53 protein-coding genes, 3 tRNA genes and 2 pseudogenes (2 of these 58 only partly in view) are annotated in these 57,009 nt (G+C 62.9%); 24 read left to right on the forward strand and 34 right to left on the reverse strand.

Translation table 11 applies throughout. The features are described from left to right. A protein-coding gene (aroA, locus tag WG908_RS10000; protein ID WP_340186443.1) for a 3-phosphoshikimate 1-carboxyvinyltransferase crosses the window boundary here: on the reverse strand, positions 1-431 show its 5' portion. Its footprint begins 910 nt before the window's first position; 431 of the gene's 1,341 nt are visible here — the first part of the coding sequence; its start codon is at positions 429-431; its stop codon lies off the left edge, out of view. A 145-nt stretch (positions 432-576) separates the two neighbouring features. Here aroA and WG908_RS10005 point away from each other — a divergent pair, with 145 nt between their 5' ends. Then, on the forward strand, positions 577-915 hold the full coding sequence (locus WG908_RS10005; protein ID WP_340186444.1) for a TIGR02300 family protein: 339 nt from the start codon (positions 577-579) through the stop codon (positions 913-915). Positions 916-1,001: 86 nt separating this feature from the next. Further along, positions 1,002-1,077: transfer RNA gene (locus WG908_RS10010), tRNA-Ala, on the forward strand. 36 nt (positions 1,078-1,113) lie between these two features. Here WG908_RS10010 and WG908_RS10015 read toward each other — a convergent pair. From WG908_RS10015 to WG908_RS10025, 3 genes are read right to left on the reverse strand one after another with little or no spacing between them, the layout of a single operon-like run. Further along, on the reverse strand, positions 1,114-1,395 hold the full coding sequence (locus WG908_RS10015) for an acylphosphatase (RefSeq protein WP_340186445.1): 282 nt from the start codon (positions 1,393-1,395) through the stop codon (positions 1,114-1,116). After that, a complete protein-coding gene (locus tag WG908_RS10020; protein ID WP_340186446.1) occupies positions 1,395-2,204 on the reverse strand; it encodes an NYN domain-containing protein in 810 nt (269 codons plus the stop codon). The genes WG908_RS10015 and WG908_RS10020 overlap by 1 nt, the downstream gene beginning before the upstream one ends. 11 nt (positions 2,205-2,215) lie before the next feature. Next, on the reverse strand, positions 2,216-2,854 hold the full coding sequence (locus tag WG908_RS10025; protein WP_340186447.1) for a carbonic anhydrase: 639 nt from the start codon (positions 2,852-2,854) through the stop codon (positions 2,216-2,218). Between the two features lie 85 nt (positions 2,855-2,939). On the opposite strand from WG908_RS10025, the gene lipA reads away from it, so the two are divergent. Both lipA and WG908_RS10035 read left to right on the forward strand, forming a co-directional pair. Further along, complete coding sequence (gene lipA, locus WG908_RS10030; protein ID WP_340186448.1) at positions 2,940-3,884, forward strand: lipoyl synthase; 945 nt, start codon at positions 2,940-2,942, stop codon at positions 3,882-3,884. 3 nt (positions 3,885-3,887) lie between these two features. Next, on the forward strand, positions 3,888-4,364 hold the full coding sequence (locus WG908_RS10035; RefSeq protein ID WP_340186449.1) for a type II toxin-antitoxin system RatA family toxin: 477 nt from the start codon (positions 3,888-3,890) through the stop codon (positions 4,362-4,364). Here WG908_RS10035 and WG908_RS10040 read toward each other — a convergent pair. Next, the gene (locus tag WG908_RS10040) at positions 4,310-4,828 is read right to left on the reverse strand and encodes a CinA family protein (RefSeq protein WP_340186450.1); all 519 of its coding nucleotides are present in this window, start codon (positions 4,826-4,828) and stop codon (positions 4,310-4,312) included. The genes WG908_RS10035 and WG908_RS10040 overlap by 55 nt on opposite strands. Then, entirely contained in the window at positions 4,821-6,020 is a 1,200-nt protein-coding gene (locus WG908_RS10045) for a bifunctional 2-C-methyl-D-erythritol 4-phosphate cytidylyltransferase/2-C-methyl-D-erythritol 2,4-cyclodiphosphate synthase (RefSeq protein ID WP_340186451.1), read from the reverse strand. Before WG908_RS10045 ends, WG908_RS10040 begins: the two co-directional genes overlap by 8 nt. 99 nt (positions 6,021-6,119) lie before the next feature. Here WG908_RS10045 and dusB point away from each other — a divergent pair, with 99 nt between their 5' ends. From dusB to hflX, 7 genes are all read left to right on the forward strand, one after another. Further along, a complete protein-coding gene (gene dusB / locus WG908_RS10050; protein ID WP_340186452.1) occupies positions 6,120-7,142 on the forward strand; it encodes a tRNA dihydrouridine synthase DusB in 1,023 nt (340 codons plus the stop codon). Next, positions 7,139-8,245 carry a two-component system sensor histidine kinase NtrB gene (locus WG908_RS10055; protein WP_340186453.1) on the forward strand — a complete coding sequence of 369 codons (1,107 nt, stop codon included), beginning with the start codon at positions 7,139-7,141 and terminating at the stop codon, positions 8,243-8,245. Before dusB ends, WG908_RS10055 begins: the two co-directional genes overlap by 4 nt. Further along, positions 8,245-9,693, forward strand: coding sequence for a nitrogen regulation protein NR(I) (ntrC, locus tag WG908_RS10060; RefSeq protein ID WP_340186454.1), 1,449 nt, complete (start codon positions 8,245-8,247; stop codon positions 9,691-9,693). The genes WG908_RS10055 and ntrC overlap by 1 nt, the downstream gene beginning before the upstream one ends. 95 nt (positions 9,694-9,788) lie before the next feature. Further along, positions 9,789-12,071, forward strand: coding sequence for a sensor histidine kinase (locus WG908_RS10065; protein ID WP_445326697.1), 2,283 nt, complete (start codon positions 9,789-9,791; stop codon positions 12,069-12,071). Then, a complete protein-coding gene (gene ntrX, locus WG908_RS10070; protein WP_340186455.1) occupies positions 12,061-13,434 on the forward strand; it encodes a nitrogen assimilation response regulator NtrX in 1,374 nt (457 codons plus the stop codon). Before WG908_RS10065 ends, ntrX begins: the two co-directional genes overlap by 11 nt. A 78-nt stretch (positions 13,435-13,512) precedes the next feature. After that, entirely contained in the window at positions 13,513-14,079 is a 567-nt protein-coding gene (gene hfq, locus WG908_RS10075; RefSeq protein WP_445326704.1) for an RNA chaperone Hfq, read from the forward strand. 132 nt (positions 14,080-14,211) lie between these two features. Continuing rightward, the gene (gene hflX / locus WG908_RS10080) at positions 14,212-15,546 is read left to right on the forward strand and encodes a GTPase HflX (RefSeq protein ID WP_340186457.1); all 1,335 of its coding nucleotides are present in this window, start codon (positions 14,212-14,214) and stop codon (positions 15,544-15,546) included. A gap of 269 nt (positions 15,547-15,815) precedes the next feature. On the opposite strand, the gene WG908_RS10085 is transcribed toward hflX, so the two are convergent. The 14 genes from WG908_RS10085 to WG908_RS10150 all read right to left on the reverse strand — a co-directional run bounded on the left by WG908_RS10085 (position 15,816) and on the right by WG908_RS10150 (position 27,932). Beyond that, positions 15,816-16,271 (reverse strand): hypothetical protein, encoded by a 456-nt coding sequence (locus tag WG908_RS10085; protein WP_340186458.1) that lies wholly within the window; start codon positions 16,269-16,271, stop codon positions 15,816-15,818. A gap of 3 nt (positions 16,272-16,274) precedes the next feature. Then, on the reverse strand, positions 16,275-16,754 hold the full coding sequence (locus tag WG908_RS10090) for a GNAT family N-acetyltransferase (protein ID WP_340186459.1): 480 nt from the start codon (positions 16,752-16,754) through the stop codon (positions 16,275-16,277). A gap of 132 nt (positions 16,755-16,886) precedes the next feature. After that, on the reverse strand, positions 16,887-17,630 hold the full coding sequence (mazG, locus tag WG908_RS10095) for a nucleoside triphosphate pyrophosphohydrolase (RefSeq protein WP_340186591.1): 744 nt from the start codon (positions 17,628-17,630) through the stop codon (positions 16,887-16,889). 347 nt (positions 17,631-17,977) lie between these two features. Then, on the reverse strand, positions 17,978-19,276 hold the full coding sequence (locus tag WG908_RS10100; protein ID WP_340186460.1) for an MFS transporter: 1,299 nt from the start codon (positions 19,274-19,276) through the stop codon (positions 17,978-17,980). Then, positions 19,273-19,878 (reverse strand): retropepsin-like aspartic protease family protein, encoded by a 606-nt coding sequence (locus WG908_RS10105; protein ID WP_340186461.1) that lies wholly within the window; start codon positions 19,876-19,878, stop codon positions 19,273-19,275. Before WG908_RS10105 ends, WG908_RS10100 begins: the two co-directional genes overlap by 4 nt. Beyond that, the gene (locus tag WG908_RS10110) at positions 19,878-20,669 is read right to left on the reverse strand and encodes an MBL fold metallo-hydrolase (RefSeq protein ID WP_340186462.1); all 792 of its coding nucleotides are present in this window, start codon (positions 20,667-20,669) and stop codon (positions 19,878-19,880) included. Before WG908_RS10110 ends, WG908_RS10105 begins: the two co-directional genes overlap by 1 nt. Beyond that, on the reverse strand, positions 20,666-21,454 hold the full coding sequence (locus tag WG908_RS10115; protein WP_340186463.1) for a TatD family hydrolase: 789 nt from the start codon (positions 21,452-21,454) through the stop codon (positions 20,666-20,668). Before WG908_RS10115 ends, WG908_RS10110 begins: the two co-directional genes overlap by 4 nt. A 4-nt stretch (positions 21,455-21,458) precedes the next feature. Further along, on the reverse strand, positions 21,459-23,021 hold the full coding sequence (metG, locus tag WG908_RS10120) for a methionine--tRNA ligase (protein ID WP_340186464.1): 1,563 nt from the start codon (positions 23,019-23,021) through the stop codon (positions 21,459-21,461). Positions 23,022-23,065: 44 nt separating this feature from the next. After that, a complete protein-coding gene (locus tag WG908_RS10125) occupies positions 23,066-24,046 on the reverse strand; it encodes a DNA polymerase III delta subunit-related protein (protein WP_340186465.1) in 981 nt (326 codons plus the stop codon). After that, entirely contained in the window at positions 24,043-24,669 is a 627-nt protein-coding gene (tmk, locus tag WG908_RS10130) for a dTMP kinase (protein WP_340186466.1), read from the reverse strand. The genes WG908_RS10125 and tmk overlap by 4 nt, the downstream gene beginning before the upstream one ends. A 1-nt stretch (position 24,670) precedes the next feature. Then, complete coding sequence (locus WG908_RS10135) at positions 24,671-25,834, reverse strand: D-alanyl-D-alanine carboxypeptidase family protein (protein WP_340186467.1); 1,164 nt, start codon at positions 25,832-25,834, stop codon at positions 24,671-24,673. A gap of 12 nt (positions 25,835-25,846) precedes the next feature. Beyond that, positions 25,847-25,984 carry a hypothetical protein gene (locus tag WG908_RS10140; RefSeq protein WP_340186468.1) on the reverse strand — a complete coding sequence of 46 codons (138 nt, stop codon included), beginning with the start codon at positions 25,982-25,984 and terminating at the stop codon, positions 25,847-25,849. A gap of 36 nt (positions 25,985-26,020) precedes the next feature. Further along, positions 26,021-26,914 (reverse strand): septal ring lytic transglycosylase RlpA family protein, encoded by an 894-nt coding sequence (locus WG908_RS10145; protein ID WP_340186469.1) that lies wholly within the window; start codon positions 26,912-26,914, stop codon positions 26,021-26,023. Then, a complete protein-coding gene (locus WG908_RS10150; protein WP_340186470.1) occupies positions 26,898-27,932 on the reverse strand; it encodes a lytic murein transglycosylase in 1,035 nt (344 codons plus the stop codon). Before WG908_RS10150 ends, WG908_RS10145 begins: the two co-directional genes overlap by 17 nt. 341 nt (positions 27,933-28,273) lie before the next feature. Between WG908_RS10150 and WG908_RS10155 the strand changes: the two genes are divergently transcribed. Then, positions 28,274-28,363: transfer RNA gene (locus WG908_RS10155), tRNA-Ser, on the forward strand. A 93-nt stretch (positions 28,364-28,456) separates the two neighbouring features. On the opposite strand, the gene WG908_RS10160 is transcribed toward WG908_RS10155, so the two are convergent. Further along, on the reverse strand, positions 28,457-28,864 hold the full coding sequence (locus WG908_RS10160) for a MerR family transcriptional regulator (protein WP_340186471.1): 408 nt from the start codon (positions 28,862-28,864) through the stop codon (positions 28,457-28,459). Positions 28,865-29,008: 144 nt separating this feature from the next. Here WG908_RS10160 and WG908_RS10165 point away from each other — a divergent pair, with 144 nt between their 5' ends. From WG908_RS10165 to WG908_RS10190, 6 genes and pseudogenes are all read left to right on the forward strand, one after another. Next, positions 29,009-29,587, forward strand: a complete 579-nt coding sequence (locus WG908_RS10165) for a cation efflux transmembrane domain-containing protein (protein WP_340186472.1) — start codon at positions 29,009-29,011, stop codon at positions 29,585-29,587. Between the two features lie 32 nt (positions 29,588-29,619). Then, positions 29,620-29,952 (forward strand): hypothetical protein, encoded by a 333-nt coding sequence (locus tag WG908_RS10170; protein WP_340186473.1) that lies wholly within the window; start codon positions 29,620-29,622, stop codon positions 29,950-29,952. Between the two features lie 58 nt (positions 29,953-30,010). Then, the gene (locus WG908_RS10175) at positions 30,011-31,291 is read left to right on the forward strand and encodes a TolC family protein (protein WP_340186474.1); all 1,281 of its coding nucleotides are present in this window, start codon (positions 30,011-30,013) and stop codon (positions 31,289-31,291) included. After that, positions 31,288-32,469, forward strand: a complete 1,182-nt coding sequence (locus WG908_RS10180) for an efflux RND transporter periplasmic adaptor subunit (protein WP_340186475.1) — start codon at positions 31,288-31,290, stop codon at positions 32,467-32,469. Before WG908_RS10175 ends, WG908_RS10180 begins: the two co-directional genes overlap by 4 nt. Positions 32,470-32,473: 4 nt before the next feature. Next, positions 32,474-35,713 carry an efflux RND transporter permease subunit gene (locus WG908_RS10185; protein ID WP_340186476.1) on the forward strand — a complete coding sequence of 1,080 codons (3,240 nt, stop codon included), beginning with the start codon at positions 32,474-32,476 and terminating at the stop codon, positions 35,711-35,713. Continuing rightward, positions 35,713-36,108: pseudogene (locus WG908_RS10190) on the forward strand (heavy metal translocating P-type ATPase); the annotation flags it as partial. The gene WG908_RS10185 and the pseudogene WG908_RS10190, both read left to right, overlap by 1 nt. Here WG908_RS10190 and WG908_RS10195 read toward each other — a convergent pair. Continuing rightward, positions 36,108-36,470 (reverse strand): helix-turn-helix domain-containing protein, encoded by a 363-nt coding sequence (locus WG908_RS10195; RefSeq protein ID WP_340186477.1) that lies wholly within the window; start codon positions 36,468-36,470, stop codon positions 36,108-36,110. The pseudogene WG908_RS10190 and the gene WG908_RS10195 sit on opposite strands and share 1 nt — an antisense overlap. Positions 36,471-36,969: 499 nt before the next feature. Then, on the reverse strand, positions 36,970-39,048 hold the full coding sequence (locus WG908_RS10200; RefSeq protein ID WP_340186478.1) for a heavy metal translocating P-type ATPase: 2,079 nt from the start codon (positions 39,046-39,048) through the stop codon (positions 36,970-36,972). 34 nt (positions 39,049-39,082) lie between these two features. Between WG908_RS10200 and WG908_RS10205 the strand changes: the two genes are divergently transcribed. Next, positions 39,083-39,193 (forward strand) — tRNA-OTHER (locus tag WG908_RS10205). 171 nt (positions 39,194-39,364) lie between these two features. On the opposite strand, the gene WG908_RS10210 is transcribed toward WG908_RS10205, so the two are convergent. The 5 genes from WG908_RS10210 to WG908_RS10230 form a co-directional block, all read right to left on the reverse strand. Next, entirely contained in the window at positions 39,365-39,589 is a 225-nt protein-coding gene (locus tag WG908_RS10210) for a hypothetical protein (protein ID WP_340186479.1), read from the reverse strand. Positions 39,590-39,594: 5 nt separating this feature from the next. Continuing rightward, positions 39,595-39,798, reverse strand: a complete 204-nt coding sequence (locus WG908_RS10215) for a hypothetical protein (RefSeq protein WP_340186480.1) — start codon at positions 39,796-39,798, stop codon at positions 39,595-39,597. Positions 39,799-39,880: 82 nt separating this feature from the next. Further along, entirely contained in the window at positions 39,881-40,204 is a 324-nt protein-coding gene (locus WG908_RS10220) for a hypothetical protein (RefSeq protein ID WP_340186481.1), read from the reverse strand. Between the two features lie 202 nt (positions 40,205-40,406). Next, positions 40,407-41,159: a hypothetical protein gene (locus tag WG908_RS10225; protein ID WP_340186482.1), complete on the reverse strand. Its 753-nt coding sequence runs from the start codon at positions 41,157-41,159 to the stop codon at positions 40,407-40,409. Positions 41,160-41,423: 264 nt separating this feature from the next. After that, positions 41,424-41,651, reverse strand: coding sequence for a hypothetical protein (locus WG908_RS10230; RefSeq protein ID WP_340186483.1), 228 nt, complete (start codon positions 41,649-41,651; stop codon positions 41,424-41,426). A gap of 56 nt (positions 41,652-41,707) precedes the next feature. On the opposite strand from WG908_RS10230, the pseudogene WG908_RS10235 reads away from it, so the two are divergent. Next, positions 41,708-42,331 (forward strand): annotated as a pseudogene (locus tag WG908_RS10235) (IS3 family transposase); the annotation flags it as partial. 432 nt (positions 42,332-42,763) lie between these two features. On the opposite strand, the gene WG908_RS10240 reads toward WG908_RS10235, so the two are convergent. From WG908_RS10240 to WG908_RS10255, 4 genes are all read right to left on the reverse strand, one after another. Then, positions 42,764-47,221 (reverse strand): capsular polysaccharide export protein, LipB/KpsS family, encoded by a 4,458-nt coding sequence (locus WG908_RS10240; protein ID WP_340186484.1) that lies wholly within the window; start codon positions 47,219-47,221, stop codon positions 42,764-42,766. 231 nt (positions 47,222-47,452) lie between these two features. Beyond that, positions 47,453-48,598, reverse strand: coding sequence for a hypothetical protein (locus WG908_RS10245; RefSeq protein ID WP_340186485.1), 1,146 nt, complete (start codon positions 48,596-48,598; stop codon positions 47,453-47,455). Next, on the reverse strand, positions 48,595-49,743 hold the full coding sequence (locus WG908_RS10250) for a glycosyltransferase family 4 protein (RefSeq protein ID WP_340186486.1): 1,149 nt from the start codon (positions 49,741-49,743) through the stop codon (positions 48,595-48,597). The genes WG908_RS10245 and WG908_RS10250 overlap by 4 nt, the downstream gene beginning before the upstream one ends. A gap of 5 nt (positions 49,744-49,748) precedes the next feature. Then, on the reverse strand, positions 49,749-50,537 hold the full coding sequence (locus WG908_RS10255; protein WP_340186487.1) for a hypothetical protein: 789 nt from the start codon (positions 50,535-50,537) through the stop codon (positions 49,749-49,751). 303 nt (positions 50,538-50,840) lie between these two features. Here WG908_RS10255 and WG908_RS10260 point away from each other — a divergent pair, with 303 nt between their 5' ends. Genes WG908_RS10260 through WG908_RS10270 form a run of 3 tightly spaced genes read left to right on the forward strand, consistent with a single transcriptional unit; the run spans position 50,841 to position 53,275 of the window. Continuing rightward, on the forward strand, positions 50,841-51,797 hold the full coding sequence (locus WG908_RS10260; protein WP_340186488.1) for a KpsF/GutQ family sugar-phosphate isomerase: 957 nt from the start codon (positions 50,841-50,843) through the stop codon (positions 51,795-51,797). 24 nt (positions 51,798-51,821) lie between these two features. After that, complete coding sequence (kdsB, locus tag WG908_RS10265; RefSeq protein ID WP_340186489.1) at positions 51,822-52,658, forward strand: 3-deoxy-manno-octulosonate cytidylyltransferase; 837 nt, start codon at positions 51,822-51,824, stop codon at positions 52,656-52,658. After that, on the forward strand, positions 52,658-53,275 hold the full coding sequence (locus WG908_RS10270) for a histidine phosphatase family protein (RefSeq protein ID WP_340186490.1): 618 nt from the start codon (positions 52,658-52,660) through the stop codon (positions 53,273-53,275). Before kdsB ends, WG908_RS10270 begins: the two co-directional genes overlap by 1 nt. A gap of 58 nt (positions 53,276-53,333) precedes the next feature. Here WG908_RS10270 and kdsA read toward each other — a convergent pair whose 3' ends face one another. Both kdsA and WG908_RS10280 read right to left on the reverse strand, forming a co-directional pair. Then, positions 53,334-54,194, reverse strand: coding sequence for a 3-deoxy-8-phosphooctulonate synthase (kdsA, locus tag WG908_RS10275; RefSeq protein ID WP_340186491.1), 861 nt, complete (start codon positions 54,192-54,194; stop codon positions 53,334-53,336). Between the two features lie 128 nt (positions 54,195-54,322). After that, positions 54,323-55,477, reverse strand: a complete 1,155-nt coding sequence (locus tag WG908_RS10280; protein WP_445326699.1) for an FAD-dependent oxidoreductase — start codon at positions 55,475-55,477, stop codon at positions 54,323-54,325. 224 nt (positions 55,478-55,701) lie between these two features. On the opposite strand from WG908_RS10280, the gene WG908_RS10285 reads away from it, so the two are divergent. Next, positions 55,702-57,009, forward strand: partial view of a CHAT domain-containing protein gene (locus WG908_RS10285; RefSeq protein ID WP_340186493.1) — the beginning only. Its footprint extends 1,764 nt past the window's final position; 1,308 of the gene's 3,072 nt are visible here — the first part of the coding sequence; its start codon is at positions 55,702-55,704; its stop codon lies off the right edge, out of view.

Consider the following 57,009-nt stretch of genomic DNA (forward strand, 5'->3'; position numbering starts at 1 on the left):
GCGCCCATCTGTGTCAGCGGATCGATCACGCGCCCCATCGGCCGCCTGCTCAGTGATGCGTCGCCGGTGAAGGTCACGGTCAGGTCATGGCTGGCCACCAACCCCATCAACAGCCGGGTGGACGTGCCGCTATTGCCCATGTCGATCGCCTGTCGCGGTTGCAGCAGCCCGCCCACGCCGACGCCATGGACATGCCATGTCCCGTCATCGTCGCGTTCGATCTGCGCGCCCATCGCGCGCATCGCCGCCGCCGTGGCCAGCACATCCTCGCCCTCCAGCAAGCCTTCCACCCGGCTTTCGCCCACCGCCAGCGCGGACAGCATCAGCGCGCGGTGCGATATGCTTTTGTCGCCCGGTACGCCCGTCGTGCCGGCCAGCGGCGGGGCGGCGGCAAAGGTGCGGGGCTGGGGGTGGTCGTCGCTATGGGACATGAACATCCGGAAGGCTGGAGAGAACAGAAAAAGAGCGGACGGCTTTTGACAGCGCGGTCTCGCTATGGCAAGGCGCGCGACGCTTCGCGGGCAACGACTGTTGGCCTGCGTTATTTCTGTTTGAACAAGAAGGACAAGGCCGGACATGGTGAAGGCTGAATGGGGCACGAAGCGAACTTGCCCGAAATGCGCCACGCGTTTCTACGATCTGGGCAAGGACAGCCCGGTCGTTTGCATCAATTGCGGCAATCCCTGGGATCCCGAACCGGTGCTGAAATCGAAGCAGCCGCTCCCCTATGAGGAGGCCGCCCCCAAGAAGGTGGTGGAAACCGCCGATGGCGAACTGGAGACCGCGGACGACGATCTGGACATTGATATCGACGTCGATGACGACGATGTTTCGCCCGATAATGATGTCGACCTGGGCGGCGACGACGACCTTGGCGTCGATGCCGCCGGCGACGATAGCGACGACGATAACTGAGTGAATTTTATACTTGCCAAGGAGTGCGCTGCCGCCTAATGGCAGCGCCTCCAAAGCGGCGCCGGACCCGACGGCGCCTCGGAATTGGGGCCTTAGCTCAGCTGGGAGAGCGCCTGCATGGCATGCAGGAGGTCAGCGGTTCGATCCCGCTAGGCTCCACCATTTCCGCCATTTCGATGGATCTTGCCGGCCCTTGCCTCAGGCGGTCGGGCGCTTTTCGAAACCGACAAATCCTTCCGTTTCGACCGGTTGGGCGATCACGCGCAAAACCCGCGCCGCCGGCGGCCCTTCATGGGCCTGCGCGATGAACTGCTCTATCGCCTCGGCCGCGCCTTCGACCCACATCTCGACGCTTGCGTCGCGGCGATTGCGGACCCAGCCCGACAGGCTGAGGTCGCGGGCCAGCGCCACGGCCCAGTTGCGATAAAAGACGCCCTGCACGCGGCCCTGAATGATCAGGTGGCGTGCAGTCACCGGCATCAGTGGACCCGCTTGATCCAGGTGTGCCCGCCTTCGCGCGTTTCGGTGATGAAGTTGGGCAGTTCGCCGATCAGGTCGGACAGCCGCTTGAAACCGTAATTGCGCACGTCGAAGCTCGACCGGTTGCCCGCGAGCTGGCCCACGGTGCCCAGTCGCACGAAACCCCGCTCATCGCGCTTGGCCGACCCGTAAGCGTCGATCAGCAGCTTGATCAGTTCGGGGTCGTCCGCCGGCTTGGATCGCAGGATCGACGGGGGCAGGGGCAGCGATTCGATGCTGTCGACCGGCCCGGCTTTCACCGCTCGCCTTATGGGCGGCGGTGCCTCCGCCACCGGCGCCTTGCTGTCCACCGGGCTTTCGGCGGCGGCCAGAACCTCGACGTCGATGAAGCGCGTGCAGGCCCGGCGAAAGCCTTCGGGCGTGCGCGCGGTGCCAAAGCCATAGACCGGCATCCCCTGCTGCCGGATGCGCGATGCCAGCGGGGTAAAATCGCTGTCGCTCGACATCAGCCCGAACCCGGTCACCCGGCCGCCGAACAACAGGTCCATCGCGTCGATGGTCATCTTCATGTCGGTGGCGTTCTTGCCCTTGGTCAGGTCGAACTGCTGTTGCGGCTCGATCGACTGGGCCACCGACAGGATCGCCCAGTTCTTGAGCGAGGGCTTGCTCCAATTGCCATAGGCGCGGCGAATGTTGACGGTTCCCAGTTCGGCCAGCACCGTCATCACCGGGTCGAAATGCGCGGCCGACGCATTGTCGGCATCAATCAGCAGGGCGACGTTGCCGCTGGCCGGGTCGGGTGACGTCATGGCATGGTCCTTCAGGCGGGGGAAAATGTGCCGCTTTGTTCGTCCAATATGTGCAACTGCCCGTCGGAAATCGCGAAAAACGCGCCCACCAGCTTGAGTTCGCCCTTGCGCTCCTTGGACCGGACGCATGCAAAGCTGCGCAGGTTGGCAAGGCTGACCTTGACGCCTTCCTGTTCCATCGCCCGATGCGCGTCGCGGCCCAGATCGTCGCCAAATTGCGCGACCACCGTTTCGCGCGCGTCGTCCAGCAGGTCGATCCAGTTGGCGATGAACCCGCCTTCGCCCGGCGGCGCATCCTTGAGTTCCTGGCTCAGCGCCGCTTTGCAGCCGCCGCATTTGCCATGGCCCATGACGACGATCTCGCCGACCTTGAGCACCTGAACCGCAAATTCCAGCGCGGCCGACACGCCATGATGGCCCGGTGCGGTTTCGAACGGCGGCACCAGCGCGGCGACGTTGCGCACGACGAATATCTCGCCGGGGCCAGTGTCGAATATCTGCGCCGGATCGACCCGGCTGTCGGAACAGGCGATGACCATCACGCGCGGGCTTTGGCCCTCGCTCAATTCGTCCCACCGTTCGCGCTGCTGCGTCCAGCCCGTTTCGCGGAAGCGGCGATATCCCGCCAGCATGTGAGCAAAGTCGGTCATGGGTCTCCAATCTCTATGGCTATGCAGCCTGTGCCCAACAAGATGGGGGCTGGCAAGTGGGCGTGCGCGTCGCTATCTGGGGCGCATGAACGAGATTTCTCCGATCACGCCCGAGATGGCGCCGCCAAGGGCCGAGCGCGCCCGCAAGCCAGACTGGATCCGCGTCAAGGCGCCGACCAGCCCCGCCTATCAGGAAACCCGCAAGCTGATGCGGGAAAAAGGCCTGGCGACGGTGTGCGAGGAAGCCGCGTGCCCGAACATCGGCGAATGCTGGAGCAAGAAGCACGCGACCGTCATGATCCTGGGCGACGTTTGCACCCGCGCCTGCGCCTTTTGCAACGTCAAGACCGGCATGCCGCGCAAGGTCGATGTCAACGAACCGCAGAATCTGGCCGATGCGGCCGCTGAAATGGGGCTTGAACATATCGTCATCACCTCGGTCGACCGCGACGACCTGCCCGATGGCGGCGCGTCGCAGTTCGTCAAGGTTATCCAGGCGCTGCGTCGCACCACCCCCGGCACGACCATCGAAATCCTGACGCCCGACTTTCGCAACAAGCACGAACGGGCGGTGGAAGCGATCGTCGCCGCGCGGCCCGACGTCTATAATCATAATCTCGAAACCGTGCCCCGGCTCTATCCCACCATTCGTCCCGGCGCGCGCTATTATGCGTCGCTGCGGCTGCTCGAAACGGTCAAGAAGCTCGATCCGTCGATCTTCACCAAGTCGGGCATCATGCTGGGCCTGGGCGAAGAGCGGCTGGAAGTGCATCAGGTGATGGACGACATGCGCTCGGCCGATATCGATTTCCTGACGATGGGCCAGTATCTTCAGCCGACCCCCAAACATGCCAAGGTCATCGAATTCGTGCCGCCCGCGGGCTTCAACGCCTATGCGGCGATCGCACGAGCCAAGGGCTTCCTTCAGGTCGCGTCCAGCCCGCTCACCCGGTCGAGCTATCATGCCGGCAAGGATTTCGCCGAAATGCGCGCCGCGCGCGAGGCAAAGCTGGCGAAGGCGCGCGGCTGATCCATGCCCCGGCACAATGAAACCCGGCACCTGCCCTACAGCCCGCAACAGATGTTCGACCTCGTGTCGAACGTCGCCGCCTACCCGCAATTCCTGCCGTGGGTCACCGCGATCCGGGTGCGGTCGGACAGCGAGAGCGAAATGGTCGCCGACATGATCGTCGGTTTCAAGGGCCTGCGCGAAAGCTTCACCTCGCGCGTGCACAAGCATCAACCCGACAGCGTGCGCGTCGATTATCTCGACGGACCGCTCCAGCATCTGCACAATCTATGGGAATTCCGGTCAGACGGGCAGGGCGGCACCTTCGTCGATTTCGAAGTTGAATTCACCTTCAAGAACCGCCTGTTCGAAATGATGGCGGGGCAGATGTTCGACAAGGCGCTGCGCAAGATGATCGGCGCGTTCGAAGGGCGCGCGGCGGCGCTTTATGGGGCCGGCGCGTCGGGCAACAGCAATTCGAGCGCGCAGAGCGCCGCCTGAAGGCGAACGCCGCCGCGTCCGTTATTTTCGAAATGTCGCATGTCGGCGACGACCTGGTCCGCGCCCGCGCCGCGTTCTGCCCGCGCGAACACGACGGTGCCCACCGGCTTCTGCTCCGATCCGCCGCCCGGCCCGGCGACTCCGGTGATCGCCACGGCGACCTGGGCATGGCTTTTGGCCAGCGCGCCCTGCGCCATGGCCCAGGCCGTGGCGATCGACACGGCCCCGAATGTTTCCAGAACATCCTGCGATACTTTTAGAAGTTCACACTTCATATCATTGGAATAGGTGATGAATCCGGCTTCGAAGACCTCGGATGAACCGACGATTTCGGTCAGCGCCGCGCATACGAGGCCGCCCGTGCAGCTTTCGGCGACCGCGATCGTCCGCCCGGCGCGGCGATTGGCGTCGATCACGCGCTGCGCGAGGTCGACCAGTGGGGCAGGCAATATGATGTCAGACATCGGGCGACGATAGCGCGGGGAGGGAGAGGGTGGCAATGGCCTGCGCCGCGATCCCTTCGCCCCGTCCGGTAAAGCCCAGCCGTTCGGTGGTCGTCGCCTTCACGCTCACCCGGTCCAGCGGCACGTCCATGATTGCCGCGATCCGCGCGCGCATCGCGTCGCGATGCGGCCCTATCCTGGGCGCTTCGCAGATGATGGTCAGGTCGACATGCTCGATCGTCCCGTCCCGCGCCGCCACGAGGGCGCGGGCATGCTCCAGAAAAAGCGACGATGCGGCGCCCCGCCATTGCGGATCGGATGGGGGAAAATGACTGCCGATGTCCCCCGCCGCCAGCGCGCCCAGGATCGCGTCGACCAGGGCATGGATCGCGACGTCTGCATCGCTATGGCCCGACAGGCCGCGATCATGGGGAATGCGGACACCCCCCAGCCACAATTGCTCGCCCGGTTCCAGCCGATGCACGTCATAGCCCATGCCGGTGCGCGTGGTCCGCGCGCCCCGCAGCCGCGCCTCGGCCGCGTCGAAATCGGCGGGATAGGTCAATTTCCCCAGCATTTCATCGCCTTCCACCAACATGACGTCATGACCCCGCACCGTCATCATCTGCGCATCGTCGGTCGCCTCGACCGCCGAGTCCCAGCCACGGTGCACCGCCAGGATTGCGTCGAAACCGAACGCCTGCGGCGTCTGCACCCGCGCCAGCGCGCCCCGATCCGTCACCGCCCCCGCCAGGTCGCCGGCTCGCGCCACCAGCGTATCGGCCACCGGCAGCACCGGAATGGCCCCGCCCGCGCCATCCAGCGCCGCCAGCAACCGGTCGATAACCCGCTGCGGCAGGAAAGGTCGTGCGCAATCGTGGATCAGCACCCGCGCGGCGCCGCCATCGGCCGCGATCGCCTCCAGCCCGGCGAGTACCGATTCGCGCCGCGTCTCGCCACCCGTCACGAAGCTCTCGATCGTCCGTCCCGCCAGCGCCGCGCGCGCCTGCGCCTCCTGGCCGTCGCCGACCACCAGGTAAACGGCGTCGATCCCGCCGTGCCCCGCCAGCGCATCGACGGCATGGGCGATCACGGGCTTGCCGCCGATCCGCCGGAACTGCTTGGGCACATCGCCGCCGGCCCTGTTCCCCTGTCCTGCGGCGACCAGCAAAGCCGCGGTCCTGTCGGAATATGCCTTCATCGCCCCGCGCATAGCCCCACAGAGGCCGGATCGCCAGAGCCAACCGACGCGCTTGCTTGCCGAAGGCGCCATTTCCCGCTATGGGCTGCCCAAATTTTAGGCACCTACCCCATGCGCAAATTATCCCCCATTTCCATCGGCCCCGCCACCATCGACATGCCCGTCATCCTGGCGCCGATGACGGGCGTCACCGACATGCCGTTCCGCACGCTGGTGCGTCGCTACGGCTCTGGCCTCAACGTCACGGAGATGATCGCGACCGCCGCGATGATCCGCGAAACGCGCCAGTCGCTGCAAAAGGCCGCCTGGCACCCGGTCGAAGAACCGGTGTCGATGCAGCTTGCCGGCTGTTCGCCCACCGAAATGGCCGAAGCGGCCAGGCTCAATGCCGATCGCGGCGCGGCGATCATCGACATCAACATGGGCTGCCCGGTCAAGAAGGTCGTCAATGGCGACGCCGGCAGCGCGCTGATGCGCGACCTGCCGCTCGCCGCCGCGCTGATCAAGGCGACGGTCGAGGCCGTCGACGTGCCGGTCACGGTCAAGATGCGGATGGGATGGGACCATGCCAGCCTCAACGCGCCCGAACTCGCCCATATCGCCGAGGATCTGGGGGCGAAGATGATCACGGTCCACGGCCGCACCCGCTGCCAGATGTACAAGGGGTCGGCCGACTGGGCGTTCGTACGCCAGGTCAAGGATGCGGTGCGCCTGCCGGTGATCGTCAACGGCGACATCTGTTCGCTGGAGGACGCCGACGCGGCGCTGGACCAGAGCGGCGCCGACGGGGTGATGATCGGTCGGGGCGCCTATGGCCGGCCCTGGCTGATCGGTCAGGTGATGGCGTGGCTCAGCCGTGGCGAGCGCCTGCCAGACCCGTCGATCGAAGAACAATATAGCGTGATTATAGATCATTATCGCGCAATGCTTGATCATTATGACAACTATACCGGCGTCAATATGGCGCGCAAGCATATCGGCTGGTACACCAAGGGCCTGCCAGGGTCGGCGGAATTCCGCCATGCCGTCAACCAGGAGCCTGATGCGAACCGCGTTCTCGACATGCTCGCCGCCTTCTACGGCCCGCTGATCGAAGGCGACGCTATCCCGGTCGACGCGCGCGAGGCGGCATGATCGGTTCGCCGGTGCCCGCGCCCAGCCAGCGCAGCATCCATGGCGGGCCGTCGCTGTCGGAACTGATGACCGCGCTTCCGGTGGCGACGCTGGTGATCCGTCCCGACAACAGTATCGCCGACGCCAATGTCCGTGCCGAAACCCTGCTCAACATGGCGCGCTCGGCGATCGTGGGCAGCGACATTTCGCGCACCGTGCGTATCGCCGAAGCGGGCACGCGCTTCGACATCTGGCACACCAACAAGCCGATCGCCGCCTATGATATCAAGGTGCATGCCGGGCGTACCGCGGCGATGGAAGTGGACCTGATGATCGCGCCGGTCATCGATCATGAAGGCTGGCGCATCATTTCCATCCATGCGCAGAGCCAGGCGCGCAAGATCGGCCATCGCGGCACCGCCGGCGGGGCGCGCTCGGCCATGGGCGCGGCGGCGATCCTGGCGCATGAGATCAAGAATCCGCTGTCGGGCATCAGGGGGGCGGCGCAATTGCTCGAATCGGACAGCGCCGGCGACGGCGCGCTGACCCAGCTCATCTGCAATGAAGTCGACCGCATCGCCGCGCTGATCGACCGGATGCAGGACTTCACCACCGAATCCAATCTGGAATGCCGCCCCGGCAACATCTATCCACTGATCGATCGCGCGGCCAATATCGCCGCCGCCGGCTTTGCCAGCAACATACGGATCATGAAGCGCTACGATCCGTCGCTACCCCCGGCGATGATCAACGGCGATGCGCTGGTGCAGGTGATGCTCAACCTGCTCAAGAATGCGGCCGAAGCGCTCGCGCATGTCGACAAGCCGCGCATCCGCGTCGAAACCGCGTTCCGCCATGGCGTTTCGGTGGTCGTCGGCGGCGGCAAGGGCAGCGCCGTGCTGCCGATCGAGATATTGGTGATCGACAATGGTCCTGGCGTTCCTGAACATATTCTCGACCATCTGTTCAACCCCTTCATCACCGGCAAGCGGGACGGGCAGGGGCTGGGGCTGGCGCTGGTGGACAAGCTGGTGCGCGACATGAACGGCTTCGTCCAATATTCGCGGGACACCGAAACGGGCGAATCCACCTTTCGCGTGCTCTTGCCGATGGCGGTCGGCTGATGGCGACCGTCACCGGATCGGTGCTGGTCGTCGATGACGATCCGGCCATCTGCATCGTCGTCGGCGAAGCGCTCCGGCGGCAGGGGCACAAGGTCAAGACCGCCGCCTCGATCCGCGAACGCAGCGCGCTGCTCAAAAGCTTCAGCCCCGATGTGCTGATAACCGATGTCATCCTGCCCGATGGCGACGGACTGGACGACATCGCCGACATCATCGCCAACGAGCCGGAGATGAACGTCATCGTCCTGTCGGCGCAGAACACCCTCAACACCGCGATCCGCGCGACCGAAAAGGGTGCGTTCGAATATCTGCCAAAGCCGTTCGACCTGAACGAGCTGACCCGCGCGGTCGCCGATGCGCTGGCCACCCGCCGCCCGGAGGAAGCGACGAGCGCGACCGATGAGCTGCCCCATGACGGCTTGCCCCTCGTCGGCCGGTCGCCGGCGATGCAGGAAGTCTATCGCACCATCGCGCGCGTCCTGTCCAACGACCTCAGCATCCTGGTGCTGGGCGAATCGGGCACGGGCAAGGAACTGGTGGCCGAAGCGATCCACAGCCTGGGCCAGCGTCGCACCAGGCCGTTCGTGGCGATCAACATGGCCGCCATTCCGCGCGAACTGATCGAAGCGGAGCTGTTCGGCTATGAAAAGGGCGCCTTCACCGGCGCGCATGCCCGCACCGCCGGCAAGTTCGAACAGGCGCAGGGCGGAACGCTGTTCCTGGACGAGATCGGCGATATGCCGATGGAGGCGCAGACCCGGCTGCTGCGCGTGCTTCAGTCGGGCGAAGTGACGACCGTCGGCGGGTCGAAGCCGGTTCGGGTCAATGTCCGCATCATCGCCGCCACCAACAGGCAATTGCCCGATCTGATCGAGGATGGCCGGTTCCGGCAGGACCTCTATTATCGCCTCAACGTCGTGCCCATCGACCTGCCGCCGCTGCGCGAGCGGCGCGAGGACGTGATCCTGCTCGCGCGCCATTTCCTCGAACGCGCCGCGCAGGAAGGGCTGCCGCGCAAGACGCTGTCGGACGACGCGGCGCAACTGCTGATGGCCTATCACTGGCCGGGCAATGTTCGCGAACTGCAAAATCTGATGCAGCGGCTTGCGGTGCTCAGTCGGGAAAATGTCATCGCTGCGGACATATTGCGCCAGGCGTTGCCGCTGGGCGCCGCCCCGGCGGGATCGGGCGCAACCGCCGATCAGCTTGCGGGCGCGGTGCGCGAATGGGCCAGGCGTCAATTGGGGGTGGGCGGCGGCCAGCTCCAGCGAACCCTTCATGACGATCTGCTCGGCATGGTGGAACCGGTCCTGATCCAGGAAACGCTTGCGAGCGTCGATGGCAATCAGATCCGCGCCGCCGGCCTGCTCGGCATCAACCGCAATACGCTGCGTCGCAAGCTGACCGACTATGGGCTTGATCCGGTGCAGTTGCGCCTGCCCGACTGACAACGGGACGAACCGACGGCCCTGTTCGACCAACGCAATCAGATCGGGCAACAACTGTGTTTGATCGGGCACTGCATTGTTGTAACAAAGCCACTATGAACGGCGTGAAGACTGGCCCGGACAGGGAAGGCCCGCACAAGGGACGCAGATGGCGCACCCATGTGTCCGCCGCCTTTCGTTCCGGCCGGTTCGCCTCGCTGATCGAAGCGTTGACGCTGCTGGCGATGGTCGCGGTGGGCGGGCTGACCTACTGGCTGCTGTCGGGGCAGGGGCAATCCTATACTTTGCTGACGCCGCCGATCGTCGCCCTGCTGCTGGTCGCCAACCTCGTGCCCGCGATCGCGCTGCTGGTGCTGCTCGGCCGCCGCGTCGCCAAGCGTCGGGCGGCGCAATCGGCGATCGGCAGCGATGGCCAGTTGCACGTCCGGCTGGTCGCGATCTTCTCGATCGTCGCCAGCGTGCCGATGCTGCTGGTGGTGATTTTCGCGTCGCTGCTGTTCCAATATGGCGTGCAATTCTGGTTTTCGGACAGCGCCCGCGGCATGCTCCAGAACGCCAGCGATCTCGCCCGCGGCTATTATCAGCAAAATCTGCGTGAGGTCGGCGACGAAACGGTCACGATGGCCAGCGACCTGCGCGACTATCTCGATCAGTCGAAGGTCTCCAGCCCCAGCTTCGCCGAAGGCTATATCTATCAGGTCGTGACGCGAAAGCTCAACCGCTCGGCGATCATAGAGGTAGGCAAGGACGGCGTCGCGCGGACCGCCGCTACCGTCGATCCTGAAAGCCGCCCGGCGGCGGAAATGCTCTCGCCAGAGGTCGTCAGGCGGCTGGAGGCGGGCGAAAACGTCGTGGTGGTGGCCAAGCCCAACCAGATCGAGGCAGTGACGCTGCTTTATCCCGACGCCAAAATCTATCTCTATGCGACCCGCGATTCAGGCTCGTCGGCGTTCAGCAATGTCGAACGGGCGCAAACGGTGCTGGCCGATTATGACGCGTTCGCCGCGCAGTCGCGGCTGCTCCAGCTCCGCTTCAATGTCGCTTTGTTCGTGGGGTCGCTGCTGCTGGTCGGCATTGCCGTCTATATCGCGCTTGCCGTCGCCGACTGGATGGTCAGGCCGGTCAACGAACTGGTGGACGCCGCGCGCCGGATTACCGCCGGCGACCTGTCGGCGCGCGTGACATCGCCGCAAAGCCGTGACGAAATCGGCACGCTAGCGGCCGCCTTCAACCGCATGACCCAGCGTCTGGAGGCGCAGACGGGTGCGCTGGTGGCGGCCAATGGCCAGCTCGACAGCCGCCGTGCGCTCATCGAAGCGATCCTGTCGGGCGTCAGCGCGGGCGTGCTGGCGGTCGACCAGGCGGGGGTCATCCAGTTGCTCAACAGCTCGGCCGCGGCGATCCTGGTGGAGGAAGGGGATGATCCGGTCGGCCGGCCGCTCGCCGCCATGTCGCCTGAACTGGCCGAACTGATCGACGGTCAGGAAAGCGCCGGCATCGTTCAGGTCCGCGCCCATGGCGACCTGCGCACGCTGGCGGTCAAACTGTCGAGGGATGCGTCGGGCCATATCCTGACGTTCGACGATATTACCCAGCAATTGTCCGACCAGCGCCGTGCCGCCTGGTCCGACGTCGCGCGCCGCATCGCGCATGAAATCAAGAACCCGTTGACGCCGATCCAGCTCGCCGCCGAACGGCTTCAGCGCCGCTATGGCGAGGAGGTCACCAACGACAAGGCGACCTTTGCCCGGCTGACCGGCACCATCGTCCGCCAGGTTGGCGACCTGCGCCGCATCGTCGATGAATTTTCCTCGTTCGCGCGCATGCCCAAGCCCGTGTTCCGGCGCGAGGCGATCACCGATATCGCCCGGCATTCGCTGTTTCTCCACGAAGTCGCTCACCCCGACATTTGCTTCGAATTCCAGTCGGACATCGACGCCATCGAAATGGTGTGCGACCGGCGTCAACTGGGTCAGGCGCTGACGAACATCGTGAAGAATGCGGTGGAAGCGATTGAACCTAAAACGGATGTTCAGGATGATGGCGTCCGTGGCCATATCCGCATGGTCGTGCGCCGGGATGGCACGGCGCTTTCGATAAGCGTGATCGACGATGGCGTCGGATTGCCGCCGGAACGCGAACGCATCCTTGAACCCTATATGACCACCCGCGCCAAGGGGACGGGTCTGGGCCTCGCCATCGTCAAGAAGATTGTCGAGGAACATATGGGCGAAATCCGCTTTGCCGATGTCGATGGCGGCGGGGCGGCGGTGACGCTCCGGTTCGACACGGCGGCGCTCGACAAATTGGAGGAAGGGCGCGTGTTCGCCATGACTCAGGCAAATATGACGGGAAAAGTGACGGCCAATGGCGCTTGATATTCTGATAGTCGATGACGAGGAGGACATTCGCGATCTGGTCGCGGGCGTGCTCGAGGACGAAGGGTTCGATACCCGCACCGCCGCCGGCAGCGACGCCGCGCTCGAAGCGTTGGCGGCACGCCGCCCGTCGCTGGTGCTGCTCGATGTGTGGCTTCAGGGATCGCGGATGGACGGGCTGGAACTGCTCGACGAAATCAAGCGGCGCGATCCCAGCATCCCGGTGCTGATGATATCGGGGCACGGCAATATCGACACCGCGGTTGCCGCCATTCGCAAGGGCGCCGTCGATTTCATCGAAAAGCCGTTCGAGGCCGACCGCCTGCTCCATCTCGTCGCCCGTGCGACCGAAACGGAGCGGCTGCGACGGGAAAATCAGGATCTGCGCGCCCGCATCGGCCATGATGACGAACTGACCGGCACGTCCGCCGCGATCAATTCGGTCCGCGCAACCATCAAGAAGGTCGCCGGCACCGGCAGCCGCGTGCTCATCTCCGGCCCTGCCGGCGTCGGCAAGGAAGTCGCCGCGCGGATGCTGCACAGCTGGAGCGGCCGCGCCGACGCGCCCTTCATCGTCGTCGCGGCCGCGCGCATGGACCCCGACCGGGTCGAGGAAGAGCTGTTCGGGATCGAGGACCCGAGCGGCCTCGTCCGCCCCGGCTTCCTCGAACAATCGCATGGCGGCACGCTCTATCTCGATGAGATCGGCGACATGCCGCTCACCACCCAGGGCAAGATCCTGCGCGTCCTCACCGACCAGAGCTTCACTCGTGTCAGCGGCCAGCGCCAGGTCAAGGTCGATGTCCGCGTCATTTCCTCCACCGCGCTCGACCTGGCGACGGAGATCGAGGAACGCCGCTTCCGCGAGGACCTGTTCTACCGCCTCAACGTCGTGCCGCTGGTCATCCCGCCGCTGTCGGATCGCCGCGACGACATTCCCGCGCTGGTGGATCATTTCCTCGCCCGCTTCGCCGCCGAACGCCGCGTGCCGCCGCCCGACATGGCCAGTGACGCCATGGCCGCGCTTCAGGCGAATGAATGGCCCGGCAATGTGCGCCAGCTGCGCAACATCATCGAACGCACGATGATCCTGGCGCCGGGCGACCGCATCGGCCGTATCGAACTCGACATGCTGCCTGCGGAAATCACCAGCGGCGGCGGCGGGGAAGGGGTCGGCCATTCCGCGATCATGGGCGCCCCTCTGCGCGAGGCGCGCGAAAGCTTCGAGCGCGAATATCTGCGCATCCAGATCCGCCGATTTTCAGGCAACATTTCGCGCACCGCGACGTTCATCGGCATGGAACGCTCCGCGCTCCATCGCAAGCTCAAGCTGCTGGGAATCACCGAAGGCAAGGACGGCTGACCCCAAACGCGCCCAGGGATGCACGCAGGGCATTTACGACTGTTCGCAATTGCGGTAGAAATCGGCGCGAGGCTCTCGATCAGCGAGGGCAAGGCAAGACATTCCGCCCAGGGATGCGCGAGCGGGCAACGTCCCGCCAATAACGGAAGGCTGGTCAACATGGCCGATAAGCTCAATAATCTTCAGGATATTTTCCTGAACAACCTGCGCAAGACGAAAACGCCGGTCACGATGTTTCTGGTCAAGGGCGTCAAGCTCCAGGGAATCATCACCTGGTTCGATAATTTTTCGGTTCTGCTGCGCCGCGATGGTCAGTCGCAACTCGTCTACAAGCACGCAATCTCGACGGTGATGCCGGCCCAGCCGATGGACCTCACCGACCTGCGCAAGATCGGCGAAAATGGCGACAGGAAAGCCAAGCTGCTCCAGGAAATCTTCCTGACCGCGGTGCGCAAATCGCACAGCCCCGTCACCATGTTCCTCGTCAATGGCGTCATGCTCCAGGGCGAAATCGCCGCCTTCGACCTGTTCTGCATGTTGCTGGAACGCGACGGCATGGTGCAGTTGGTCTACAAGCACGCCATTTCCACGGTCCAGCCGCTCCATGCGGTCGACCTGACCGGCGAGAACGACCAGGACGACTGATCGGGCCGTCGCTAACCCCAATCCCGTTCGGGCTGAGCGCAGTCGAAGGGCGCTTCGCCTTCGCTCAGGGCGAACGGGGGCGGGAATTGCCGGAACGGTGGACCTAAGTCGCGCCACATGCTTTAACCCGGCATGGCCATATTCAACCGAGATTCCGATGACGAAGTCGCGCGCGGCGCGCGGGCGGTCGTCGTCCACGCCGAAACCCATGGCGCCGACCGCCGCGACAGCGACGCGCGGCTGGAAGAGGCGCGCGGCCTCGCCCTTGCGATCGGCATAGACGTGCGCGCGGGCCACAGCTTCCGCGTCCGCGACCGCAAGCCCGCCACCCTGTTCGGCAGCGGTCAGGTCGACCAGATCGCCATGCTCGTCCGCCAGGAGGAAGCCGAACTGGTCATCGTCGACAATGCGCTGTCGCCGGTCCAGCAAAGCAATCTGGAAAAGGCGTGCGAGGCCAAGGTCATCGACCGCACCGGCCTCATCCTCGAAATCTTCGGTGAACGCGCCGCCACCAACGAAGGCCGGCTCCAGGTCGAACTCGCCCATCTCGATTATCAGGCAGGGCGGCTGGTGCGCAGCTGGACCCACCTTGAGCGCCAGCGCGGCGGTTTCGGCTTCCTGGGCGGTCCCGGCGAAACCCAGATCGAGGCGGATCGCCGCATGATCCGCGATCGCATGGCCAAGATCCGCAAGGAACTGGAACAGGTTACCCGTACACGCGGCCTCCACCGCGCTCGGCGGCAAAAGGCCCCCTGGCCGGTGATCGCGCTGGTCGGCTATACCAATGCCGGAAAATCCACGCTTTTCAATCGGATGACCGGTGCTGACGTCATGGCGGAAGACCTGCTCTTCGCCACGCTCGATCCCACCATGCGCCAGATCGCGCTGCCCGGCCTCGACAAGGCGATCCTGTCCGACACGGTCGGCTTCGTCTCCGACCTGCCGACCCAGCTCATCGCCGCCTTCCGCGCGACGCTGGAAGAAGTCCTGTCCGCCGACCTCATCGTCCACGTCCGCGACATCGCCCATCCCGACAGCGAAGCCCAGCGCGACGATGTGCTCGACGTGCTCGGCGCGCTTGGCGTGGCGGGAGAGGGCGCCTTGTCGAAGGATGGAGAGGCGAACGAGCCGGTGCCGATGATCGAGGCGTGGAACAAGCTCGACCTGCTCGATGGCGAAGCCGCCGCGCTGGCGCAGGAAAGCGCCGCCCGTCGCGACGATGTCGTCATCCTCTCGGCACTGACCGGGGAGGGGGTGGACGCCCTGCAACGCGCCATCAGCACCCGCCTGACCGCCGGCGCGCGCGTGCATCGCCTGCGCCTGGGCGCGAACGATGGGGCAGGGCTGGCCTGGCTCCACGAACATGGCGAAGTGCTGGACGCCCATGTCGAGGATGACGCCATGCTGGTGGAAGCCCGCCTGTCCGACGCCGCCGCCGCAAAATTCCTGAAGCGCGAACGCGCCTGACAAACCTTCTCCCCCTAGGGGGAGAAGGATATGAAGCCTTAGCAAGCGAAGCGCGCTTAGGCGAAGTTGGATGAGGGGGAAGGGGCGTCAGAGAAGCGCGCTCCCGCTGCCCGATCACCCAACCCCCGTCATCCCGGCAAAAGCCAGGATCCCGCTTCTTCCCGCGCTCAGCCCGAAAAAAGAGAGATCCCAGCGTTCGCTGGGATGACAAGTGAGATCATAAATCGTCGCAATATTTATTGAGGGTTATTCACACGCTGTGTGCCAAGTTAATCGATAAATCCATAGTGTTCGGAATATCCCGTGGCTTCAATCCTCCAGCCAGAAACACTGCCGCCTTCGGTGCCGATCAGAAAACCTTTCACCGTACCAAAGTGGCGTGGGTCAGGTCGCGGAGTTGGCGCTTTGCCTGCCACGTTCACGCCTGGTTCTGGAAGAATATATTGGTCCCATTCGGCATCGGGAGGCTTGGCTTCTTTTCGCCACACAAGTGCAATTTCGATCTTTTCCCTTCCACCATGCCCGCACAAAGATTGAAAAATAAAACCGTCGGAGTTCGTTTCGACTGAACCGACAAACTCTAACTCGCGCCCTAGAAAATTCTGAGGCGATTTGAGATAATCGCAACCTTCTAGAGTTTCTGATGGTTTTTGCTGTGAACAGCTCGTCCATGTGGGGATCGCGATAAGCAGCAGGATCGTGCGAGTAGCACTATTCCAGATCATACCTTATAACCCCCGCCACATAACCAAAGCATCCACAAACCCCAACCCCGGATGCGCAAAAGCCCCCGGCAGTGTCCCCACCACCTCAAACCCTTGTCGCCGCCATAGCCCCACCGCGCGGACATTGCTCGACACCACGAAGTTGAACTGCATCGCGCTGAACCCCAGCTCCCGCGCCAGCTCCAGCGACGCCGCGCACATCCGCCGCGCCACGCCGCGCCCGGTGGCATCGCTCGCCGTCACATAGCCCGCATTGGCGACATGCGCCCCGCCACCGCTCTGGTTCGCGCGGACGTAAAATACGCCCAGCACCTCACCATCCTCCTCCAGCACCCGCACCGTCCGGTCGGGCAAGAGCCAGTGGGCGAGGGCGGCTTCGCGCGTCATGTCGCGCGGTTCTGTCAGCGTTTCGCCGGCGCGGATCACGGGTTTCAGGATCGCCCAGATGGCGTCACGGTCGGCGTCAACAGGGGGACGGATCATGGTGCTGGCACCCATAATGCACCGTCATGCTGAACGTGTTTCAGCATCCATCGTGCCCCATGTGCCGCCGATCGAGACGAGAAATGGATCCTGAAACACGTTCAGGATGACGGCGGAGGAGGGGGTGCAGCTTCATTCGCCGCCCTTCACCCGCCCCCACAACACCTCTTTCTCCTCCAACGCCAACCCCGCAAACTCATCCCCGGCCAAATCCTCCATCCCGCGAAACCGCCGCTCGAACTTCGCGTTCGCACCCCGCAGCGCGACCTCAGGATCGACCTTCAAATGCCGCGCCAAGTTCACGCAGGCAAACAACAAATCCCCAACTTCATCCTCCCGCTCGGCAGGCGTCACGGCCGCCTGCACCTCGTCCAGTTCCTCGACGATCTTCGCCACGACCCCCACCGTATCGGGCCAGTCGAACCCGGTCCGCGCCGCGCGCTTCTGCAACTTCTCGGCGCGCAGCAATGCGGGCAGGGCGATTGCCACTCCGGCCAGCGCGCTGGGGTCCGGTTCCTTCTCGGCGCGCTCGGCCGCCTTGATCGCTTCCCATTGGGCATGGCCGTCCGCGCGCGGCGCGCTGCCGGCAAAGACATGCGGATGCCGCCGGATCATCTTGGCGGTGATGCCGTCGATCACGTCCTGCAAACCGAATGCGCCCAGTTGTTCGGCCATGCGCGCATGAAACGCCACCTGGAGCAGCAGATCGCCCAGCTCATCGCGCAGCGCCGCCATATCGCCCCGCTGACAGGCGTCGGCGACTTCATAGGCTTCCTCGATCGTGTAGGGCGCGATGCTGGCGAAATCCTGGGCGATGTCCCATGGACAGCCATTCAGCGGATCGCGCAGCCGCGCCATGACGGTGGCCAGCGGCATGATGTCGGCGGGACTGGCGCGCTCCGCCGTCGCCTGGTCTGCAAGATCGGGGGATGACGTCATGACGGTCCTTGGCACTATATCGGAAAATGGAAAATCGCCGCAAATCATATGCGGGGCGAGCCGCGAGCGCCACCCCCCCGCCTCGACCGAATAAGTCCGATAATATATATTATGTTAAATTTCAGGTGATAGGGGAAGGGCGTCTGTCCTACAGCATGGCGCTTGCGCTATGCTTGTCGTCACCGCTCTTTCCCATCGTCCGCCCCATCATGCCGCTTTCCCCAATAGGATCGTGGCCACGCAACAAAATGTCCGATCGAGCGCGAAAAGTGCGAAGTTAAGGCTCAATCTTCCAGGATCATGCTGTGCCGCCGCGTATCGCGCATCCGCACATAGACGATCAGCGATATGGCGATCATCACCGTCACATAGATATAGAACGCCTCTTCCATACCCGCCTGCTTGAACCACAGGGCGACGAACTCCGCCGTCCCGCCGAACATCGTGTTGGCCAGCGCATAGGGCAGCGCGACGCCCAGCGCCCGGATATGCGCGGGAAACAGTTCGGCCTTCACCACGGCATTGATCGACGTATAGCCGCTGACGATCACCAGCCCCGCCATCACCAGCAGCCCGGCGACCAGCGGATCGCGCGTCACCGCCAATGTGGAAAATATCGGATAGGTGCAGGTTACACCCAGAACGCCGAAGCCGACCATCAACGGCTTGCGCCCGACCCGGTCTGACAGGGCGCCGGCAACAGGTTGCAACAGCATGAACAGAAACAACGTTACCGCATTGATTTGTGACGCAACGTCACGGCTGAAACCCGATGTATTGACCAGATATTTCTGCATGTAGATCGAATAGGCGTAAAAGGCGATCGTGCCCCCGGCGGTCAGCAGCATCACCGTCAACGTCTCGCGCGGATGCCGGGTGACAAGTTCGATGAAGCCGGATTTTGGCGCGCCCGCCGCTTTGGCCACCGTAAAGCTCTGCGTTTCCGCCAGCCCCCGCCGCAACCAGAACACGATGACCGCCAGCGCCCCGCCGATCGCAAAGGGAATCCGCCATCCCCACGCATCCAGCGCCGCTTCGCTCAGCGTCGCCTGAAGCATCAACAGCACGCAGATCGCCAACAACTGCCCGGCGATCAGCGTGACATACTGGAAACTGGAGAAAAACCCGCGCCGGTTTTTCCCTGCCATTTCCGAAAGATAGGTAGCGCTCGCGCCATATTCCCCGCCGACCGACAGGCCCTGCATCAACCGCGCCAGCACCAGCAACAGCGGTGCCATGACGCCAATCCGCGCATAGCCCGGCGTCACTGCGATCAGCAGCGATCCCGCGCACATCAGCGACACCGACAGCGTCAGCCCGCTCTTGCGCCCATGCCGGTCCGAATAAACGCCCATCAGCCAGGCGCCGATCGGCCGCATCAGGAAACCGACGGCAAACACCCCGGCGGCGCCCAGCAACTGCGCGGTCCGGTCCTCGCTCGGGAAGAAATGCGGCGCGAAATAGAGCGTGAACGCCGAATAGGCGTACCAGTCATACCATTCCACCAGATTGCCGGTGGAACCGCCGATGATCGCCTTGAGGCGCGCGCGCTGATCGGGCGGTCCGGGGGTGCCGATCGTCATGGCGTCAGAACCATTTCCCCCTGCTCCACCCGCCAGCTTTTGAGGCGGGACAGGAAATTCATGCCAATGACATTGACCGGACCAAAGGCCGCCGACACCACCACCGGCAGGTCCCCTGCCCTGATCGGCCCCAGCGCGAGCGTGGGGACATTGGCGTGATAGGCTTCGACCTCGCCATTGGCCGTCCGCATGATCGCGGGCAGACGGCTTTTGTCGACGTTCAACCCGGCGGCCAGCGCGCTGTCTTCGGAAAGGGCGGTGACCGTCGCGCCGCTGTCGATCAGAAAGCGGGCCGCCTTTCCGTTGATCTCGCCATCGACCCAATAATGGCCATCGGCGGACACGGCGATCCGCAGCGACTGCCCCTCGACCTGTTGCCTGGGGGCGCCCACGACTTCGGACCGGATCCGGCTGGCGACCAGGCCAAGCTCCTGACGATAGCTGAATAATATGAGGACCAGGATGAAGATCGCAACCCACGCGGCGGTCATTCCCAGTGCGCCGCGCCACGAAACGCGGCGGGCGAGCAGGGCGGAACCGACAAGCACCAGCACAAGGACATAATAAAGTCCCTGCATCGCCTGATCCGTGCCGCCGTCCATCAGTTCGCCTTGCTCCCCTCGCCAAGCGTCACCGTCATGCCGTCATAGGCGGGTTCGACGCCCATCGGCAATGTCCGGCGCAATGTCGCATAATCCATGCTCTGGTCCATGTGCGTCAACAGCGCCCTTCCCGGACCAAGCGCGGCGATAGCTTCCAGGGTGAGGGCAAGATGGGGGTGGGTCGGATGCGGCCGGTCGCGCAGAGCATCGACAACCCACAGGTCGACACCTTCGTAAAGCGCCGCCATGTCCGGCGTCATCGCATGAAAATCCGTGGCATAGGCGATGCTGTGGCCATGCCAACTAAAACGAAAGCCGGTGGAATAGATCGCTCCATGCGGCTGGTCGACGCAGGCTATATCAATGTCGCCGATGCGCAGGGCGTCGGGCAGGATGTGCGGTTCGACCGTTGCATCATATCCATCCCGCCCATCGAACACATAGCCGAAGCGCCGCCGCAACAGCTCAAGCGTCGGTGCGCGCGCATAGCCCGGCACGGGATGCCGGCGGTGATGATAGAGCTGGCGCACGTCATCGATACCGTGGCTATGGTCCGCATGATCATGGGTCCACAGGATCGCGTCGATATCTATAACGTCGGCCGCCAGGAGCTGTGCGCGCAAATCGGGTGACGTATCCACCAGCAGCCGGGTGGTCGGGCTTTCGATCAGGATCGATACGCGCGTGCGCCGATTGCGCGGCTCCGACGGATCACACGCCCCCCAGTCATTGCCGATACGCGGCACGCCCGACGAAGTACCGCTGCCCAGAATGACCAGACGCAGCGTCATCTCGGCGCGATGGTCCCGACCTTGGCGAACAGCCGATGAAAATTGGCAGATGTCGCTGCGGCCAGCATGTCCGGATCCTCCCCGCGCAGGCTGGCGAGAAAACTCGCCGTGTTCGCGACGAAAGCCGGCTCGCATGGCCTGCCGCGATGGGGAACCGGCGCCAGAAAGGGAGAGTCGGTTTCGACGAGCAGCTTGTCGAGCGGCAATCTGGCGGCGGTTTCCTGCAAGTCCTTGGCGCTCTTGAAGGTGACGATCCCGGAAATGCTGATGTAGAACCCGATATCGAGCGCCGCATCGGCAAAAGCGCCGCTCGCCGTGAAGCAATGGATGACGCCGCAAAAGCCGCCCTTCTCCATTTCCTCCCGCAGAATATCGATCGTATCCTCTTCCGCATCGCGGGTGTGGACTATGAGCGGAAGACCGGTTTCGCGTGCCGCCGCGATATGCGACCGGAAACTCGTCCGTTGCCGGTTCCGGTCGCTGTGATCGTAATAATAGTCGAGCCCCGTTTCGCCGATCCCCACGACACGGGGGTGACGCGCACGCTCGACAAGCCGAGCGGTGTCGACGTCGGGATGTTCGTCAGCCTCATGGGGATGAATTCCCAGGGTCGCCCACACATCGCCATGGTTCACCGCTGTTGCCAGCACGGCATCCCATTCGCTTTCGCGGGTCGCGATATTGAGCATAAGGCCAACGCCGGCCGCCCTCGCCCGTTCGATCACATTCTGCTGATCTTCGACCAACCCTTTGTAATTCAGATGGCAATGGCTATCTATCAGCATGACGTCACGCTTCGCTGGCCGGCAGTTCAAGGCGCGGGAATAGCGGCTTTGGCAGATCGAGGGTGAAGCCCTCCCGGCGCAGCGCCGGATACCAGTTCGGCCCGATAGCCGCATAATCGCGCGCATCGGCATCGATCCCCATCTGATCGAGCAACGCGCCGGCTGACTGCGGGATAATCGGCAGGATCATGATCGCGAGATGACCGATGGCTTCGTAAAGCGTTGCCAGCACGGCTTCCATTCGCGCTGGATCCGTCTTGCGAAGTGCCCAAGGTGCCTGCGCGTCGATATAGGCATTGCAGGCGAAAACGCTGCGCATCCACGCCTCGATCGCAACCGATGGCGCCAACCCGGCCATCGCCGACTTGAACATGGCGGCGGCTTCCATCACGGTCGTTTGCAACTCCGCGTCGGCCGCCTGGACCGCTGGTTCGGGCAAGCGCCCTTCCAGATTCTTGGCGATGAAACTGAGCGTGCGCTGCGCGAGGTTGCCGAAGCTGTTGGCCAGATCGCTGTTCGATCGAGCCACGATCGCTTCGGCGCTGTAGCTGCCATCATTTCCGAATGTCACCTCGGACATAAGAAAATATCGCAGTTGATCGACGCCGAACCGTTCCGCCAGTTCCACCGGATCTTCGACATTGCCTACCGATTTCGACATCTTCTCGCCACGGTTGAGCAGGAAGCCATGCCCGAAGACGCGAGTGGGGAGCGGCAGATTCGCACTCATGAGGAAGGCTGGCCAGTAAACCGCATGAAAACGAACGATATCCTTGCCGATGACATGCGTGATATCGCCTCCCTCTGCCCAGTAGCGGGCCATCCGCTCGGCATCGTCGGGATATCCGCAGCCCGTCAGATAATTGGTGAGGGCGTCCACCCAAACATACATGACATGGCCGTCCGCGCCCGGCACCTTAACCCCCCAATCGAAGCTGGTTCGCGATATCGAGAGGTCGGATAGCCCGCCTTCCACAAAGCGCATCACTTCATTGCGGCGGCTTTCGGGCTGAATAAAGTCCGGCTGGGCCGCGTACAGCGCCAGCAGCCGATCCTGATAGGCGCTCAGACGGAAAAACCAGCTTTCCTCTACCGTCCATTCGACCGGCGTTCCTTGAGGCGACAGCTTGTCACCACCCTCCCCCTGGCTGATTTCCTTTTCATCGTAAAAGGCTTCGTCGCGAACGGAATACCAGCCTTCATAGCGGCCAAGATACAGATCGCCGCTGGCCTCCATCGCCTGCCAGATTGCCTGGCTGGCCCGGTGATGATCCGGCTCGCTGGTGCGAATAAAACGATCATAGCTGATATTCAGCTTCCCGTTCATATCCTTGAAGTAGAAGGACATTTCATCGGCGAGCGCACGCGGTTGGACGCCGCGGTCGCGGGCGGTCTGCACCATTTTCAGACCATGTTCATCGGTCCCGGTCTGGAAGAAGACGTCGCGTCCCATCATCCGCTGAAACCGCGCGATCGCGTCGGTCGCAATCACCTCATAGGCGTGGCCGATATGAGGGCGGCCATTGGGATAGCTGATAGCGGTGGTGATGGTGTAGGGTGTCGACATGGCTCGCTGTCTAGCCGCACTTGGTCCCCACGCAAAGCCGCTTTTCAGCCATTTACCGGCATCGGAGCAAGGGCGGCGACATGCCCTGCCAATTCGAACACCACAGATTGCGACTCCAGCGCAAGCACAATGGCGCCAGCGGCCAGTTGGCGTGCCTGTTCCCAATGATCCAGAGCCAAGCCCAGCGCCTGGCCGGTTCGGCCCCGCGCGGCAAGGGCGATGAAGGCAGGCGCCCGCTCCAAAAAGGCTTCGTAGCGTTGTCGCGCAGCTTTGGTACCCAACTGCCTGGCGAGAGCGAGCCGTTCGCGATTGTCCGGATCTCCTGTCGCGGCGATGGTGGTGAGCGAACGCTCCATATCGCCGATATTCAGACCGGCATATCCAAGCGCCGTGCCAGGGGACCCTGCTCCCACCGCCAATAGCGCTTCTAGTTCGACGTCCTCCAGTTCGGGTTGTGCGTTGCGAAGAATGCGGGTCATTTGTTGATCGTCCAGCCGATCGAACCGCAGCATATGGCATCGCGACCGGATAGTGGGCAGCAGGCGCGCCGGTGCATGTGCGACCAACAGGAAAGTCATACCGGGCGGTGGTTCCTCCAGCGTCTTGAGCAGCGCATTCGCGGCGCCTCTCTCCAGGTCATCCGCACTGTCGATAACGACCAGCCGCCGGGCCGAAAGCGAGGGGGCGGAATGGATCAGCCGGTGCAGGCCGCGCACCTGGTCCACGCTGATATTCCTCGCCACATCGCCGCTCTCCCTGACCTGGCATGTGAGTTCAGCGTAATCGGGGTGGCCGCCCGAAGCGATCAGGCGTGCTACGGGATGATCGGCGGGCACGCCCAATCCCATTCCGCCCGGCGGCGGACCTGCGGCTTCGGCAAGCAGGCGCAGCGCCATGGCGCGCGCAAAGCTCGCCTTGCCAATCCCGCGGGGTCCGGCAAGTATCCAGCCATGATGCAACCGTCCTGACCGGGCGGCGTCCAGCATCGCGGCGGCTTGTACGTCATGGCCGAGCAGCATGCTCATTGCAGCAGGTCGTTCAACTGGGCCAGCAGGCGATCGGTGACGTCAGTGATGCCGCCCGACGCGTCGATCATCCGCATCCGTTCGGGTTCCTGAGCGGCGAAACGCTGGAAAGATCCAGCGACACTGCGGTGAAAGTTGACCGCGCGGCCGCCGATGCGGTCGCTGTGGTTGCCGTCGCGTGCCGCCAGGCGCGCCTCGACCACAGCCTGCGGAGCGATGAGGACAAGCGTCCGGTCGGGCAATAATCCTTCGCTGCCGATCCGGTGAAGCGCCAATATATCGGCATCGGCAAGTCCGTCGGCTCCACCCTGATAGGCGCGGCTGCTGTCGAGAAACCGGTCGGAAAGCACCCATGCTCCGCGGGCGAGAGCTGGCCGGATGATCTTTTCGACATGATCGGCCCGAGCGGCGGCGAACAAAAGCGCTTCGGCCCTGGAAGACCAGCGATCCGCCGAACCGGTCAGCAGCAGAGTGCGGATCGCTTCCGCGCCCTCGCTGCCTCCCGGTTCGCGGGTCTCGACGACTTCAAGGCCGCGCGCGCGCAAAGCCATGGCCAGCGCCCGCAGCTGGGTTGACTTGCCCGCCCCTTCCCCGCCCTCCAGAGTGATGAAGCGTCCGGTCACCTCAGGCGAAAAAGGATTTGAGGCCGTTCCACAGCCGGCCGAATATGCCAGCTTCGGCCACGTCCTCGGCAGCGACCAGCGGCATGACCTGCGGCGCGGTATCAGGTGTGGACACGATCATCTGCGCGATCGTGTCGCCCTTTTTGACAGGCGCCTTGATCGGGCCGGTATAGACGACCTTGACCGTTATCCTGGACGACGCCGTTCGTGGAAGTGTCACCGCCAGATTGCGGGGCGCCACCAGGCCAACGCTGGAGGCACTGCCCTGCTGAACTTCGGCCGTTTCGACCAGGGCGCCCTTCTTGAAAAGGGGTTGGGCCTTCCACGCCTTGAATCCCCAATCCATGAATTTCACCGACTCGCTGATCCGGCCGTTAAAGCTGCCAAGGCCGGCAACGACCATGATCAGCCGACGGCCGTCCTGTTCGGCTGAACCGGTAAAGCCATATCCCGCTTCTTGCGTATGCCCGGTCTTCAATCCGTCCGCGCCGAAAATCTTGCCCAGGATCGGATTACGATTGCCCTGAGTGATATCCGCGCCGCCCATGGTGCGACCCCAGGTGAATGACTGGGTCGCGTAGAATTTCCGATAAAGATCGGGCGTCTCATTGACCGTCGCTTCAGCCAGCGCCGCCAGATCGCGCGCGGTGACATAGGTCACGCCTTCGTCGGGCCAGCCATTGCTGTTGCCGAAATGGCTGTTGTCCAGCTTCAGCCGTTTCGCCTCGTCATTCATCAACGCGACAAAGGCTTCCTCCGTGCCCGCAATGCCTTCGGCAAGAACGACGCAGGCGTCATTTCCCGACAGGGTGACGATGCCATGCAGCAGGTTTTCAACCGACACCTGCTCTCCGGCCGAAAGGAACATGGTCGATCCCGCCTGCGGGCCATGCCATTGCCGCCATGTTTCGGGCCGGACCGTGAACTTCGTGTCGAGCTTGAGTTGACCCTGCTGGATAAGGCGGAACGCGACATGAGAGGTCATCATCTTGGCCATCGAGGCCGGGGGAATCCGCCGGTCCGCATCTTTTGCGTACAGGATTGCGCCCGATGACATGTCCTTCATGAAAGCGATCGGCGCTTCGCTGGTGTAGGGCGGCGCGCCTGCAGACAAGGGTTGGCCCAGCAACCCCAGGGCAATGATTGCGGCGACGGATTTTTTCATGAATATGGGCTTTCAAATGGCGAGAAGAGTATGCGCAGCGCCTAATGGAGCGAATGTGATATCGGCGTTCCCCTTGGGATCGGGTCTGTGCTCAAATGTCACATGCGAAAGCTCCGCTAGAATAAAATAATTGCCGTCAGCCTCGGTCATTCCTGCTCTTTCTCCAGGGCGTGTGGCTCAAGACCATTAAGGCGCTTCAATAGCCATGATATTCGCGTCCGAAAAGCCCTTGGAAGCAGCGAGCGCCACGCCTCGTCGCGCACTCGGCTGATCGCGATAAGGGCCCAACCGTACGCGCCAGACGCCGCCAGCTTCGATCACGGCCGCATCCAGCATATGAGCCAGCCGCTCGGCGCGCTCCCGCGATGCAAAAGCAGCCACCTGAACCGCATAGCCATTGCCGTCAGGTATGGCACGCGAAGGTGGCCAGGGCCGGACAAGCAACTGTTCGTCTTGAGCCTGACGCGACGACGGCGCGGATCGCGCATCGCTGAGGCCCGACAATTTCTTTCGGAGCCGCTCCAGTTCACGTTCTGGAGATGCTGCTCGCGCCGGTGCCCGCCTATGGGCGCGCAGCAGGCCCCGCTCCTGCTCTGGCGGATATACCCGCCGAACCCTGACCGGTGCCGCCCCATGACCAATAATCCCAAGCTGTTCGGCAGCGCCGCGCGACAGGTCGATCAGCCGCGCGCTGGAAAATGGCCCACGGTCATTGATTCGAACCAATATCGTCCGGCCGGTGTCCAGCGCGGTGACCTCGACATAACTGGGCAAAGGCAGCGTGGGGTGCGCCGCCGAAATACCTCCAGGCACGAAGGATTCGCCATTTGCCGTACTGTCGCCTTCATGCTCTTCGCCATACCAGCTGGCATAACCGACCTCGTCATATGCCGGAGCGTCTTGCGGTATGTAGGTCTTCCTGCCGACCCGATAGGGCTGCCCGATCTTGACCGGGACGTCCGATACCGTCGACCCCGCCCGCACCGGCGCGATGCGGTGCCCGGCCTCGTCAGGGCCGCCGCCGCAAGCCGAAAGGCTCAGGATAATCGCAGCGCCCGCGGCCTTAGCGGGCCACGGCATCGGCCAACAATCCGACGGAAAGGGCATAGAAATTCGAGCAGTTATAGTCGAGAATCGCCCGGTAGTTACTTGTGAGCAGATAGGCCGTTCTGCCCGGCCCATCGGGTTCGAGCAAAGTTGCCATGACATCATTATCCAGCGTTCGTCCGCCCGACATCACTATTCCCATCCGCCGCCATTCGCCGATGCTGAGCCAGCGACTGTGGCGATTGAACACGCGAGGACAGCGGGCGGGATTGGTCAACGCGCGAATATGTGAGCGATCAAAGTCCGCCGGCACGGACACCGCCACCCCCCAGGGCTGGCCGCGGCGCCAGCCTGCATTGACGAAATAATTAGCGATCGACGCGAGTGCATCCGCCTCGCTGGTCCAGATGTCGGCCCTGCCGTCTCCATCTCCATCGCGCGCTAACCGCAAATATACCGACGGCAGGAACTGCGGATAGCCCGTCGCCCCCGCCCAGCTGCCCACCAGGCGGCTGCGCGGCACGCCATTGTCCAGCATCTTCAATGTGGCTAGAAATTCAGGCTCGAACAGGGCCCGCCGCCGCCCTTCATGGGCGAGGGTCGCCAATGACCGCAACAGATCGAAATCGCCGGTGTAGGAGCCATAATTGGTTTCGTGCCCATAAATGGCGACCATGATTTCCTCTGGCACGCCGGTTTCCTGCTCGATCCGCGCCAGGCGCGCCCGATTGGCGGCGTAGGCGGTGCGGCCGCGCCCGATCCGGGCGGCATCGACATGCTTGAGGCGATACGGCTCAAAGGCTGGAATCGGGGAATCGAAGCTTCCGCCGGGCTGCGACTGGTCGAGCTGGATGACTCGGCTGTTGCTCGTCAGCGTCGGGAAGGCGGCATTCATCGTCGCATCGCTGATCCCCATCGCCCGCGCCTTGGGCCGCAGGCTTTCCAGATAGGACTGAAAACCGTCGCCCTGCGCCGACGTGTCGGCCGGCAATGCCACTGCGCCGGCCACAGAACCAAAAGCGAGCAGCAGTGCCAGAAGTGATGATCGCATGACGTTCAGTCTCCCACGCTTGCTTATGTGACACAGTCGCTCCTTGTGGCGAAGCTCTCTTTCCCCCTATCGCGCCGGTCCGAACCGTTTTTGCGCTTGGCAAGCGGCGCAAGAGCGCTAGGAGGCTGTAAGCGCTGGCGGCCGTGCGATCAAAGCCATGGCTTACAGGCGCCAAACGCAAGGGTGGCAGAGCGGTCGATCGCAGCGGTCTTGAAAGCTACCGGAGCTTGTCGCAGCGGTTGAGTGAATGGAGAATGTTTGCAGGGGGTTAGCAGTAGGTCGGCTTAGGTGATGAAATTGCCCATAAGCCAGTCGTAAGCGACAAGCCCCTGAATCGGTATGGAAGAGTGTCCGAGTGGTTTAAGGAACCGGTCTTGAAAACCGGCGAGCGGGCAACCGTTCCGTGGGTTCGAATCCCACCTCTTCCGCCACCACGCCTTATGCCGCCGCTGTCCGCCGTTTATACTCAATCGCCGCAGTGGCTACGCTAAAAATCGCGAAGCCGAAATCGATTAACGCTACTGTCATAAAAGAAGAGAGACAGATGCTGGTGACGACAAGGCTTCGATTAGCCAGCAGTCTGCGATGGTCGTGGCGTCGCACTGGCCCCATCTGGCGATCTCGTCGCGCAGAGCATGGAGATCGGCGAGCTTGCGATCGATTTCGTCTATGTGTTGCACGGCCATCGCATCGACCTCCGCGCATGATCCGCGTGGGTCGTCAGCCAAGCGCAGAAGGTCGCGGACCTGATCGAGCGTAAAGCCAAGGTCGCGGGACCGCTTGATGAACGTAAGCCGTTCCAGGTGCGACTGGTCGTAGAGCCGATAATTACCGCCGCTGCGGCGCGGCGCGTCGATCAGCCCTTCGCCTTCGTAAAAGCGGACGGTTTCGATCTTCAATCCGGTCCGTTTCGCAATATCGCCAATCTTCATCGCAGTTTCCGTTTGACCCTCTAGTGGGATGAGGGTCCATATAGAGTGTCCGACACGCGAATCGAGAGCATGATGGCGGACGACTGCTGTTCCAAGAAGGGCGACACGATCGCGCAGCTCGGCCGTAAGGCAGAATAGCGGCGCGTGCTGATCGCGGTCATGTCGATCAACTTCGTCATGTTCGTCGCCGAGTTCGGCAGCGGCGTATTCGCGCGATCGTCGGCGCTGATGGCCGACTCCGTCGATATGCTCGGCGACGCGGCGGTCTATGCGCTCAGCCTCTACGCGCTCAGCCGCGGTCCTCGCTGGGAAGCCGGGGCGGCGCTGGCCAAAGGCGGCATCATCCTCGTCTTCGGCATCGCGGTCTTGTTCGAGATCGCCGACAAGATCGTCAACGGCGTGCCGCCCTCGTCGACGTTGATGCTGGCGTTCGGCGGCGCTGCGCTCGTTGCCAACCTGACCTGCCTTGCGCTGCTGTGGCGGTTCCGGTCGGAGAACGTCAATATGTCCAGCACATTCGAATGCTCGCGCAACGACGTCGCCTCCAATGTCGGCGTGCTGATCGCAGCGGGCCTTGTCGCCGCGACCGGCGCGGCCTGGCCCGATATTGCTGTCGGTGGAATCATCGCGATCATCTTCCTGCGCTCGGCTTGGCGGGTGCTCGCGGAGGCGATCCCGGCATGGCGCGAAGCGCGGCCGTTGCCACCGGAAGTCTTACAATGACTTCGCGCGGCAGTTCACGTACAAGAGCCGCAATGCTGCGTAGGTTTTGGTCCTTTTTACTCATCATGATCGCGTCATCGCTGGTGATGACGGGGACAGTCCATGCGCTGGAGACGCCGGGGCAACCCACGGTCGAATGCAGCGGCAGCATGCACAGCGAGGGTGATGCCGATCAGTCGCAAGGCGACTCCGACAAAGCCATCCCGCATCATCATGGCACGTGTCACGGGCCGACTCTCCACATCCCGTCTTCCGACAACTTATTGTCGATGGGGGCAGCGGGCGGTTTGCGACCTTTCTCGGCTGCGGACCGTGCAACCGCCTCCTATCACCTCGATCCTGCGCTGAGGCCACCGACCGCCTGACGATCCGCTGGAACGCCCGCGCGCGTCCCCGTCGACCATCGTCAGGAGTCTCATTTTCATGCACCGAATCCTCGCGGCCATATTGGTCGCAGCGTCCAGCGCCTCGGCGGCGCAGACGCGGGAGGGGCCAATTTCCAGCGCCCCTTCTCCATCGGTCGGGCTATCGCTCGATCAAGCGGTTGCAGCGGCCGGCGGCAGTGCGCCTGCGGCCGATGCTGCGAGCGCCTCCATCAACGCAGCGCAGGCGGCACGGGACGTCGCCGGCTTGCGTCCAAACCCCAGCTTCCAGGGCCAGGTTGAGAATGTGGCCGGCAGCGGCCCCTATCGGGGGCTGCGTAGCGCTGAAACCACGGTCGGGGTGTCGATCCCGATCGAGCTGGGCGGCAAGCGCAGCGCACGGGTCGCTGTCGCCGGTGCGCAGGTATCGCGGGCGCAGCTCCAGGCCGCGATCACGGCGGCGAATATCCGCGTGCAGGTGACGCAGATCTACGTCGAAGCGGTCGCGGCCGAACGCCGGTTGGCGACGGCACGCGATCAGGCACGGATCGCCGCTGAAGTCCTACGCGGTGCCGGGGTTCGAGTTCGAGCAGGCCGGGCATCGCCGCTCGAACAGCAGCGCGCCGACGTCGCGCGGATCAACGCGGATGCCAATGTCGAGCGGCTGACGCGGCTCGCGGACGCGGCGCGGACCAATCTCGCACGCCGGATCGGTCGTCCGATCGACGGCGCCCTTGATACCGGGTCGCTCGATCGGCTTCCCGCCGCAACCTTCGGGCCGGTGGCACCGTCGAAAGCGGAAGGCACGCTGGCGCTGGCGGCGGCCGATGCCGATCTTGCCATCGCCGACGCCGGCATCCGGCTCGCCCGGGCAAACCGGGCGCCAGACATCAATATCGGACCGGCCCTGCGGCGGCTTGAGGCGACCAACGACACCGCCGCAGTGCTCGCAATCTCGATTCCCATCCCGGTGTTCAACAATGGCCGCGCCGCGGTTGCGCAGGCGACTGCGGAGTGGACACGGGCTGAAGCGGTGCGGCGCGTGACCGCGCTCGATGTCGAACAGGCGATCACCGATGCGGAAGCGGAAGCCGCCAACGCGGCGACCTCGGCACGTGCCGCTTCCGGTCCCGCCTTGGCGGCGGCGCAGGAAGCCGCGCGGATCGCCCGGATCGGGTATCGCGAGGGCAAGTTCGGTCAACTCGATCTTCTCGATGCCGAACGTACGCTGGCCGAAACGCGCGCTGCCGCGATCGACGCGCTCGCCAATTACCAGAATGCCCGCGCCCGTCTCGAGCGATTGACCGCTCCGGCGCCAGACCAACAGGGAATTGATCGATGACGATGTTCATGCCGCGCACTGTGGCTTCACTAGCGCTTGCCTTGGCCCTCGCTGCCTGTGGAGGATCGGGCGAGTCCAACAAAGAAACTGCAAACGAGGCCACGTCGGCGAACGGCAGCGGCGAAGAAGGCGCTGGAGGCGGACATGCCGATGAGGGCAAGGTCACGCTCAGCGCCGACCAGATCGCCGCGGCGGGCATCCAGCTCGGCCGCCCGACGGTCGGCGGATCGGGCACGATCGAGCTGCCTGCGACGATCGAGGGCGATCCGGAGGGGACACAGGTCGTCTCGGCGGCGATCGGCGGGCGCCTCGTGGCGCTCAATCGCAACCTCGGCCAATCGGTTGGGCGCGGGCAGACCATCGCCGTCATCGAAAGTCGCGAGGCAGCACAGCTCAAGGGCGAGGTCGAGGCATCGCGCGCTCGGCTCGCGCTCGCCAATTCCAATCTCGCGCGCGAGCAGCGGCTATTCGCCGAGCGCGTGTCGCCCGAGCAGGATCTGATCGCGGCGCGGACCGCCGCGACGGAAGCGCGTATTGCTTACCGGCAGGCTCAGAGCCAGGTGTCGGCAGCAGGCGACGGTGGTGGCGGGCTCAATCGGCTCGGCATCGTCGCCCCGGTCGCCGGCCAGGTCATCGCGCGGCCCGTGGTGCTGGGACAGACCGTGGCAGCCGACGCAGAACTCTATCGCATCGCCAATCTCGGGCGGGTGTCGCTGGCACTCAATCTGAAGCCCGAAGATGCCGGACGGGTGAAGCCCGGCAATGTTGTCACGGTGACGGCACCGGGGCGGCAGGCGAGTGCGCGCATCAGCTTCGTGTCGCCGGCGCTCGATGCGGAGACCCGGCAGGTGCCGGTGATCGCGACGCTCGACAATCGCGCCGGAGAGTGGCGCGTCGGCGAGGCCGTCACCGCCTCGGTGCAGCTCAGCGGCACCGGCGGAGCCGGCAACACGGCCGTCCTCGTACCCACGACAGCCGTCCAGACGGTCGAGGGCAAGTCGGTGGTGTTCGTCCGCACGCAAACGGGGTTTCAGGCAATGCCGGTGACGCTCGGCGACGCGGCCGGCACGACGGTCATCATTCGCTCCGGCCTCACCGGCCGCGAGCAAATCGCCACCACAGGCAGCTTCACGCTTAAGGCCGAACTCGGCAAGGGCGAAGCGGCGCACGAGGATTGATGCCATGATCGCCCGCATCGTCACATGGGCGGTCGAGAAGCGCTGGCTCGTCCTGCTCCTCACCGCCGTCGCCACCGTCATCGGCGGCTATTCGCTCTACCGGCTGCCGATCGACGCGGTGCCCGACATCACTAACAATCAGGTCCAGATCAACGTGCGCGCCTCGGCGCTTTCGCCCGAACTGGTCGAAAAGCAGGTCTCGTTTCCAATCGAGACCGCGCTCGCCGGCATCCCCGGCCTCGAATATACCCGCTCGCTGAGCCGTAACGGCTTCGCGCAGGTGACGGCCGTCTTCGACGACGGGACCGACATCTACTTTGCCCGCCAACAGGTCGGCGAGCGGCTGCAGGGGGTCGCGGAAAGCCTGCCCGATGGCGTCAATCCCGAGATGGGGCCGATCGCGACGGGGCTGGGCGAAGTCTATATGTGGACCGTCCGCCTCGATCACCGCGAGGATGACAAGCATCGGCCCGGCGAGCCGGGGCAGCAACCCGATGGCAGCTATATCACGCCCGAAGGCGAACGGCTGACCAGCGAGGAAGACAAGGCGACCTATCTGCGCACCGCGCAGGATTGGATTGTGACGCCGCTCCTGAAGAACACGCCGGGCCTCGCCGGCGTCGACTCGATCGGGGGCTACGCCAAGCAATATCTGGTCGTGCCCGATACGCAGAAGCTGGCCTCGCTCAAGATCACCCTGACCGATCTCGGCACGGCGCTGGAGAAGAACAATACCAGCGTTGGCGGCGGCTTCGTCGATCGCAACGGCGAGGGCCTCGCGGTGCGCTCCGATGCGCTGATCCGCAACGCGGCCGAGTTGGCGCGCACCGTCGTCGCGACCCGCGAGGGCGTGCCGATCACGCTAGATCAGGTCGCGACCGTCCGCACGGGGCAGGCCATTCGGATGGGCTCGGCGTCCGAGAACGGAACGGAGGTGGTCGTCGGCACCGCGATCATGCGGATCGGCGAGAACAGCCGCAAGGTCGCCACCGCGGTCGCCGACCGGCTGAAGGAGATCAACGCCTCGCTGCCGCCGGACGTGGTCGTGCAGCCGGTGCTGGACCGCACCGCACTGGTCAATTCGACCATCAAGACGGTCGCGAAGAATCTCTCGGAAGGCGCGCTGCTCGTCATCGTCGTGCTGTTCCTGCTGCTGGGCAACTTTCGCGCAGCGCTGATCGCGGCGGCGGTCATCCCGGTCACGATGATGCTGACCGGGTTCGGAATGCTCCGCCTGGGCGTCTCGGCGAACCTTATGAGCCTCGGCGCTCTCGACTTCGGCCTGATCGTCGATGGCGCGGTCATCATCGTCGAAAACGCGCTGCGGCGCCTCGCCGAGCAACAGCACCATGAAGGCCGGCTGCTGACGATCAAGGAGCGATTGGAGGTCGTCACGACCGCTGCGCGTGAGATGATCCGACCGTCGGTCTACGGGCAAGCAATCATTATCCTCGTTTATGTGCCGCTGCTGACCCTGACCGGGGTCGAGGGCAAGACGTTCGTGCCGATGGCTCTGACCGTCATCATCGCCTTGCTGTTCGCCTTCATACTATCCCTGACCTTCGTGCCGGCGGCGATCGCTATCTGGCTGTCGAAGCGGGTTGAGGAAAAGGACAGCAAGATCATTAGTTGGCTGAAGGCCCGCTATGAGCCGAGCCTGGAAAAGGCGATGAAGCGGCCCTCGATCACGATCGGGGCGGGCGTGGCGGGCCTCGTCGTGGCGGCCTTCGCCTTCACGACCCTGGGGCAGGTGTTCCTCCCTCAGCTTGACGAAGGGGATCTGCTGATTCAATCGCTGCGCATCCCGGCGACGTCGGTCCAGCAAAGCCAGGCGATGCAAGTGCCGATCGAGCGGATGGTCTCGAAACAACCCGAAGTCCGGTTCGTCTTCTCCAAGACCGGCACGGCCGAGCTGGCGTCGGACCCGATGCCGCCCAACGCGACGGATATGTTCGTCATCCTGAAGCCCCGCGTCGAATGGCCCGATCCCAAGCTCGCGAAGGCCGAACTGGTCGAGCGTCTGGAAGGCAAGCTCGGGCAGATTCCGGGCAACGCCTATGAGATCACGCAGCCGATCCAGATGCGGTTCAACGAGCTGATCGCCGGCGTGCGCGGCGATATCGCGGTCAAGGTGTTCGGCGACGACTTCGCCACCATGAACCGCACCGCCGAACAGATCGCCGGCGTCCTGCGCAAGACGCAAGGAGCGGCGGACGTGAAGGTGGAGCAGACCACCGGCCTCCCCATGCTCGACATCCGCGTCAATCGCGACGCGATGGCGCGGGTCGGCGTCACCGCGCAGGACGTGCAGGACACGATCACCGCCACGCTCGGCGGGCGGGAATCCGGCATGATCTTCGAGGGCGACCGGCGATTCCCGGTCGTCATCCGCCTGTCGGATGCGGAGCGTGCCGATCTCGGTCGGCTCGAACAGGTGCAGGTGCCGGTCGCAGGCGGTGGCTATGTGCCGCTCTCCACCGTCGCCAGCATTGGCGTCGTCGACGGGCCGAACCAGATCAGTCGCGAGAACGGCAAGCGCCGCGTCGTCGTCCAGGCCAATGTGCGCGGTCGCGACGTCGGCAGCGTGGTGGCGGATGCGCAGGCGGCCGTCGGGCAGGGCATACGCCTGCCGGCCGGCAGCTATCTCGAATGGGGTGGCCAATTCGAGAATCTGAAGTCGGCCAGCGCGCGACTTCAGCTCGTGATCCCGGCCTGCTTCATCCTGATCCTGCTGTTGCTTTACGGGGCATTGGGGTCGGCGCGCGATGCCGCGATCGTGTTCACCGGCGTGCCGTTCGCGCTGGTGGGCGGCGTGCTTCTGCTGTTCGTGCGGGGCATGGACTTCTCGATCTCGGCCGCGGTGGGCTTAATTGCGCTGTCGGGCATCGCGGTCCTGAACGGCCTCGTCATGGTCAGCTCGGTGCAGGATCTGATCCGGTCGGGCATGGACCGGGCGGAGGCGGCCCGCACCGGGGCGATCCAGCGGCTGCGCCCCGTCGTGATGACCGCGCTCGTCGCCAGTCTTGGGTTCGTGCCGATGGCGTTCGCGACCGGCGCCGGCGCGGAAGTGCAGAAGCCGTTGGCGACAGTGGTCATCGGCGGTCTGATCTCGGCGACCTTGCTGACGCTGTTCGTGCTGCCGACGCTGTACGCCCGGTTCGGACAGCAAGCGGTGAAGATCGACGAGGAAGACGGGGCCGCACCGCTGCGGGCAGAAACCAGGACCACCCCGGAGAAGGCGTGATGACCGACAAGCTCGAACTCGATATTCCCGTCCTTCTGCCCGAGGTTCCCGACGCGGCCGATGCCTGTGTCGGCCGGCTCGTCTCTACGCTGAGCGCGAAGCCCGGCGTCGAGCGCGCCCATGTGCTGCCCGCCGATGGCGACACGCCGGCAAAGCTGTGCATCCATTTCGACGGCGCGGCGCTGCCGCTGCCGCGCGTGCGCGAGATGGTGCGGGCGGCGGGCGCGGAGATCAGCGGGCGACACGGCCATGCCACATGGCAGGTCGAGGGAATCGGCCACGAGCGGCGCGCCCGCACCGTGGGCGAAACCCTGTGCCGGCTGCCCGGCATGCTGCAGGCCGATGCCAGCACCTCGGGCAGCGTTCGCGTCGAATATGACAAGGAGCGTGTCGACTAGGCGGCAATCCTCGCGGCGCTGGGCAAGCTCAACGTCAAGCCGGTCAAGCGTTCCACCAAGCCCGTAAGGTCATATTCGTTTGTCAGCTTCCCGCCATGAGGTGCGTAACGCTGGACCCGCTTCACCAGTCCAGCCTCCTCAAGGTTGGCGATCCAGCGTTGTATCTGCCGCTCGCCGATACCAAGCCGTTCAGCGAGGCGCTCTTTGCTCGGGTAGGGCTTCCGTTCCGGTTCCCACCAAAAGTCCGCAAGGTGGACAAGGATGGCCAGCTCGATCGGCTTCAACTTGAGGCGGCGCTGTGCCTTGAAGAGTAGCGATGGCAAGATGGAAAAGCCGTGCGTTAGGACGGCCTTGCCCACTTCTTCTCTGACGCGCGATCTACCTTCTTGTTCGCTATCGGTAGCTGGACTACGGTTCCTGTGCTTTGCGTGGTCATGTTCGTTCCGGGGTGCGTTGATCTGACCCCGATATATGTTCCGACTCGGCGCATTGGAAGGGAAGGGAAGGGAAGGAGGCGAAAATGTCTGCTCCTACTGGGCAAATTCGCCTCGTCGCACTGGGCGAGAATGCCCCTAAAGCAGCACGGCTTAAGCAGCATCCGGGAATTGGGACGAACGAGTATCCGTCAGGACTAGGCAAAAACGCCCGGTGGGGTCGTCAGATTTTGGCGGGCCACGCCCGATGAAGATGAGCATTATACCTACGCTGTAGCGCTACGATAGCACCATTGAATCGCAGGTGCGTCGTTCCCGGCGATATGTCTCGATCGACCGAACACGATCCGCCAATTTAAGACGCAGAGCCCATCGGATCGCGGTAGGCGAGCAGGCGAAGGGCGTTGAACACCACCAGCAGCGTTTAGCCTTCGTGCATCGCGACCGCCGGGCCAATGCCGAGGCCGAGGATCGTCGCGGGCACGAGGAATGCGACCACGCCGAAGCTGACGAACACATTCTGCCGAATGATGCTGCGGGTGTGGCGGCTCAGATCGACCGCGAACGGCAGATGTGCGAGATCGTCTGCCATGAGCGCGACGTCGGCCGTTTCCAGGGCAACATCCGATCCGGCAGCACCCATCGCGATGCCCACGGTCGCCGAAGCCATCGCCGGCGCGTCGTTGACGCCATCTCCGACCATCGCAACCTTGTCCTCTCCGGCGAGCTTCTTGATCGATGCGACCTTATCCTCAGGGATCAGGTCGCCCCATGCCTCGTCGAGACCGACTTCCTTGGCGATCGCATCGGCCACCTTCTGGTGATCGCCCGAGATCATAATCATCCGGGTGATCCCCATCTCGCGCAGGCGCTTGAGCGCGACCTTGGCTGCCTCGCGCGGCGTGTCCATCAGACCGATTGCACCAATGTCCCGGTCGCCGTGACGCACGACCATCGTGGTGCGGCCACTCTCGCGCAGGGTCGCAATCGCAGCGGTCGCAGCTGCGTTCAGTGAAGGAATACCCTCCACGCCGAACATCTCGGCCTTGCCGATCCACACCGTCTTACCGTCGGCGATCGCGGTGACACCGCGCCCGGTCAAGCTCTTGAGATCGGTTGCGGCCGGAAGGTCGCGACCGCCAAGGCGCTCGCGTCCATCCTTCACGATCGCCTGGGCCAGCGGGTGATCGCTCAAGCCCTCGACCGCGACGGCAAGCACCAACAGATTCTCTTCGCTCGCGCCGTCAACCGGCACAACCTCGGTGATGCGGGGCCGCCCCTCGGTCAGCGTGCCCGTCTTGTCGAACGCGATCGCCTTGAGCGAGCCCAAGTTTTCCAGCGGCGCGCCGCCCTTCACGAGCACCCCGCCGCGCGCGGCGCGCGCGACGCCGGACAGGACCGCGCTCGGGGTGGCGATCGCCAGCGCGCAAGGGCTGGCCGCGACCAGCACCGCCATCGCGCGATAGAAGCTGTCGTGGAACGGCTCGTCGACCACGACCCACGCGAACAGCAGGATGAACGACACGGCCAGGACCGCCGGCACGAAGACGCGCTCGAACCGATCGGTGAGCCGCTGCGTCGGCGACTTCTGCGTCTCCGCTTCGCTGACCATTTTCACGACCTTGGCGAGCGCGCTGTCGTTGGAACGCCGCGTCACTTCGATCTCGATCGCGCCGCCGCCTTTGATCGTGCCGGCGAACACCCGCGACGTCGCGTCGACCGCATCGGGCTTCGCGCGCGCCGCCTCGACATCGGCGACCGGCTCCTTGTCGACCGCGATGCTTTCGCCGGTGACGGGGGCCTGGTTGATCGCGCTCGACCCCTTGATGACGAAGCCGTCTGCGGGCAGGCGCTCGTTCGGGCGCACGATCACGACATCGCCGACCACCAACTCCTCGACGGGCAACTCCGTGGTCTGCCCGTCGCGGCGCACCGTCGCCTTATCGGGTGCGAGTTCGGCCAGCGCCTCGATCGCCCGCTTGGCGCGCCCTATCGCATAATGCTCGAGCGCATGGCCCAGGCTGAACAGGAACAGCAACAGCGCGCCTTCCGCCCAGGCACCCAGCGCGGCGGCGCCGGCGGCGCCGGCGGCTGCAACGAGCATCAGCGTGTCGATCTCGAATTTCTTGAGCCTCAGATTGTCGGCCGCCTCGCGCAGGGTGAAGAACCCGCCGAAGGCATAGGCGCCCCCATAGAAGGCCATCGACAGCCATTCGGGCGCCCCCGCGACCAGCGTCTCGATGGCGAAGCCGATCGCCAGCAGGACGCCGCACGCGAGCGCGAAGATCAGCTCGGTATTGGCCCCGAGGAAATTGGCGTGCGCATGATCATGTCCATCGCCCGATCCATGCCTTTCGGCGCCTCCCGCATGGCCGCCAGGGCCGTGATCGTGCCCGGCATGATCCGAGCCGACCCGCTTGAAGGAGTTGGAGCCCGAGTTTCGAAAGGCAGAAGAAGAAGCAGACTCGGTGCGGCGAGCGGTCGCACGTCCGGGATTGCGCAAAAGGAAGCCCGCTAAGGACGCGGGATGATGAGATTGCGGCGTAGCTCAACTGGATAGAGCATCCGAGGCGCTACGTGTTCGGCGGTTGGCACTGCTAAATGTACGGCCTGGAGGGTTGCGGGTTCAAGTCCCGCCGTCGCACCCACATATGAAAAGCGCCCCGCGCTGTCACGCGGGGCGCTTACAGCGTCAGGGCGGAAGGAGTGTCGCCTACCGCCGCTGCTGCGGTCGTTGGATTAACGAGGAACGCACCGCTATGCCTCGGCGCGGGCGACGAAGGCCCCGCGCAACCCTATGCTGGCGCTGGCTGTCACCGTCAGCGAGCATATGCCAGCAGCCACACGCCCTCGTCCTCCCAGCGGCGCAGCACGTCGAGGATTCGCAGGAATTCCTTGTCCAGCGCGCCCTCGTTCACCCCGGCGTATGCGTCGTCAACAAACTGATCGAAGCTGCCGTAGATGACGACGAACGGCGACGGTCGCGGCTTCGCCACCTTCTCCAACTTCGCGACGCGGCGTTGAAGGGCGCGGATGCCAGCCACCGTCGTCAGGTCCGAATGCGCTCAGCCATCGCCCGATACTCCGGGCTGTGAACCGGGAGCGCTGATTGGGCAGCTTCGATAGCGTGCTGCTCGTCCAGCACCTCAACATGGCGACGGACCAGCGCGGCGCGAATCTCCTGTTGGCGCTCCGCCTCAATATGCTTGCGCTGGGCGAGCGGTAGATCAGCTTTCAACTCGTTCGGTGTCATGCGCCATACCCCTATGTGTCAATCTGTCGGACGGATCGACGGCATCGCCTACCGGCGCACCCGAAGTGCAAATAATTCCAGTTTAGCGAGGGGCATCGCGCGCCTCCTCGAGAGCCTCGATCCGAGCGGCCAGTTCCTCGGTCGCCCGCACGTCCGCCAGCGATTTGATGCTGTCGATGATGAGCCGCCCCACATCAGGAGCGACCGCGCCAGCGGCCACGGCGTCCAGCACCTGGGCGACCTGCTCGCTGATCGGGAGGGAGGCATCGAACTCGAAGTTCACTTTCTCGGCCTGCGCCTTCACGCTGGGCAGCACCTTGGCGAGAACGATGCTGGCGGCGTTCGTGTCGCCCTCCAGCGCCTTCCCGACCAACACGGCGACGATGTTCCTCATCTCGTCGAGCATCTGCTGCGTAGCGAGCAATCGCTTGTCGGGCAGTCCCGCCGGTCGTCCCTTCGGGTTGGGCGACGGACAGCCGGGAGTCCATGACGGGTTGCCCGCACCACGCACGGGCGGCGCGGGTGGCGGAGGCGCGGGCGTCCAATCGGTCCCCCACGGGGGCGTGATGGCGTTCATCGAACTAACCTCGATTTGATTGGATCAACGGTCAGACCGGGACGGCGAACGGGATGTTCGACGCTTTTACGCGCTCGCGCACTTCGGCCGGCGTCCATGTCCGCTTCAGAACCCGCCGACCTTGCCGGTCCTCGTCGTATTCTTCGTGAACGCCGACCGCGCTGCGCCACTCGCGCTTGAGGATGCCGGAGCGTTCTTCGAGGATCTGCTTTGCGCGCTGCATGGCGCGCAATTGCTTCGCTTTCACCGGCTGCGCGTGGGCGTGCCACTCTTTCAGCAGGATCGCGCTCATCTCGGCGTCGAAGCCGGAGAGGTAAGGCCGCCCGCCCAGCACAGCGGTAACGGTGATCTCATCGCCATCACGGATCGCCTGATTGATCGCGACCATACGCTCGCCGGTCTTGAGGCCGCGAAAGTATGTTCTGATTTCCGAAGCCATCGAGGCGGTGGCGCGCTGTTCGACCGGCTGGTTCAGTTCTGCCTCAAATTTCGCGATGTTGGCATCCAGAACGCCGGTCACGCGGTCCCACGATTGGAACACCGGCGTCATCAGCTTGCCAGCCTGATCGTCCACAGCGACTAGACGGGCGAAGTCGTTCAGGGTCAAATTGCCCTTCACCGCCTCCTTGCAGTCGTGGATTGCACCGATGGCCTTATGCGCTTGGCTGAGTAGCGTTTCAGCCGCGCCAAGCAGAGGGCGAGTATCGTCGTCGTATTCCTCGACCAGCGACATGGCGCTCGGGTCTAGGCTGGGCGAAATTCTAGTATCTTCAACGTCGGCCATTATCGAACTCCAAATGCTTGATGCGGCTAGACATTGGCTACAAGCTAGGGAGACCGGTGAAAGTCGTGCAAGCGAAAAATAAGCTATAACAATTATTTGCGTCAGTTCAGGCGCAAACCTCCGCAAAACTGCATATACGCCGCTCGCGATTTTAGCCGGGCGCAGGGCGGGCCATTGTAAGGCCTGCACGGAGGCGGCGGGCATTGCCACCACGGTAGCGACGAGCGCGGAGCAGCCATGCCCCAGCGCCCGACGCTGCCGAGCCTATGCGGCGAGAGCCATTTGCTGTGCGCGCATGGTGCGATCAAGCATCAGCACCGCGAATAACTGATCCAAGAATTCCTTGAACAGCGCCGGCATGAACGAGTTGGTCGAATAGACCTTGGGGTCCCATTCTTCCGCCGGCTCAAACAGGCGCACGAGGTCAAACATGATGTTGTCGCCCAACCTCACGGCGGGCAAGTTGCCCTCGAAATAGAGCAGGTGCGGCACGCGCCCTAGACTGACGTTGCCCGCCGAGGTGGTAAAGGTGGTGAGCGCCCCGGCGGATCGAGCGGCCCAATCACATGTGGTGCGCTGACGTGACGTACATCCCCATGCACCGCGGCTTCCTCTATCTGGTGGCGATCATGGACTGGGCAACCAAGGTGTTGGCCTGGCGGCTGTCGAACACGATGGACGCCGGCTTCTGTGTCGCGGCTCTGGAGGAGGCATTGGCCCGGTTCGGCAAGCCGGAAATCTTCAACACCGACCAGGGTAGCCAGTTCACGTCGCAGGCCTTCACCACGGTGCTGCGCGAGGCCGATGTCCGCATCGGCATGGACGGCCGGGGCCGGTGGATGGACAATGTCTTCATCGAGCGGCTCTGGCGCTCCCTAAAGTACGAGTGCGTCTACCTCCATGCCTTCGAGACCGGATCGGAGCTGCGGGCTGGCCTTGGCCGGTGGATCACCTATTACAACACCCAGCGTTCGCACTCGGGCTTGGCCGGGCGAACCCCGGTCGAGGCCTATCGGCGGATAGGGCAATCAGATCATGGGGGGCATGCCCCCCATGATCTGATGATCAAGCAGGCGGCGGGAACGACAACCAGGATTAGCTTAACTCAGCCGCCAAACTGTCCAAGAAGGCGGGACCACCTCAGGTCGCCCTCGTCCCACTCGCGGAGGTGATCGAGAATTCGCAGGAAGTCCCCCGCCAGTTTGCCCGCCTCCACGTCCGCATATGCAGTGTTGGCAAACTCGTCGAACGAACCGCACATGATGACGATGGGCGACGGTCGCGGCTTCCGAGCGGTTTTTAGCTTCGCCACGCGGCCAAAATGTCCGGAGCCCGTACATTGTGGTCAGCCCTTCCTGGCGCGCGTCTTGCTCATCTCGACGTGGCGTGCATCCTGTCCGCCAGCGAGCGCGGCGCTGACCTGCACGCTGCCGTGCATCCGAGGGCAAACGCTGCAAAATCAAACAGGGTTCAGGTATCGCAAGGAGACTTTGAAGCGCTGCTTGACCGGTGACGCGTCAGGCGCGCGATGGCACCCCATGCCCTGACTTTGCATGGCTGCGACGGATCATTACCGGAACGATTACGCGCTTTGGTCTCGCCGATTATGACGGCGAGACCAATTCTTCCAGTTCAGCTTCTTCCTGATCCTGATCGTCCAGTACCGCGTTGATCGATCCCCGTTCATCGACGATAGCCGCAATGGCATCCATCAGCGTGATCGGCGCGCCGGTGTTCGGGTCCATATATTTGGCGTAGAGCATATAGACCCCGTAGAACAGTTGCTCCAGCGAGAGCGCACGTCCCCGCCGCGGCGTTTCCATTCGCGTGTCGGTAAGGCCCCACCCCGCGTAAAAGGGCGCTCCCACAGTGGTAACCGGGATCCCCCTCAGCAGCGCTTCAAAGCCTGCGAGCGAGGTGAAGGTGTACACCTGGTCAACACCGCTAAATGCCTCATGTAGCGAAAGCGATTCCGACCGGATCTCGCAGATGTCCGCCACTTCGCCCGGATCGGAATTATAGGCACGTCGCCCGGCAAGCACATCGGGATGTATTTTGTAAATCACCTGTGCATCGGGATTTTCCGCTCGAGCCAACCGGACCAGATCATTGTTCGTCACTCCGGGCGGCGCGCCGAATTTGATCGAGGCATCATCCTCAACCTGGCCGATCACGAGTACCCGCTTGGCGGTCTTCTCGCCATAAACGTCGTGATCGTGCGATTCACTGGGAAAGTTATATTTCGACACACCTTCTTGGAGAAGCAGGTCGATAGCGTCGCGCGCGGCTGCAATCTCCGCGTCGTCAAATTGGTAGTTCGCCAACAATACTTCCAGATCGGAAGGCGTGGTGGCGTCAAAATAGATTCCCCGGCTGTCGAGACAGAATGAATAGGGTAGGATCTTGTCAGCGCCCAGTCCAACCGACCGGACAAACCCGTCCTCCATCCGATAAACGGGAATGCCGTTCTGACGAGCCAGTGCAGCAAGCCCGGGCACCGCGCTACGTCCCCAAATCACAAAGACGGGATCGATGGATTCGTTGATCTTGCTCGCATATTTGCTGATCGATTCACTCTGAGGAATGAATTCAACGACATACTCATCGAAAACGCGACGAAGATAATCATGCTTCCATGGAGAGAAATTCGCAGCCCATATAATCGATCCAGGTTTCAGAACAATATCTTGCATTGGCGTTGCCAGCATCTTGACTGGCCTTTGATCCAACATCCCCGCATCTTCAGCCGAAGCGCTGCCGTCCAACGACCAAGGCCGCACGCCGACGATGTAATCGATAAGTTCTTCGATGGAGCCGGCGCGGTTATAGGACGGCACGAAATACCGGCTGAGAACGATGTACGCCGCGTAGAACACCTCTTGGAGGTTACGCCGCGCGGTACGGCGAGGGACGGAAATCTCGTCTTGGGTTAGGCCCCAACCCGCATAAAAGGGCATACCGAAACAACGTACTTCTCGCCCGGCGATCAACGCTTCAAAACCCATGCCGGATGTCACGACAAACACCTTCTCGCAAATATCAATCAGCGAATAGGGGTTCATGTCTTCGGTAACGATCGAGACATACGGATTGCCCGCAAGCAGGTTGAGCAGGGCATGGCCGATAGCGCTGTCCTTGCCCGCCACATTAGCGTCGGGATGCGTCTTGACGATGATGTCATAGTCAGGCGTCAGGTCCAGTGCTGCGGCAACCATGCGCTGGAACGAGCTTTCATCAGCTAGACCGGATGTGATCGACTGGTCCCCGGCACGCTGATCGACCACGAGAATTTTGGGAACACCGGGTCGCCCTATCTTCACATCCTTGTAAGGCGCAAAATTATATTTCGAAACCTTCGTCTCGTTGATGCGATACATTATCGATGTTGCTCTGTTATATTGTTCATTTTCGAGAGCAAAGTCGCTGTTGAGAATGGTTTCGAGACGCGACGCACTAGTCGCGTCATAATAAGCTGTCATATCGTCGACTATGATCGACAAGGTAGGCTCCTCCATCAGACCGATATCGATCGATCGGACGAACCCATCCTCAATAAAGAGGCGATCGGTACCCATGCGGCGACGGACAGCGTCCAGAGCAGCCTTTGTTTGATTAGGCCGGATACCCCATTGCAGCACAATATCGACATCGACAAAATCACCGGTTTGAGACGTGGTGGTCAACCGGCGTCGCGCCAATGCAGGGAGCATCGCGGCAAGATACTGTTGACGCCCCTCCCATTCAGCATTGGGCACACTGCTCGCGACCAGCGCCAACGGCAGCTTCTGTTCGCTGGTGGCGATTTGCGCTGGGGTTCCCAAGCGCTTTTTGGGCCATCCAATCCCCTCCCTGCTTGAAAGACAGCTTTCTATCGATACGCCATCGTCAAGCGGGCGAAGATCGGACGCAGGAGCAAGGTCATCCATCCACTCCAACAATGAAGCTTGGACACCCTCAGGCGTGTTCACAACCATTCCAGAGACAGACTCGTTTTCCATTCCCCAGCGCAAGAAGATGGTAGGCGTGCGGGCGGCATCGCCTGCCGCCATGGCAAGCTCGCAATCCGCGATCTGTACCGCGCTCACTGCCAGCCGATCGATAAGATCGATCAGTTCACCCCCATAAATTTCATATGTGGCATCATCAGTTCGCGAGATACGGGTCAAGAGATCGTCGGTAAGCAAATCGATGACATCGTCACCGAAATAGAACACAATCTGAAATCCAAAGGATCCTGAAACAGACAGCAGTTGGCGGACGAATGCAGTCAAAATCCGTACTGAATTTGTTGTGGAAGCCGACAAACGTGTCACCGAAACAGTGATCAGCTTTTTGCGTTTTTCCTCCTGAACAATGCGGCCCGCAGACGGAAGGGTGACAGCGACGATATGATCGCGAGGAAAACCGGCCCCAACAAGACAATCGATCTGCGTCCTGTCCCAAGCCAGTGCCACGTCAAATAGCGTGGTCGATGAAGAAGCCATAGGCAACAAGCCGCGCCAGTTGGTGGCATCGGCGCCCAACGAAAAGGGTGGAACGTAAATGCGCGTTATGCCCAGGCGCGCGCAACAGCGCGTAAAGAGCCGGACCGCAGAGCTTTCCAGATTGAATATCAACGCTTCTGTCGCGCCCGAAAGGCGCAGACGTCGTTCCACGATCCTGGAAAAAAGCTCGGGCTGTCCAAGCGCGAAATCCTCGATTTCGCGCAGGCCCGTCCGCCCGCCGTCAGGATGGAGACGTAAAGGTGTCGCCTGCATCCGCACCCCCTGCAACAAAGAGGGCAAGATCGCGGCGTCGGGTTCCAGATAAACTATTTTACCTATATCTGGACGATCCAACGCTTCGGGCAAGAGCCAAGCGGGCGGAGCGAGGGGGGCGGCACTGGTCACGACTGAAGACTGCTGATCATTGTCTTTCACAGGCTTTCTATTTGGTGTGCTAGGGGCAGCTTTCGGAGGCGATGCAGCTTTCGGAGGCGATATGGCCGCAGCCGGTTTGACCAATGCTTTTGGTGCGGAAGCCGAGGTTTTGGAAGGAGCTTTCGTCGACGTCTTGCCAAGCGACCATGCCACGGGCGGCTTTTTGATCGGCGCGGGCATCTTGCCAAGAGTGCGGGGGATGACATCGGAGAGCTTTGCCGGCTCGATCTTGGCTCCGCCCGTCGGCTCGACATAACGGAGATAGGCCAGATATGTCGCGGCGAACGCTTGCTCCAGCGGAACCGGAGAATCGCCGCGCAGGACGCCAGCCGCCGGGCTTGGGCCTACGCATTCGACTTTCTTATTGTACAATAAAGCGTCGAGGCCTGCTACGCTGGAATGAACCCCGACCGCATCGGCGCTTTTCAATAGCCGAGGGCTATAATATTCATGAAGGACCACGTCGCAATCGCTGACTATGCGGTTGATAACCTGCGTCGGCATTTCATAATCGCCATTGACGACAAATACGACATCCTTATCGGGATGTCGTTTGCGGCAATCAGCAAGTAGCGACAGGTAGGCGTCAAACCTTGCAGCCGAAGGTTTCGTGAATTCGCTTATGTCGTCAGCAACGATGAGGAACATGCGTCGGGCTGGAGAAAATACCGTCCGGGGCGTTCCATAGTTGAACATGCTGATCCCGGATTTGACAAAGGCGGGGATCAGCTTCTTGGCCGCCGCGAGTTGGGCCGGATAGACCTTTCCACCCCGGGCCGTCAGTTTCCGGACGGATTCACTGGCGGGGTCGGCCGACCGCTTGTCTTCCGGCTCGATGTAAAACCCCAATGGTGTCAATTGCGGCTGGCCCGCCTTTGCTTGTACAAATGCGCCGCCCCCGCCTATGCGGAAACGGGGCAGTTTGAAGCGAGCCGTAAAAGCTTCATAATCTTCCGCGCCGATCCCGTTCCAACTGCCGACGGCAGACGCCGGGGCATCCTGAATGCGCTTGCTACTATCCGCCAACGGCTTGGTAATGGTGATGAAATGGAACGTAATATCAGGATAGGCAACAGACAGTGCGGGACGGTAAGGGGCGGGCACGCCCAATGCCCACATCGTCTTGACTTCCGATATATTCATTGCAGGTCCCACCATTCCTTATCTTGCTGTGCCTCGAATACCACCGATTCTCAAGTCCATGATAGCTGCCACAAATTTTGCGTCGCGCAATGAACAAACGAGAGCGAGGTAAAGGCACCACAGGGCGATATCAGTGATCTTTGCCGCAACGCAACATGCAAATCTGTCGAGGCAGCCGTTGTGCGCGAAACGCATATCATATGGTTGCCAACATGCATTTTTCCCCTACCGTCAGGCCGCCCGCTGCCCGCCATCGATGACGTCAAATCCCCAAAAGCTTTGAAGCGAGATACGCAAGCGATTTGGCTTTGGAAAGACCTTGAAGCCAGATAATGGTGTGACGGAGACATTCTTCAGCGGCCTCAAGAGAGAACGCCAGAAATCAGGGGTCAAAAAGGCATCATAAACGCCCACATAATCGGCGGCCTTCATCGCTTCCCGCTCCTCCCGATAAAGTTGAACAGGCTCGCCCAGCAGAAAATGGGTGCGACATCCGAAATAGGCGGCTTCCATACCGACGCTTGAACTCAGGGTGATCACATCCTGCATTTTGGCCAGCGACATCAGGCTGTAGACATTGTCGTGGACCCGCCGCGCCTTTATATTCGTACCTTCGATGAACCGGATGCCGACATTGTCGGGATCGAACGGATGCGCCTTTACCAGCACATCGTCAAAATCCGCGAGAAGTAAATTCAGACGATCCGCAAAATCCGCAAATCCTACAAACGCCCCATCCTTGATCTGCGTTCGGTCCGATGTGACCTGCCCGATCACCAATGCCGTCCGCCCGCGGCAGTCAAAGCTGAAATGCCTGCCTGCGGCCGCGCTGGTCAGGCCCGCACCGACTCCAATTGCTTCATCGGGCAGGCTTTCGCCTTTGAGCGCCTCGCGAATACCCGCATGATTGGATGCGAAACCCAGAAAAATGTCGTCCATGAAGCGGATCGGGTGGATCAGGCAATCAACGTAGGGAATGCCGGCACTGGAAAGATAATGCTTGATGATATCCGGCAATTCGAAGCCAATCACCAGCGCGTCTTTGAACAGGAAATCGAAATAGCCCCGAACCGAGGGGGTAAACTCAGTCATCCACTGCAGCTTGGCCCAATTGTCGAGCGAAATTCCGTTCAGGCCCAACCCTGCGTAAATTGCCCGGATGGCGTGCGTATTGAGTTGCCCCTCTGAACGCCCGTCGATGCCCCAGAACAGGCGCTCGATCGGTAGTCCTGCCGCGATGCTGACCTGCTGGCCGACAAGGTCCGCCAGCCAGCCGATATTGAAATGCTGGGTGGGTGTTTCGCGATATTGCGAAGGACGGAAAAAATCCCCGGTAAAGATGACCCGCCTTACGTCGGCCTGTTCGACATTCATCATATATGGTCCAAAAACATGCGGATGTCTGCAAATCCCGCCTCAGGCGAAAAATGTTGTTGGACATAGGCCTTCGCAGCATCGCCCATAGTGAGCCTGCGATCGGCGTCCGCGGCGAGCATCATCAGAGCATCTATGTAGCCGATCTTGTCCTCCGCAACATGCAGCGCGTGGGGCACGGCGTCGGTCAGGCCGCGCGCACCTTCAGCGGTGGTCACGCACGGGAGGCCCGCGTTCATCGCCTCGAGCGTCTTGATCTTCAGTCCCCCCCCCATGAAAACCGGATTGATGGCCATGTCCGCCTTGGCATATTCAGCGGCAAGATCCGGCACATGGCCGAGCGGCTCAACGCCACGAGTGGATGAAACGAGGACGTCGTCGCAAATGCTGCCGCAGACCTTCAAAGAGTAGGTACGGCTGAGCGGCGGCCATATTTCTTTCAGGAAGTAGCGGATGCCCGTTCGATTGGCTTCGCTGTTGCCCGCGACGAAGATGAGGGATTGACCGTCAGCGGAACCGGTCACCCGCTGCGCCACCGGCGTGATCACATGCGGCACATACAATAGGCGCGAAATCTTCAGATGATCGCGCATATAGTGAATGTCGAACCGCGATATGGCGATAACGATATCGAAACGGCGCAGAATTTCCGCCTCGTTGCGTGCGCTGATGGTGATGGACGGGGTGCGCCCGTAGGTCGCGAACAACGCCATGCGCTGTGACATGACGTCATGGCTGTCGAGCATCGTCAGCACTCCGGCCGGAACCGCCGCGAGCAGATAGGCAAGGCGAATATATTCAACCACGACGATATCAGGTTGCCAATCATTGCAATGAATCGCCGTCGCCGCAAGCCAGCGACCATCGACCGGGAACCAGGGCCAGCGACACTCCGCTTTCTCGGTTTCCGCAATATCGTCTTCGCCAAGGTCCGGAACGGTAAAGACCGTCGCTGCGCCCACCGCCATCGCGATCGCCTCCCCCGCCCGAGGCGCATCTTCATGCAGGTTGAGTACCGCTACGTCGTGATCATCCGCCAATGCAGCGATTAGTGTGGCGATCCTGCTATGGCTTCCGACCGAATGTTCCCAATAAGGGATGTCGGTAAGAAACAATATCCGTTTCCGGCGCACGTTTCCCTGCGGCATTCCGCTCAGCCGGCCAACGCGGCAGACGCGCCTGCGCGCCGGATACGCAGATGACTAAGTCCGACACCGAGCATGCGCTCGTCGAGAGATCCATGGAGTTCATGCGGCGAATAGGTCCGTCCGATCTCAAACTCTATGAACATAAAATTGGAGCCATTCACGGCAACCGATGCTGCGAACATGATCTCGGCGTGGCCGTTATCGATGCGCGTCATCGCCACGTCGGCATCCTCGCCATTCACCCGGATAACCAGCGTGTCGAACTGCTCCCCGACCATGGCATCGAGCTGGGCCGATATGATGAAATCTCCGACGCCAACCGCAGGCACGACGAGCGTTGCGCGGGGCTCCGGGCTCATCCAGCGCCAGAAGCGACCACCCTCACGGCTTTCCACATCCCAGCCGTGACCCAGCGTTTCGGGCGGCAGCTCGACAATCAGATCGGTAGCCTCGCGCTGCGTCGTTCGCATCGCGATCACCGATTCGAGCGTCGGCAATACATTCGCCTCGGTCGCCGCGGGCCCAGCCTGCTGCGACTTGATGAGGAACATGTCGGCCTGCAACCGGGCAACCGCCGCGACGAGACCGGATACAGCGGCGACCGCGCCATCCCCGCCCTGGCGTGCCGATGCCACCAGCGGGCTAAGCAACTCTGTGAACGTTTCCACCAAATGACCGTCGAGCCGTTCATGCACGCGCGATATGCTTTGTTCGTCGGTCGTCGGCGGCGCCCCCGCCGCCATCAACAGGGATGCAACCTTGTTGCTCAATGACAGATTGTCGGGATCGATCATGGGGACCTGCACGCCTTCCACGGGTTTGGCCCGGAATCGGTTGAGGGAAAATCTGCTCACGCGTGGAGCCTGGGGAAGAAAAATGTGGACAAAATAAACACCGGGGCATCGAACAACGTTCGAGCCGAAGACTTCTTTCTTCCCATTGCGGTAAAATTGACGCTAGAGTGTGCCCTGTCAAGTCCAGGAAAAGGGGGCGCCCCGCTTTATCGAGCGGTTCGGACTGACAGGGCCTAGTGTCCGATTCGTCTGAGATATTTTGGGATTATTCAATTAATGAACCATAGTTCGCAACAAGGGTCCGTGGCGTCTGCCGTGCGCACGATCGAGATTGAGGCACAGGGGCTTGAGCAGTTGCGCGAAGCGCTGATCGAGGGAAAGCTCCGCGAAGCGTTCGAAGCGGCTATCGAGCAGATTGCCGCCGCTAAGGGTCGCGTCATCATCACCGGTCTCGGCAAAAGCGGCCATGTCGGCAAAAAGATCGCCGCCACCCTGGCGTCGACTGGTACGCCGACAATGTTCATGCATCCAAGCGAAGCCAGTCATGGTGACCTTGGCATGATCACCGCCAACGACGTGGTGCTGGCGATGTCATGGTCAGGCGAAACCGCGGAACTGCGCGACACCATCGCCTATTGCCATCGATTCGGCGTGCCGCTGATCGCGATCACGTCCCGCAGCGAAAGCGCATTGGGCAGCGCGGCCGACATCTGCCTGACGATGCCGCGAGTTGTGGAGGCTTGTCCCAATCAACTGGCGCCCACCAGTTCGACGACGGTGCAGATTGCGCTTGGCGACGCGATCGCAGTGGCGCTGATCGACAAGCGCGGCTTTTCGGCGGCCGATTTCCGCAACTTCCATCCGGGTGGCAAGCTCGGCGCGCAACTCATGGTCGTGGGCGATCTGATGGGCAAGGGAGACTATATGCCGATCGTCGGGCCAACGGCATCGTTGCTGGAGGCGACCGTGGAAATGACCCGCAAGCGCTATGGCACCGCCGCCGTGGTGGACGATGCGGGCATCCTGCTTGGCGCATTTACTGACGGCGATCTGCGACGCAGCGTCAGCACGGCCAATCTGGACGACGCCGTGATGGCGCATATGAGCGAGGATCCGGTGACGATCGCGCCCGACATTCTCGCATCCGAGGCGCTCAAGATCATGAATGAGAACCAGATATCGGTTCTGTTCGTGGCCAAGGACCGAAAACTGGTCGGCCTTGTCCATGTGCACGATCTTCTTCGTGCAGGCGTCGCCTGATTTCAAAGGGGTTAGAACCAATATATGACTGATATGATCGTGATCCCGGCGCGTTACGGCTCCAAGCGCTTTCCGGGCAAGCCGCTGATGGAGATCGCCGGACACAGCCTGGTTTCACGGGTGCTGGATGTGGCCCGGCAGGCGGCAGCGCGGATGAAGAATGTCGACGTCGTCGTCGCCACCGACGATCAGCGTATCGTCGACCATGTCGAGGCGCTTGGCGGCGAGGCAGTGATGACCGCCAGCGAGATCAGTTCGGGCACCGGTCGCGCCCTGGCCGCCGCCCGCACGCGCGCGATTGCACCGGGGCAGGTCGTCAATCTTCAGGGCGACGCACCCTTCGTGCCTGTCGAAGTGGTGTGTCAGATGCTTGATGCGGCACGCGCCAGTGGCGACGCGATGGTGACGCCGGTGGTATCGCTCGGCTGGGACGATCTCGACGCGCTGCGGGAACATAAGAAGGCCGCTCCTTTCAGCGGGACGACCTGCGTTCGCGGGCCTGGAGACCGTGCGCTGTGGTTCTCCAAATCGATCCTGCCCGCGATTCGCGACGAGCAGAAGTTGCGGGCGACAATGGCGAAGTCGCCGGTGCTGCGGCATATCGGCCTTTATGCCTACAGCCTGTCAGCGCTCGAACGCTTCGAGGCCGCGCCCGAATCGCTCTACGAGACGCTGGAGGGGCTGGAACAGTTGCGCTTCTTCGAACTGGGCATACCGGTTCAGACGATCGAGATCGCGCCACCGCGCATTTCGATGAGCGGGATAGATACGCCCGAAGACGCAGGGCTCGCCGAAAGAATGATCGCCAAATTCGGTGATCCGTTCGTCGGGACGAGCGACGTCGGAGCGACCCAGTCCTGATGCGCCGGCTGTTCATCGTCCGCCATGGCAATACCTTCGGTCCTGGTGAAGCACCGCGCCGCGTAGGGGTGCGGACCGACATTCCGCTAGTCGAATCGGGCGAACGGCAGGCCGCGGCGCTGGGCGAATGGTTTGCGCGTGAGGGCATCAATTTCAATCGGGCGCTGTCGGGGCCTCTGATCCGCACGCGCCAGACCGCCCAGGCGATATTGAACGCAAGTGCGGAACCATGCGACCTGGGCATCGCCGACTTCCTGGCGGAGATCGATCATGGTCCGGATGAGAATGCGATAGAGGATGACGTGATCGATCGCATCGGCCATGATGCCATCGCCGCGTGGGACGAACGCGCTGAGGCGCCCGATGGTTGGCAGGTCGACCGTGAAGGCCGAATCGCCGCGTGGCGCGCCTTCCTCGCTGACGTCGTGCCGGGCAATAGCTTGCTCGTCACCAGCAACGGTGCGGCTCGCTTTGCGTTGCTGGCGACACAGGCCCTGGCCGAGCAGGCGCGCAGAACCGGCCGCAACCTCAAACTGCGTACCGGTGCCTATGGTGAAATCGAACAGCGAGGGCCCGACGACTTCACCATCGTCAGTTGGGATGAACGGCCGAAATGAACGTCAGAAAAAAGGGAGCTGAAGCCCCCTTTTTTTTTAATACTGCGAAATATTCCGCTCAGTAGCTCATGGAGGGCTGGCGCGATTTGGTAACCTTGTCGATCGCCGTCAGATCGGCGAGCAGATTGGGGATCCAGTCGAGCGGCAGCATGTTCGGGCCGTCCGACGGGGCGTTATCGGGGTCCTCATGCGCTTCGGCAAAGATCGCCGAGACGCCGACTGCCAGCGCTGCGCGGGCAAGAGCCGGTGCAAAGGCGCGCTTGCCGCCCGACGAACCGCCGCGACCGCCGGGCTCCTGCACCGAATGGGTGGCGTCGAACACGACCGGGTAGCCGGTCTCGGCCATCACCGGCAGTCCGCGGAAATCGCTGACCAGCGTATTATAGCCGAACGAGGTGCCGCGATCGCACAGCATGATCTTGTCATTGCCGGTCGATGCGATCTTGGCGGCGACATTGGCCATGTCCCAGGGCGCGAGGAACTGGCCCTTCTTGACGTTGATCGCAGCACCGCTGTTACCGGCGGCGAGCAGCAGGTCGGTCTGGCGGCACAGAAATGCCGGGATCTGGATGATATCGACCACAGAGCCGGCGACCGCGCACTGCTGTGCATCATGAATGTCGGTCAGCACCGGGCAACCCAGTTCATCACGGACATCGGCCAGAATGCGTAATCCTTCGTCGATGCCAATGCCGCGCTGGGCGTTGAGCGAAGTGCGGTTCGCCTTGTCGTAAGATGATTTGAAGATCAGCGAAACACCGGCCGCATCGCACTGCTTCTTCAATGTCGAAGCCACCATCAGCGCATGGTCGCGGCTTTCTATCTGGCATGGCCCGGAGATGAAGACGAATGGCTTGTCATTGGCAAATTCGACATCCCGCACCATGACAGACTTACGGCCATTTGCACTTTCAACCATCGTTACACCTCATTGATTTGCGGCCCCTCCTACTCTGCCGGTAAGAAAAGCGAAAGGGGGGGGCACGGTCGAATCTACCGCAAGTGCGAAGAGAAATACCTGAACCGTCGTCATGGCATTTCGCCGCATCAGGTCGGCCAGAATTGAGCCAGTTGTCGTACAGACGCTTCGGCCGCCGCGCGATCGGGCTCCTCATTCGCATCACCATAACCGAACCAGTCATCCTGCCCCACCTCCTGCACGACGATGCCGTCGCGCCGGGCAAGCATGGAAAGTGTGCCATAATAGGCGCCATAGGTGACGCCGGCCTGCGGGATCAGCCAGGCGATCTGCCCGCGCACCGGTACAATGCTTTCATCGCGCCATAACGCCCGCGCGCCGTAGCCTGTGCAGTTGATAACCACTTTCTGCTTCAGGCGCGACAGATCGTTCGGCGCGTGGAAGGTCATCGGCACCACCGTGCCCCCCGCGATCCGAAAATCGGTCATCAACTGATGTGCCAGATCGGCCACATTGAAGGTCAGCGAGCTGTTCCGCCGCACGAAGGCGGGGCGGAAGGGATGACTGCCAGGCGGCATTTCAACCGAGCGCGGCGTGATATCGTGCAGCCGGTGGTCAAGGCGTAGAAACTGGTCCGAGCGGGTTTCGACGGGCGAAGCGACTTGCGGTGAACCGGGGGCTGAATCGGACAGAATGTAGCGGTCGGTCCATTCGACGGGATCGCCCGGCAAGCCGAGATAGCTTTGAAAGTTGCTGAATGACGCGCGCGCCATCGCTTCCCAACGATCGGCGAATCCACCGTCAACCATCCCCTTCATCGCCACGCGCGAATCGGGTGACCATGTGCCCGTCGCCCTGGCCGACCGCACATCGGGGAACTGTTCCCTGGCGTATATGGTGACGTTCGCGCCGGCGCGCTGGGCGGTGAGCGCCGAAGACAAGCCCAGCGCACCGGCGCCGATCACCGCAATGTCCCTTGCCCCGTCGGCCATCGCCAGGCCGACTGCCAACTGAGCCGATCCCCAGCACAGCGACCAGCCGCTGCCGCCATGACCGTAATTGTGGACGACGCGCTTGGCGCCGACCTGCTCCACCTCGATCCGGGGACCCACCGCGCGAAAGGGCCGCAGGCACACGGTTACCCGAAACAGCCGGTCGGGCGTCGCGCGAATCGGGGCCGGCGACGCGCAAGCGCCGAGCGTCGCGCCACGCCCAACGCCCGGCGCCAGTGCGAACGCACCGGCCATGCCAGCGCCATGGAGAAACCGCCGCCGATCCATCAATCGCCTCCCTGGCCTGTGTCGCCTTTATCTTCAGGTGGAGGACGAACGACAAGGCGTTAACCGCAGCGCCGCACCAAGCGCCGCGAGCCGCGCATCCCGCTTGCGGCGGAGGGGGCGTCCGATCTAAGGATGATCGGACAATATAAACTGTCGCATCCAGTCGGGGACAGGCCCCGCATCCGTGCCGGGGGGAGTAGGTTGTGGCCATCGCATCGCGATTCATCTTGTGTGGCATCCTGCTGACGGCAATGCCGGCGAGCGCGCAGACCGTCCCGCCGGTGCTGGCCGACAGCTTTCCCGTGGGTCGGGGTGCTGGCGGCCAATGCCAGGCGCAAAGCAGCGGACGCGATCCCGCCATACGCGGCATGTTCGACCGCGCTTGGACGCTGGTGTGCCGCGATGCCGCGCGTCCCGTCGGCCAAATCTATGCTTTGCGTGACGCAGGCACGGACATGGATGCCCTGAACGCGCGAATCGCCAGCCCACGCGGCGCTGCAATTACCTGCGGTGGCGTGGGCGGCGTCACCTTGCCCGATATCGGCCTGACCATGACGCGCCAATGCACGCTGGCGGATAGCGCCCTGCCCTATCGCCTGCGCGTCATCCGTCGCGGCAAGGTCACTTATGTGGCGCAGGGGCTCGCCGCTTATGGCAACGCGCTCGATCTGGCCTTGCGCAGCGTGGTCACCAACCAGCTTATCGACGAGAAGGCTGAGATCACCTCGCTCGGCGGTACGGATACGGCTGCCTTCGCGCGATTGCAGGCAGCGACCGTCGATCCCTATACCGCGTTGGGGCAAGGCTATCGCCGCAATGCGTCGGGAGATTATACCCAGGCGGCCGAATATTTCGATACGCTGATCGACCGGCTCGCAACCGATCCCGACGAGACGGCCCTGTCGCCGGCGGAGCGAGCCATCAGGGCGCATGAATATGCGATCAACCGGGCGCTGCAACTGTCCAACCTGTCCGCGTTCGACCAGGCTGATGCATTGTTCGCCCAGGCGGAGCGCATCGACATGGCTGACCGGGTACAGTTGCGGCTGCGGCGTAATTTCCTGGCGATGCACGAAATCAACCGGGGCGACCTCGCCAGGGCAATCGTCATTCTCGACCGGCCTACCGCGGACCCCGCGCTAGAATTGTCGGACGAAGGTGGGCTGGTAGTGACGCCACGGGCGGCGGGCGAGATGAACGGATCACTGCCCACCGCCAAGGCGCTGGGCATGGTACAAGCCACCCGCCTGACGCCGGAAGAGCGCGCCGCCATCATCGACGCCCAGGCGGTGCAGCTTCGTGGCACGATCCAGCGCCTGCAGGGCGACCCGGCGGGAGCGCGCACGACGCTGGAGCGCGCGCTGGCCGATGCGATCGCCATTCGCGAAGGCCGGGTTGTTTCGATCATGCGGCTGCGCGCGCAACTGCTCGCCGAGATTGCGCTGACGCACGAGGCGCAGGGCGATCATGCCACGGCTGAGAGCCTGCTGCGCGAGGGTCTGGCGCTGATCGCTATCCACTATCCCGAAACCGTG

This window comes from Sphingobium anseongense, assembly GCF_037725245.1.
Taxonomy (GTDB): domain Bacteria; phylum Pseudomonadota; class Alphaproteobacteria; order Sphingomonadales; family Sphingomonadaceae; genus Sphingobium.

Excerpts from the sequence above, each read along its gene's own strand:
- WG908_RS10005 (WP_340186444.1), top strand. The coding sequence starts at position 577 with ATGGTGAAGGCTGAATGGGGCACGAAGCGAACTTGCCCGAAATGCGCC.
- WG908_RS10015 (WP_340186445.1), bottom strand. The coding sequence starts at position 1,395 with ATGCCGGTGACTGCACGCCACCTGATCATTCAGGGCCGCGTGCAGGGC.
- WG908_RS10020 (WP_340186446.1), bottom strand. The coding sequence starts at position 2,204 with ATGACGTCACCCGACCCGGCCAGCGGCAACGTCGCCCTGCTGATTGAT.
- WG908_RS10025 (WP_340186447.1), bottom strand. The coding sequence starts at position 2,854 with ATGACCGACTTTGCTCACATGCTGGCGGGATATCGCCGCTTCCGCGAA.
- lipA (WP_340186448.1), top strand. The coding sequence starts at position 2,940 with ATGAACGAGATTTCTCCGATCACGCCCGAGATGGCGCCGCCAAGGGCC.
- WG908_RS10035 (WP_340186449.1), top strand. The coding sequence starts at position 3,888 with ATGCCCCGGCACAATGAAACCCGGCACCTGCCCTACAGCCCGCAACAG.
- WG908_RS10040 (WP_340186450.1), bottom strand. The coding sequence starts at position 4,828 with ATGTCTGACATCATATTGCCTGCCCCACTGGTCGACCTCGCGCAGCGC.
- WG908_RS10045 (WP_340186451.1), bottom strand. The coding sequence starts at position 6,020 with ATGCGCGGGGCGATGAAGGCATATTCCGACAGGACCGCGGCTTTGCTG.
- dusB (WP_340186452.1), top strand. The coding sequence starts at position 6,120 with ATGCGCAAATTATCCCCCATTTCCATCGGCCCCGCCACCATCGACATG.
- WG908_RS10055 (WP_340186453.1), top strand. The coding sequence starts at position 7,139 with ATGATCGGTTCGCCGGTGCCCGCGCCCAGCCAGCGCAGCATCCATGGC.
- ntrC (WP_340186454.1), top strand. The coding sequence starts at position 8,245 with ATGGCGACCGTCACCGGATCGGTGCTGGTCGTCGATGACGATCCGGCC.
- WG908_RS10065 (WP_445326697.1), top strand. The coding sequence starts at position 9,789 with ATGAACGGCGTGAAGACTGGCCCGGACAGGGAAGGCCCGCACAAGGGA.
- ntrX (WP_340186455.1), top strand. The coding sequence starts at position 12,061 with ATGGCGCTTGATATTCTGATAGTCGATGACGAGGAGGACATTCGCGAT.
- hflX (WP_340186457.1), top strand. The coding sequence starts at position 14,212 with ATGGCCATATTCAACCGAGATTCCGATGACGAAGTCGCGCGCGGCGCG.
- WG908_RS10085 (WP_340186458.1), bottom strand. The coding sequence starts at position 16,271 with ATGATCTGGAATAGTGCTACTCGCACGATCCTGCTGCTTATCGCGATC.
- WG908_RS10090 (WP_340186459.1), bottom strand. The coding sequence starts at position 16,754 with ATGATCCGTCCCCCTGTTGACGCCGACCGTGACGCCATCTGGGCGATC.
- mazG (WP_340186591.1), bottom strand. The coding sequence starts at position 17,630 with ATGCCGCTGGCCACCGTCATGGCGCGGCTGCGCGATCCGCTGAATGGC.
- WG908_RS10100 (WP_340186460.1), bottom strand. The coding sequence starts at position 19,276 with ATGACGATCGGCACCCCCGGACCGCCCGATCAGCGCGCGCGCCTCAAG.
- WG908_RS10105 (WP_340186461.1), bottom strand. The coding sequence starts at position 19,878 with ATGGACGGCGGCACGGATCAGGCGATGCAGGGACTTTATTATGTCCTT.
- WG908_RS10110 (WP_340186462.1), bottom strand. The coding sequence starts at position 20,669 with ATGACGCTGCGTCTGGTCATTCTGGGCAGCGGTACTTCGTCGGGCGTG.
- WG908_RS10115 (WP_340186463.1), bottom strand. The coding sequence starts at position 21,454 with ATGCTGATAGATAGCCATTGCCATCTGAATTACAAAGGGTTGGTCGAA.
- metG (WP_340186464.1), bottom strand. The coding sequence starts at position 23,021 with ATGTCGACACCCTACACCATCACCACCGCTATCAGCTATCCCAATGGC.
- WG908_RS10125 (WP_340186465.1), bottom strand. The coding sequence starts at position 24,046 with ATGAGCATGCTGCTCGGCCATGACGTACAAGCCGCCGCGATGCTGGAC.
- WG908_RS10135 (WP_340186467.1), bottom strand. The coding sequence starts at position 25,834 with ATGAAAAAATCCGTCGCCGCAATCATTGCCCTGGGGTTGCTGGGCCAA.
- WG908_RS10140 (WP_340186468.1), bottom strand. The coding sequence starts at position 25,984 with ATGACCGAGGCTGACGGCAATTATTTTATTCTAGCGGAGCTTTCGCAT.
- WG908_RS10145 (WP_340186469.1), bottom strand. The coding sequence starts at position 26,914 with ATGCCGTGGCCCGCTAAGGCCGCGGGCGCTGCGATTATCCTGAGCCTT.
- WG908_RS10150 (WP_340186470.1), bottom strand. The coding sequence starts at position 27,932 with ATGCGATCATCACTTCTGGCACTGCTGCTCGCTTTTGGTTCTGTGGCC.
- WG908_RS10160 (WP_340186471.1), bottom strand. The coding sequence starts at position 28,864 with ATGAAGATTGGCGATATTGCGAAACGGACCGGATTGAAGATCGAAACC.
- WG908_RS10170 (WP_340186473.1), top strand. The coding sequence starts at position 29,620 with ATGCTGCGTAGGTTTTGGTCCTTTTTACTCATCATGATCGCGTCATCG.
- WG908_RS10175 (WP_340186474.1), top strand. The coding sequence starts at position 30,011 with ATGCACCGAATCCTCGCGGCCATATTGGTCGCAGCGTCCAGCGCCTCG.
- WG908_RS10180 (WP_340186475.1), top strand. The coding sequence starts at position 31,288 with ATGACGATGTTCATGCCGCGCACTGTGGCTTCACTAGCGCTTGCCTTG.
- WG908_RS10185 (WP_340186476.1), top strand. The coding sequence starts at position 32,474 with ATGATCGCCCGCATCGTCACATGGGCGGTCGAGAAGCGCTGGCTCGTC.
- WG908_RS10215 (WP_340186480.1), bottom strand. The coding sequence starts at position 39,798 with ATGACACCGAACGAGTTGAAAGCTGATCTACCGCTCGCCCAGCGCAAG.
- WG908_RS10220 (WP_340186481.1), bottom strand. The coding sequence starts at position 40,204 with ATGCTCGACGAGATGAGGAACATCGTCGCCGTGTTGGTCGGGAAGGCG.
- WG908_RS10225 (WP_340186482.1), bottom strand. The coding sequence starts at position 41,159 with ATGGCCGACGTTGAAGATACTAGAATTTCGCCCAGCCTAGACCCGAGC.
- WG908_RS10240 (WP_340186484.1), bottom strand. The coding sequence starts at position 47,221 with ATGAATATATCGGAAGTCAAGACGATGTGGGCATTGGGCGTGCCCGCC.
- WG908_RS10245 (WP_340186485.1), bottom strand. The coding sequence starts at position 48,598 with ATGATGAATGTCGAACAGGCCGACGTAAGGCGGGTCATCTTTACCGGG.
- WG908_RS10250 (WP_340186486.1), bottom strand. The coding sequence starts at position 49,743 with ATGCCGCAGGGAAACGTGCGCCGGAAACGGATATTGTTTCTTACCGAC.
- WG908_RS10255 (WP_340186487.1), bottom strand. The coding sequence starts at position 50,537 with ATGATCGATCCCGACAATCTGTCATTGAGCAACAAGGTTGCATCCCTG.
- kdsB (WP_340186489.1), top strand. The coding sequence starts at position 51,822 with ATGACTGATATGATCGTGATCCCGGCGCGTTACGGCTCCAAGCGCTTT.
- WG908_RS10270 (WP_340186490.1), top strand. The coding sequence starts at position 52,658 with ATGCGCCGGCTGTTCATCGTCCGCCATGGCAATACCTTCGGTCCTGGT.
- kdsA (WP_340186491.1), bottom strand. The coding sequence starts at position 54,194 with ATGGTTGAAAGTGCAAATGGCCGTAAGTCTGTCATGGTGCGGGATGTC.